Raw genomic sequence first — 57,320 nt, forward strand, 5'->3', positions numbered from 1 at the left:
TACACTCATGCGAACATGAGCTGATGTCGAGTGCTGATCCGACCCGGTAAAATGAGCTTCCTTAAAAGCCCTGTTACGCGTGTTCTACTTCGTCGTCCGAAGACAACCAAGTCTTACCAATTTGTCATTTCCAATCATTCAAAGAACGTCTGTCACTCCCTATTGGTGTGACGTTGTACCAACCCGTCCGGTTGGCTTGTCTCTCGCTTGCTACACCCCTTCCGTTGAAGCGGGCTGCAAAGGTAAGCAGCTTTTTGACTACCACAAGAAAAGAAACATCTTTTTTTCTTGCCCTGTTTTCCTTTTGCTCCTCTTCCTTCCGAAGCGGGCTGCAAAGGTAACTTCCTTTTCGGCCTTTCCAAGTAACAGAAGCAGTTTTTTTATTCCCTGCTTCCAGGGCTGATGCTGTTTCGCCCCCTTCCTCTTGAAGCTGGCTGCAAAGGTAAGTCGACTCGTTTCAACTTTCCTACTCCCGACTCACCTTTTTGTTTCACCCCCTACAGGATGAGCAAAACGATGGAAAACTACCGCAACCCTTCAAGACTGTTTTCCTTACCGCGTTTCGGTTAGGGAGGGCAAAGGTGCACGGTTTTTTCGGGCGAAGCAACAGCCCCATAATAATCCCCGGTTCATAAGAGTTCTTATCGTAGCCTGCCTTGCTAATTACTATTTGGCAAACAGACACTTAGCAACCCGATTGCGGCGGATAGCTACAGTAAAGAGTTCTGAATTTTCTTATCATTGGCGTTCAAACGGGCCTTTTAAACGCGAAAAAGCCGATGCAGCTGTCAGCTACACCGGCTCTCCTGAGATTGTGCTTTACTGCAGATGCAACGTGCTGACGCGGTCGGGACCCACGCTTACGATACGGATGGGCACCTGTAGGTGCTGTTCCAGGAAATGCAGGTAGTCTTTTAGCTCCGTCGGTAAAGACTCCGGATTGGATATGCTTTGTAAATCGACCTTCCAGCCGGGTAGCGTTACATAAACGGGTTGCATGGTTTGCAAGGCGTCCAGGTCGGGAAGCTTGTCGGTTGTCTCGCCTTCGGAGTTGCGGTAATGGGTGCAAACACGGATTTCATCAAAATCATCGAGCACGTCGGCTTTCATCAGATGCAGCTCGCTGACGCCGTTAAGCATAATAGTATAGCGCAGAGCGGGCAGGTCAATCCAGCCGCAGCGGCGCGGCCGGCCGGTCGTGGCCCCGAACTCACGGCCGGCAGTGCGGATTTGCTCCCCTACCTCATCATGAAGCTCGGTGGGGAATGGGCCGCTGCCAACGCGGGTGCAGTACGCTTTCGTAATGCCGAACACCTTATCGATGTGGCGGGGGGCAATACCAAGGCCGGTACAGGCACCGGCGACTACCGTGCTGGATGAGGTCACGAAGGGGTAGGTACCAAAATCAATATCCAGCAATGAACCCTGAGCGCCCTCCGCCAGAATCCGCTTACCCTGCTTGAGCAGGTCGTTCAGCAGATATTCAGTATCCGTCAGATTCAGGGTGCGCAGGTAGTCGATGGCGGAAAAGAAGTCTGCTTCAAACTCTTCGATTTCCAGTTCCCGGTTATGGAAGGCAGCAATAGACGCGTGGCGGGCCACCGCTTCCGCGTAGCGTTCCTTGAAATCGGGGAGCAGTACATCACCGATGCGCAGGCCGGTGCGGCCGATTTTGTCCTGGTAGGTGGGGCCGATTCCTTTGAGAGTAGAACCGATTTTGCCCCCGCCCCGGGCTTCTTCCAGAATCCGGTCGAGGGCGCGATGCGACGGCAGGATGAGCTGAGCCTTTTTGGAGATGTAGAGGTTGCGGGTGCCATCTACTCCCCTATCGGTGAGCTTCTGGAGCTCTACACGGAACACGACCGGGTCGAAAACCACGCCGTTGCCGACGACATTGATGATGTGCGGGTGGAAAATCCCCGATGGCACCTGGTGCAGGACGTGCTTGGTACCGTCGAAGGTGAGCGTGTGGCCGGCATTGGGGCCACCCTGGAAGCGGGCTACTACATCGTAGGTGGGAGCCAGGACATCGACAATCTTGCCTTTGCCTTCATCGCCCCATTGGAGGCCTACTAGTACGTCTACGGGCATTACTGCGGGGTTTTGAGTAACTCGGCGGCGGCCGATTCGCTTTCCGCAATCGTGAAGATGGCGTTGAGCTTGGTCAGGGCGAGCATTTTGCGAGGATGGTCGGCGGGGTTGATGAGGACCAACTCGCCCCCACGGCTGCGGAATTTGGTGAGCAAGGACACCAGCACCCCGATGCCGGTGCTATTGATATAGCGTACACCCGACAAGTCGATGGCGCAGAGCATCACGGAGTCGCCGAGATGCTCATCCACGGACTGGAGCAGTTGCTGGGTGTCGGGGCTACCGATCAGGTCGCCGGAAAGGCTGACGTGCAGAATGCCGTTGCTTACGGAGGATTCAGTTTTCATGCGTTGGCTGCGTGCGCGGCGGCTTTGGCGCGACAATCGCCACAGACACCATACAGGTTCAAAGAGTGGTGCAAGATATGGAAATTCAAAAGCTCGCCGACCATCGTCTGGATGCCATGAATGCGCGGGTCACAGAACTCAACGACTTTATGACACTCCGTACAGATGACGTGATCATGCTGCCGGTAGCCGTACGACTTCTCGTACTGAGCCAGGTTGCGCCCGAACTGATGCTTGCTGACCAGACCATGCTCTACCAGCAAATCGAGGGTATTATATACCGTAGCGCGACTCACCTGCAGGCCCTGGTGCTTCATGCCGGCAAATAGCTCTTCTACATCGAAGTGGCCGGTGCGGGAGTAGATTTCCTCCAGAATAGCGTAGCGCTCGGAAGTCTTTCGCAGCCCTTTGTTTTCGAGGTAAGCGGTGAATATTTTCCGTACCTCCGCAAACTTCTCTTTATCAAGCATTTTGTAACCTTATATATAAGGAGTGGCAAAGATAAGCAGAAATGAGAGTGAATCCAGCTTACCGCCCGCATTGGGGTTGAAGTCTTACAACCAATGGGCAAGCCTTTGGTGAGGGCCAATACCTGGAAAGAAGACTTAAATCGTCCGGCTACGCCGGTGTAACCCGGATGCAAGCCGCTTCACGGGCGCTTGACAAAACACTAAAGGGAGTATGCTCCACCAGCACTTTGTACCAATTAAGACTTTATAAACTTTTTAGAGCCTAGCTATCGAATCGCTCTACTAACAAGACCCCGTTTACCTTGCTCAAACGCTAAACGCTGGATGAGCTTAGTTAGGTGGGCCGTGTCGTTGACGTAAACAATAATGTGGCCCTCGAACATCCCGTCGTTGGAATCGATGGTAATGGAGCGCATGTTCACCTTGAGGCTGGTACTGATGATTTTGGTTACGTCGTTTACCAGGCCTACCCGGTCGGAGCCCTGAATGCGGATACCCGCCAGAAAGACCAGTTCCAGCTGATCGGTCCATTTAGCGCGCACGATGCGGTTACCATAATTCGACATCATCCCTACGGCCTTCGGGCAGGAAGTGCGGTGGATAACGATGCCCTCGTCGGTTTCGAAGCCGAACACGTCGTCGCCGGGAATCGGGTTGCAGCAGGGCGCGATGGTGTAGTCGAACTTATCGGTGTGCTCGCCGATGACGAGCATGTCGGCCCGCACCCCACGGATTTTCTGCACTTCCTTGTCGAACGTCCTGGCTTCGAGGATGGACGGCGGCCGCGGCGGCTCGATGGCCGGATCGAACAATTCTCCTTTTATTTCGCGCCCATCGATCTGGCCGGTGGCCAGGCGGAAGAAGAAATCCTGCGGATTGTAGATGTTGAAGTGGGCAAACAGTCGGTTCAGGTTATCCGGCGTTGATTCTACCCCCAGCAGTTCCAACCGCTTTTCCACGAGGTAACGGCCGTCTTCGGCTTTGTTGCGCTTGTCGTCGCGCAGGTACTCGCGGATTTTGTTGCGGGCCTTGGCGGTACTCACATATTGCAGCCACTCCTCGGTGGGCTTCTGCTTCTGCGAGGTCAGAATTTCGATCTGGTCGCCGTTGTGCAGCTGGTAGCTCAGCGGCTGCAGCTTCTGATTTACCTTGGCCCCGAGGCACTGCAGACCGATGTGGGTGTGAATCTCGAAGGCGAAATCCAGCGCCGTGGACTTTTCGGGCAGGATGACCAGCTTGCCTTTGGGCGTAAAGGCGTAAACTTCCTTCACGAACAGATTCTGGCGGAACTCGTCCATAAATTCCAGGGCGCTGGAGTTGTTGGTTTCGAGCATCTCCCGAACCTTGGCAATCCAGGCTTCCAGCGTCGATTCGGGCTGGGGCGTGCCGGTATCCTTATACTTCCAGTGGGCGGCGTAGCCTTTCTCGGCAATGTCGTCCATGCGGCGGCTGCGGATCTGCACTTCCACCCACTGCCCGGTGCGCGACATGACGGTGGTGTGCAGGCTTTCGTAGCCGTTGGCCTTAGGCGTGCTCACCCAGTCGCGCAGCCGGTCGGGGTTGGGCTGGTAGAAGTCCGTGACGATGCTATACACCTGCCAGCAGGCCGCTTTTTCCTGCTCCGGCGGCACGTCCAGAATCACGCGGATGGCGAACAGGTCGTACACTTCATCGAAGGTCACGTTCTGCTTGCGCATCTTCCTTAATATGGAGTAAATGCTTTTGGGCCGGCCCTTGATTTCGAAACTAAAGCCCTGCGCCTTCAGCTCCTCATCTACGGGCGCCACGAAGTCCTTGATGAAGCGGTTACGCGCCCCCCGGCTCTGGCGGACTTTGTTCGTCAGCTCGTTGAAGACTTCGGTGTCGGTATACTTCAGGTAGAGGTCCTCCAGCTCGCTCTTGATGGCGTAGAGGCCCAGGCGGTGAGCCAGCGGCGCGTAGAGGTAGCTGGTTTCGGAGGCAATTTTGAGCTGCTTGTGGCGGGGCATCGAGTCGAGCGTCCGCATGTTGTGCAGACGGTCGGCGAGCTTGATGAGAATCACGCGCACGTCTTCCGAGAGCGTGAGCAGCATCTTGCGGAAGTTCTCGGCCTGCTCGGAGGTGCCGTACTCAAACACGCCCGAAATCTTGGTCAGTCCGTCCACGATGCGGGCGACTTTGGCCCCGAACTCGCGCTCCACGTCGGCAATTTCCCAGGGCGTATCCTCTACCACGTCGTGTAGTAAAGCGGCCACGATGCTGGTCGTGCCCAGCCCGATTTCCTCCACCACAATCTGGGCCACGGCCAGCGGATGCAGAATGTAGGGCTCCCCGGACTTACGGCGCATTTCCTTATGGGCTTCCAACGACGTGTTAAAAGCCTTTTTAATCAACTTGGCGTCGTTGCCGGACAGGTAAGGCTTGGCCGTGCGCAGCAGGCGGCGGTACTGCCGCAGAATTTCGTTACGCTCTACTTCGGGGTCAATCAGGGTTGCCATGATACGGGGTGCGGCCCAGCAGGCCACGGGAACTGGATGATCGGTGCGAAAGTACTACAGCCCCGCCGGGGTTTAGGACCGGAACGCCGCTTTTATAACACCACAACCCGGAAAATAGCGCCAAATGGCATTCCCGCCGCTTCGGCCCATCTGTTTCCTGGCCCAATTTCGCGCTCCGATTTGAATTTTAACATTGCTTGCGTAGCTTTGCGCCCCCGAGGCAGACGGCCTCACCCGCGGATATGGCGAAATTGGTAGACGTGCCAGATTTAGGATCTGGTGCCGCAAGGCGTGTGGGTTCGAGTCCCTCTATCCGCACTTTTTAGTTTTTTTACCGCCTCAAGAACCCTCAACCCACCCGTTGGGGGTTTCTTTTTCACCGGCTGCGGCCGGCTGCTTTTCTTCGTTACCCTTAACCGACGCCCGTTTTGAATATCACCCTCGACAAAAACGACGACCAGCTTAGTGCCATCCTGACAGTACACCTGACGGAGGCTGATTACGCGGCCACCGTGGAAAACAAGCTGAAAGACTACAGCAAGAAGGCGCAGATCAAAGGGTTCCGGCCGGGTAAAGTGCCCGTGGCACTCGTGCGCAAGATGTATGGCAAAGGCATCCTGGCCGAGGAAATCAACGGCATGCTGGGCAAAGCCGTGGATGGCTACATCAAGGACAACAACATCAAAATCCTCGGCGAGCCCCTGCCCGTGCAGGTGACCGATATCGATTTCGACACCCAGAAGGAGTTTGATTTCAAGTTTGAGCTGGGCCTGCTGCCCGACTTCGAGCTGCCCGCCGACCAGACCCTGACCATCGACCGCCACCAGGTGAGCCTCGACGACAGCACGCTGGAAGAAACCTACGACCAGATCAACCGCCAGTTTGGCCAGAGCACCAACCCCGAGGTTTCGGAAGCCGGTGACTTCCTGTACGGCAAGCTGAAAAAGGCTGACGACGAGGCCTCCGAGCGCCCCGTGCTGATGCCTATTAATAAGGTGAAAAACGGCGCCGATAAGTTCGTGGGCGTAAAGCCCGCCGACGTTATCACCTTCGACCTGAAGGAAGCTTTCGACGGCGATGCTACGGCCATTGCGTCGTTCTCCGGCCTTTCGAAGGAGGAAGCCGCCAACATCAGCGGGGAGTACACGCTGACGGTGGAGAAAGTGAACCGCACCGAGAAGCCCGAGCTGGACCAGGAGCTATTCGACAAAGTATTCGGCAAGGACATCGTGACCTCGTCGGAAGAATTCGACACGAAAGTGCGCGAGACCATCCAGGAGAACTACGACCGTGAAGCCGAAGGCTTCGTGAACCGCCAGATCATCGACAAGATGGTGGAGGCTACGACCATCCAGATTCCAACCGAGTTCTTCAAGAAGTGGCTCTTGCGCGCTAATGCCGGCAAGCTGACCGCCGAGCAGATCGAAGAGCACTACAACGACTACGAGAAGGAGTTGAAGTGGTCGATGATCCGCAACAAGGTGGTGGAAGAGCAGGGGCTGAAGGTGTCGAACGACGAAATCGTGGAGCGCACCATGCAGAAGATCATGGGTCAGTTCAACCTGCCCGAAATCAGCGCCGAGCTGGAGGAGTCGGTGCGGGGTTTCGCCGACAACTTCCTGCGTCAGGAGAACGGTAAGAACTACGTGACCGAGTATGAAGCCATTCTGGCAGAGAAAGTGATTGAAAACCTGCGCGGCAAAGTTGTTGTTACTGACAACCCGATTTCGGCCCAGGACTTCCGGACTCAGAACGCTGGCTAACGCTTAGCGCTGCGGTTTTCAAACCAACAAAAAAGCCCTTACTTGCCGTCAGGGCTTTTTTGTTGCCCTCTGGTTTCGCTCTCAACTTCTCCCCCACTACTTTTTCCATCATGCTGAATAAACAAGAATTCCGCAAGTTCGCCGTCAAAGGCCAGGGCCTCAGCGGCCTGGGCGTGGACCAGTATCTGAACCACGTTGAAGGTCAGGTGCGCTCCGGGATGATGCTGCCCACGGGCATGACCCGCTCGGTGATTGAGGAGCGCCCCACGCGCTTCGCCGAAATCGACGTATTCTCCCGCCTGATCATGGACCGCATCGTGTTCCTGGGTACGGCCGTCGACGATTATATCGCCAACATCATCACCGCCCAGCTCCTCTTCCTGGAGTCGGCCGATGCCAAGAAGGACATTTTGCTCTACATCAACTCGCCCGGCGGCTCGGTGTACGCCGGCCTAGGCATCTACGACACCATGCAGTACGTGGGTCCGGATGTAGCCACGATCTGCACTGGTCTGGCCGCTTCGATGGGGGCGGTATTGCTGGCCGGGGGGGCCAAGGACAAGCGTTCGGCTTTGCCGCACGCCCGCGTGATGATTCACCAGCCTTCGGGTGGCGCGCAAGGCCAGTCGTCGGATATCGAAATCACGGCCCGCGAGATTCTCAAGCTCAAGAAGGAGCTCTACGACATCCTGGCCCAGCACACCGGCAAAACCTACCAGGAAATCCACGACAACTCGGACCGCGACTACTGGATGCGCGCCGACGAAGCCAAGGAGTACGGCCTGATCGACGAAGTGCTGGAGAAGAAAGTAGCGTAAGCAGCGTTTTCTTCTCATCCCCACATCGGCTGTCATCCTGAGCTTGCGAAGGACCTGCCTCCTGCCGCACTGCAACCTTTTTCAGTAAGCAAAGCCCTTTACTGGTATACGGTAAGGGGCTTTGTGCGTTGAAATGAGCGTTGTAGTGCAGCAAGAGGCAGGTCCTTCACTCCGCTACGCTGCATTCAGGATGACAGCTGAATTGGCGCCAAAAGCAACTTTTTTCCGCGCGTAGGGCGTTGGCCTTTTTGTACCTTTGAGGTAGTTGGATGAAAACCCGGCTTCCTTCCCCCTTTTTCTGAGAGTCCTAGAAATGGCAGATATAACGTGCTCCTTCTGCGGTAAGAGCAAAAAAGACGTCACGGTCATGATTTCCGGCATCAATGCCCACATCTGTGAGCGGTGCGTGGGCCAGGCCCAGCAAATCCTGAACGAGGAGAACAAGATTCGCTCGAACTCGAAGACGCCGAAGTTCAACCTCGTGAAGCCGCGCGAGATGAAGGACTACCTCGACCAGTACGTGGTGGGCCAGGACGAAGCCAAGAAGGTGATGTCGGTGGCCGTGTACAACCACTACAAGCGCCTGATGCAGCAGAAGCCCTCGACCAAGGACGACGTGGTGATTGAGAAGTCGAACATTATGATGGTGGGCGAAACCGGCACGGGCAAGACCTTCCTGGCCAAGATGCTGGCCAACATTCTGCAGGTGCCCTTCTGCATCGCCGATGCCACGGTGCTCACCGAGGCCGGCTACGTGGGCGAGGACGTGGAAAGCATCCTCACCCGCCTGCTCCAGGCCGCCGACTACAACGTGGAAGCCGCCGAGCGCGGCATCGTTTACATCGACGAAGTAGATAAGATTGCCCGCAAGAGCGACAACCCCAGCATCACCCGCGACGTGAGCGGCGAAGGCGTGCAACAGGCCATGCTGAAGCTGCTCGAAGGCACTACCGTTAACGTGCCCCCGCACGGCGGCCGCAAGCACCCCGAGCAGAAGATGATTACGGTGAACACCGAGAACATCCTGTTCATCTGCGGCGGCGCCTTCGTGGGCATTGAGCGCATCATCAAGAGCCGGCTGAACACCAAGCCCATGGGCTTCGCCAAGACGCTGCTCGACGACAAGGTGGACACCAACAACTTCCTGCGCTACGTGACGGCCATGGACCTGAAAGCCTTCGGCCTGATTCCGGAGCTCATTGGCCGCCTGCCGGTGCTCACTCACCTCAACCCGCTCGACCACGCCACGCTGCGCAAGATCCTGACCGAGCCGAAAAACTCGATTGTGAAGCAGTACAACCGTCTCTTCGAAATGGAAGGCGTGGAGCTGACCTTCACCGAGGAAGCCCTGGAGTACATCGTGGTGAAAGCCGACGAGTACCGCCTCGGCGCCCGCGGCCTGCGCAGCATCTGCGAAAGCATCATGACCGACGCCATGTTTGACATTCCGTCGGAAGCGGACGTGAAGGAGCTGGTGATTGATTTGGATTACGCCCAGAGCAAATTCGAGAAGTCGCCGCTGAAGCAGCTGCGGGCAGCGTAACGGGCGCAGGGTGAAGTAGCCGGATATCTTAATTTTACCGTCTATGAAAATCACGCTTGAAGTACCGGAAAACCGCGCTGGCTTTTTGCTGGAGCTGCTGCGGAATCTTCCCTACGTGACGCTGCGCGGGTAAGCGGCCAAGCGGCCGGGGCCGGACGAAACCGCTCACCTGCTGGCCTCACCAGCCAACGCCGCCCGTTTGCAGGCCGCCATTGAACGGGACCGGGAAGGCCAGCGTGAAACGCACGAGCTGCCCGCTGCGCGGTGACGCTAAGCGGGGATACCGCCGCCTGGGAAGGTTTTCAGTATTGGCTTGATACGGCCAAAGCCGTAGCCCGTAAAATCCGGGCGCTGCTTACAGAGTGCCTGCGCACTCCTACTACGGGCACCGGCCAGCCGGAAGCCCTCAAGCATGACTACGCCGGTTATTGGTCGCGCCGTATCAGCGATGAGCACCGCCTGGTATATCGCTTTGAGGCAAACCTGCTGCATATCATCCAGTGCCGCTACCACTACGCCCAATAAACAAGTTCGGCTGCTATAGTCCACCCCGCCGTCGCTCGGCTGGGCCGAGTGATTGCTACGCCGGAGCGGCTATGCCGCGAGCGTCCCGCGCCGGGTAGACTTGGGCGAACAGCGCCGCCGAATTCGCAGCACAGCTGCTCAAAGCGTGGTCGTCACCCGGCACAGCCGAGCGACGGCGGATGATCGGGATACGCTCCGGTCCGGCGGCTTTTTCAGCCGTCGGGCCGGTCGCAGCCACAACAACCCACCGGCATGAACCAATAGCCGCGACCTTCGACCGGCCCGACGGCTGAAGAAGCCGCCGGACCGGAGCCAATGACCGGCACCCCGATTCCGAAACCGCTATTGTTCAATTATAATGGGGTCTTATGCTGGCAAGAATACTTGCGCATTGCCTTCGTCAGGGACTATTACAGGCTATCTGTTACAAGTTCGCACGACGTAAATACGCTCCCCCCTTTCACGAAGCAACTCTTCTTCACTACCCCATCGACTAAAATCCTGGCTGTAAGAATTGATTCGGATACACTCGCGCTCATCTCCACGCGCACGCGTATCCGGTCAGCTGCTCCGAACTTTCCTAAGTCGTAGGTCTCATTTACCTGAGTGGAGTAGATGCGCGCAATAACCGCATTCTCAACGGGCGCACCTTTCGCTCCCGCATAGTCATAGGTTGAGTTGATAATGGCTGAACCACTTAGCATACTACTACCCGTAACCTGCACGCGCACCACGTACTCTTTGGGTTTGGGTTCTTCTTGCTTGGCCCGACTACAGCTGACGAACAGAGCAGGCAGCATAAACAGCAGCACAAGACGCGAGAGCAGGAAGCAGTAGTTCATAATACTAATATACTGCTGGAAGAGTAATCGAGCAAATACCTGGAGGCGGTAGCTCAAGGGTTTTGGCAGTGGGGCTACTGCCCCACTGCCCCCAAAATCCTGTAGGCTCCTTTTGGTAAAGGCGTCTGGTTCCGGATTCACGAAACGCATCCCTCCGCGCCATTTCCTGAACAATGAATCATAGATGGGTTTCCTAAACTAGCCTGGCCCTGCAGCGACTGGTTGACCACCAGGTACCGGGCCTGCTCTTGGAGTTTAGCACAAGGAGCGTTCGGTTTTCGAACATGCTGCTGCTGCATAGGGAAAGGCAGTACGTTATATTGCGCTTGTGAAAAAACTATTTATACCCTATTCCATTTTAATTCTGGGGAGTTTGCCCTTGCACTCCCACGCGCAAAGCACGCGCTTCGGCCTGAAAGCCGGCGTGAACTACAGCACTATGTACATTCCAAGCATTACGCGACCTGACCAGATACTGGGGCTGGCGGCGGGCGGGTTTGCGCAGGTGGCGCTGTCGCAGGACGGGTTCTTTCTGCTGCAGCCGGAATTACTCTACTCGGCCAAAGGCTCGGAAACAAGCTTCCAAGGGAGCACCTACCAGAACCGACTGCATTATCTGGAGCTGCCGGTCCTGGCTAAAATCAACGCCGATGGGTTTGTGTTCGAAGCCGGCCCCCAGCTCAGCTACCTGCTGGCAGCCCGCAACGAGAATGCAGCCGGCACCTCTACCGACCTATCCGGCTCTAACCGGTTGGCGGTGGGCGCGGTGGCCGGCGTGGGCTACCAACTACCGATGGGCCTGGGCCTCACGCTCCGCTATGCCAATGATTTGAGCCGTATCAGCAAGGAGGACCACGCAATACGTTGTATCAGCTACAGCTGAGCTACGCACTCCCCGGCAATTAACCTGCACTGTCAGTACTACAGACGCATAAAGGGCCGCTCGTAGAAGCGGCCCTTTATGCTTGGGGTTGTTACCGCACGGTTTATGGCGCTACCAGCAGCCTACAGGTTTGCACGGTTCCTTTCGCCTCCCGCCGTCGCTCGGCTATGCCGCGAGCGTCCCGCGCCGGGTAGATATGGGCGAACAGGGCCGCCGAATTCGCAGCATAGCTGCTCAAAGCGTGGTCGTCACCCGGCATAGCCGAACGCCGGCGGATGATCGGGGTACGCTCCGGCCCGACGGCTGAAAAAGCCGCCGGGCCGGTCGCTGCCAGAACAACCCGCCAGCATGAACCAATATCCGCGACCTTCGACCGGCCCGACGGCTGAAAAAGCCGCCGGACCGGAGCCGATGACCGGTACCCTGATTCCGAAACCGCTATAGTTCAATTATAATGGGGTCTTATATTGGCAAGAATACTTCCGCATTGCCTTCGGCAGAGGCTTTACAAACTATCTGTTACAAGTTCGCACGACGTAAATACGCTCCCCCCCTTTTACGAAGCAACTCTTCTTCTACTCTACCCCACTATTTTTACAGGTATCTGATAGCGAGCAACTTGCCTGATGAGCCAGTCCAATAAGGCTTCGACTAGTCGGGCTAGCTTGGTTCGGGCATCGGTGGCGGGGCGGGTGAGTTGGCGCACGATATTCAGGCCGTGGCGGCTCAGGCTCGTGGCCCGATAGCCATGGTTTTTGTGCGTCACTGGCGTGCGCCGGTCCGCCGCCTGGCCCACGCTCAGGCAAAAAGCATAGGCCAGGCTGACCAACGCGACGAGTTTACGCAGCTTGTCGTGCGAGCGCAAGTGGCTGTTTTCCAGGTTAAATCCCCGGCCTTTCAAATTCTGAAAGCACTGCTCTATCGTCCAGCGTTTGGCGTAGAACTGCCCCAGCGAAGTCAGGCCGGCCGTGCCAAAGAGAAAGAGAAACTCCCCTTCAGCCAGGGCCTTGACCCAGACTTGCCCCCACACGCCATCGACTTGCACGTGGGCAAAGCGGCGTACCTGCCCCACGGCCAGGCCCAGGTCGGCAATGGCGCGACGGCGGCCGCTCTGCTCGGTCAGCAGGTGGTGCTTGGGTAAGCGCATGACAAAATTCAAGCCGTTGTCTTTGAGCCACTTCAGCCAGACATGGCCCACAAATTCGCGGTCGCCCAGCACCAGGCCAATGCGCTCGCGGCACAGCACCGCCACGCAGACTTCGAGCACGGCCATGCGCTGGGCCGCGTTGGAGTTGCCGCTGCGATTGTCGAGCAGTTCCCAGTAGAGCGGCACGTGCCACGCGCCGCAGCCCACGGTGACGAGCAGGATATCGACCTGACACTGGCCGAAGTCCCATTCGGTGCGGTCCAGACACAGGCGCAGCTTGCCGGTGGCCGGTAACAAGCTGACCAGCAGCTGAACCAGCACCAGGTAGTCGAGCTCCACGTCGCGGAAGAAGTTCTGAATCCGGGTTTCATTCGAGGTGGGCTTGGCGGCATCGTTCAGGTGCTGGGCCACTTCGCAGAAGTGCACGTTTCGGCTCTTTATCAGGCCGATAACGAATTGCGCGATAAACTTTTGCCGCGACAGATGGCCCACCAGGGGCACGTGCTGTAAAACGGTCGTAATTTTGGCGATGAGGCGTTGCTTCACGGGGCGGGAGTGGCTTTTAGGTGTTGGAACCACAAAGGTCGGCCCGCCCCGGTTTTCGTCTGCAACCCCTTTAAACAGGCAGCAGAGGCCCTTTTCTGCTTGAAAATAGCTTTAAATAACTGTAAATCAACTAATTGAAAAATCGTAGGATAGAGTATGGCTCAGCATTTATAGTTATGTTTTTTCATTGGTGACGGAGCGGCTCCAGTCAAAACGCGTAAGAAGCCTTTTTATTCCGGCGCCTAGGGCACCAGTCTACGGCCTACGCAGCGGGGGGACCAGTTTCCACAGCTCGCCCTCTGCCTCATCCGTGACTACGTACAGCGCCCCGTCCGGCCCCTGCTTCACGTCCCGGATGCGTTGGTTGCGGTCGGATAGCAGCCGTTCTTCGCCCGTCACGCGGCCCTGCTCCAGTTGCAGCCGCACCAACTCCCGGTCTTTGAGCGCGCCCACAAACAAGTTGCCGCGCCACGCCGGAAAGGCATCGCCGGTATAGAATTGGGCCCCCGAGGGCGCAATCACCGGGTCCCAGTAATAGACGGGGTCAACATAACCTGATTTGGTCGTCGTGGCGTTCGGGATGGGCTCGCCCGAATATTCCTCGCCAAACGTGACCAGCGGCCACCCGTAGTTTTTGCCCCCTTCTATCCGGTTCAGCTCATCGCCGCCTTGCGGCCCCATGTCCACGGACCACAGCTGCCCCTGCGCATCGAAGGCGGTTGCCTGCACGTTGCGATGGCCCACCGTCCAGATTTCGGGGAGGGCCCCGGCCTGGCGGGCAAAAGGGTTATCCGGAGCGGGTTGGCCGTCGGGCGTGAGGCGGAGGATTTTGCCCATGTGGCTGTTCAGTTGTTGGGCCTGGGGTCGAATTTCCAGGTCGGAGCGCTCACCAAGGCTTACATACAGCATCCCGTCGGGCCCAAACGCCAGGCGGGAGCCAAAGTGCTTGTCGCCGTCGTAGGCCGGCATCGCCCGGAATATCACCCGCACGTGGCGTAGGCTCCGGCGGTCGGGGGACAGCACCCCTTTGGCCACACTCGTGGCGTTGCCGCGCCCGCCGCGGGGCTCGGAAAAGGACCAGTAAAGCGTCTGGTCCGTGGAAAAGGCCGGGCTGAGCGCGACATCGAGCAGGCCACCCTGTCCCGAGGCGTACACCGCGGGCAGGCCCTGGATGGGCGCGCCGACCTGCCCCTGGGCGGATACGATGCGCAGCCGGCCCGGTTTCTCCGTAATCAGCAGGTCCCCGTTCGGCAGCGGTTCGACCGCCCAGGGGGTTTGGAGTCCCGTGGCCAGCACGACCACGTCGAACGCCGCGGAAGAGGTGATGGGGCAGGCCCGGGTTTGGTCGGGGGTCGTGGGGCGCTGGCCGGGCACGTTGGCCGCCCGGGTTTCCAAGGGCGTGCAGCCGGTTTGGCCCGGGGCCTGCGCGGTAGTTTCCGTACCGAGGGCCTGCAGGCGCGTCTCCTGTCCGGAGTAGTGGCAGGCGGTCACGAGGCCTGCCAGCAACAGGGTGGTCGTACGGAACCGTTGGCGGCTATCCATGAGGGATTGGGTTAAAGGATACAAGCGGTTGCACGTCGACGCGCTGCCAGCAGCGGCACCAGCACCAAGGCGCTGGGGTGTCGCTCCGGTAGGGGAATCGCCTGGCGCCAGGCGGCAGGAGTTCGCTGGTATAACTACGCTTCGGATAGAGAATCGTTCCTCCTCCTCCCCAAATCCCCAAAGGCATGGGGTTCCCTTTGGTATACGGGGGGAAAGGAAACAATAACGCCCGCGGTACGAACGCGTGCCGCTTTGAGCAGGGGGAGCAACCGCTGCTGGAAGAGGAGCCGCTTTTTTGTAAAATAGGGTCCGATAAGCTTCTCTTATCGGTACTAAGAGCCCATCCGAATAGGCGAACAGCTTCATCCAAAAAGACAGTTGTACCACGTAATTCGGGCGCAGGCAAAATGGAGCATGGCCAGGTAGTTTTCGGGCTTTTTAGCCCAGCGGATGAGCAGGTGCCGGAAGCGGTTGAGCCAGGAACGGGTCCGCTCAACCACCCAGCGGCGGGCTTTCTGCCCCGCTTTTTTGACCTGGGCTTCTTCGCCCCGCGAGCGGATGTGGGCCGTGTAGCCCAGTGCGGCGACGATTTCGCGTACCTGCGTGTAGTCGTAGCCCGCATCCAGGCACAGGCCCTGCTCGCCACCGCCAGCCAGGTGGGCCTGTCGGGCCGCTTCCGCGGCGGGCGGCAAGCTGGTCAAGGTGCTTTCCGTCAGCTTCATGTCATGCCGGTTGGCTCCCTCCAGTACCAGGCCCACCGGGATGCCCCGCGCCTCGGTCAAAAGACTGCGCTTGACGCCGCCTTTGCCGCGGTCCGTGGGGTTGGGCCCGGTTTTTTTCCCCGCCCAACGGCGCTTTGTGCAGCGAGCCGTCGAGAGCCATCCAGTCAAAGTCGAGGCCAATCAGGTCCTCGTAGTCCTGTAGGGCCTCGTTCCAGAGCCGGGCAAAGACGCCGTCCTGCGCCCACGCTTGAAACCGACTATGGGCCGTACTGCTCGAACAAATGCCGGTCGCGCTCAAGGCTTTCCACTGGCAGCCCGTGCGCAACACAAAGAAAATCCCGTCCAATACCTGCCGGTCCGGCACCCGCAGCCGGTGGCAGCCCAAAGGATGCGCCTTCGGTACGTGAGTGGGTAGATGGGGCGACAACCGCGCCCACAGCGTGTCGGAAATGCGAAATTCTTGAACCGTAGCCATACCCCAAAAATACCACTTCTTTTTGCCTATTCGGATAGGCTCTTACTATGGTTTTTGGCTATGCCCGCGTCAGCACTGCCGACCAGCAGCTGCACTTGCAATTGGACGCCTTGCAGCAGTACGGCTGCACGGATATCCGACACGAAAAGGTTTCTTCCGTGAAGGAGCGCCACGCCCTCCAACAATTGCTCCGCCAGCTGCGGGCGGGAGATACCTTGGGGGTGTGGAAGCTCAACCGGCTGGGCCGCTCCCTCAAAGACCTGGTGACGCTGGTAGCGGGATTTCAGCAGCAGGGTGTCCACTTCATCAGCTTGCAGGACCACCTGGACACGACCACCGCCCAGGGCCGGCTCATGTTCAACTTGTTTGCCTCCCTGGCCGAGTTTGAGCGCGACATCATCCGCGAGCGTACCCGCGCGGGGCTGACGGCCGCCCGGGCCCGGGCCCGGCAGGGCGGCCGACCCCAAAGGATTGTCGAAGGAAGCGCTGTCCAAAGCCCGGGCCGCGAAAACGCTGTATCTGCAACAAGATAAGCCGGTCGCTGAAATCGGGTAATTGCTGGGAGTCGGGCGGGCTACCATCTACCGCTACTTGGCCTACCTGGGGGTGGCGACGGGCTCTAAAGAAGCCGCCGGGTAAGATGTTTGTGGGTATTGCCGATTGGAAGGTGCCAGCCATTCGGATACAGCGCCTTCCCTGCGGGGCTTGCATTTTGCAACTTCGTTACTTTTGCAGTTGTTTAGTGATTAAGCACGGTCCCCCGATAGTGAACAGGTCGTTAGTTTTTGTTTCATTCCCCTCGTATGTCCACTTCCGACGAGCGCATTGCGCAAGCCTTAACGAACCACTCTTTGCGCAAAACCCCCGCGCGCCGCGCGGTGCTTCAGGCCTTGGCGGACTCCCCCTTTGCCCTTTCGGGCAGCGACATTGAGCGGCAAATTGGCCCCAATACGGACCGTATCACGCTTTATCGCACCCTAAAATCGTTTGAGGAAAACGGCTTGATTCACCGGGTCATCGACTCGACCGACATCATTCGGTATGCGTCGTGCTCCATTGAGTGCAGCGCCCAGGCGCATTTCGATAACCATGTCCATTTCAAATGCACGGCCTGTCAGCACATTTACTGCCTCAACCAGGTGGCCATTCCGGCCGTGACGCTGCCCGATAAGTTTGAGGCCACTACCCGTGACTACCTGCTGGCCGGCGTGTGCCGGGCCTGCCACCCGGCCTAGGTCGGATGAGGAACAACATTGGTCATTTGCCGCCCAACCGCCCCGGTTGAGGCGGCTTTTTTGTGGGCTGTGGACGCACCATTTGCCCACAACGGCCATATCCTGCGGCTGCCCGGCCCGCCCCCCAAAACGCTGGCGGCGGCAGTAGCGACGCAAGCGCTGCCCAAAAGCGTGCCTTTGCTGGTACTGGCCGACTACCTGAGCGGGCACCAGCGCGAAGCCCTGGGTACGATGCGGCGCGGCGGCCACACCGGGCGGCCTTACCGGGCTAGCGGTGGAAAACGTGGCCTACGCCCTGGTCATCGTGCTGCTTACCGCCTGGTCGTGCAGCCGGAGCCAGGCGCGGGTATTGCAGGCGACTTGATATTTTATTTGCAACAACATTGCATTTAAGACAGCGGCGAGTATTTTTGCATTTGTAAAAAATCACAAGCGCAACGGCTATTGATAAAGCGGTATTGCGACGTTATTGGGGTGTTTCGGCTCAAATGCGACGGAAGCCCCCCCGCAAACTACGGCGGGCTTATGAGAGCCGACTGCCAGTAGATATGTATAGTAGTTGCATATACCCTTTCACTTGTTATTTCCCGACGCCGTGCGACACTTTTTCTGGCTCATGGCCTGCCTGCTGGGAGCGGGGTTGCCAGCGGCCGCGCAGCCGTCGGGGCCTGCGGCGGCCGTGGTGGGCACGGTAGTGGCCCCCGATGGGACTCCGCTGCCCGGTGCCTCCGTGCGGCTGCGCGGCACCCGCTACGCCTGTGCCAGCGACGCGGCGGGCCACTACGAACTGCTGGCGGTGGTGCCGGCCAGCTACGACCTGGATGTGACGTTTGTGGGCTGTGAGCCGCTGACGCGCCGCCTGGTGCTGCGCCCCGGCCAGACGCTGCGCCTCGGGCTGACGCTGCGCCCCGCCGCGCAGGAGCTTAGCACCGTGCAGGTGCAGGGCCAATCCGAAGCAACGACCTTGCGCAACGGCGCCCAGGCCGTGGCCGTGCTCGACCTGCGGCCCTACTACGGCCAGGCTTTCGGGCTGACCGAGCTGGTGAACCGGGTGCCGGGCGTGCGCATTCGCCAGGACGGCGGGCTGGGCAGCAACGCCAACCTCTCACTGAACGGGCTGGGCGGCAAGCAGGTCCGCGTGTTTCTGGACGGCATTCCGCTGGAATTCTACGGCCGGGGGCTGGGTCTGAACGTGCTGCCGGTGAGCCTGCTGGAGCGGGTGGAAGTGTACCGGGGCGTGACGCCGGTGAGCCTGGGGGCCGACGCGCTGGGCGGGGCCCTGAACGTGGTGACGCGCCGCGAGCAGTTCTCCTACCTCGATGCCTCCTACGAATTGAGCGCTTTCAACACCCACAAAGCGGCGCTAAACGGACGCTACGTGTTGCCCGCCAGCGGCTTTTACGTGGCTGGCAATGGCTTTTACAACCGCGCCGATAACGATTATCAGGTGCAGGCCGAAGTCATTAGCCCGGTGGGCACGCCGGAAAAGCAGACGGTGCGGCGCTTCCACGACCGGTTCAGCAGCGCGTTGGGCCGGGTCGAAATCGGCTGGCAGGACCGGCTCTGGGCCGACAAGCTGGCCCTGACCGTATTCGGGGCCGGGGTGGACAAGCAGCTGCAACACAACGTGCAGATGCTGCAGGCCTACGGCGCGGCCCGCTACGCCGAAACCAGCGCCGGGGCCGCGCTCAGCTACCAGAAAACCGCGCTGCGGCCGGGCCTCGACGTGCGGGCCTACGCCGGCTACACCCGCGTGCGGGGGGCGCTGACCGACACGAGCCGCAACATCTACAACTGGGATGGCCGCATCACGGAGCGGCGGTCCGTCAGCTCGGGCGAGATTGTGGGCATCGGCAGCTTGCTCGCGCTGACTTCGCACACCGGCATGGCCCGGCTGAACGCCACCCAGGCGCTGGGGGTCGGCCGCCGACTGGTGGCCAACGTGCTGGGCAGCTCCTTCCGGCGGGCGGGCGCCGATGCCATCATCGCCGCCCGCCAGGAGCGCGACTACGCCCGCGACGCGACCACGCTGCGCAAGCTGGTGGCCGGCCTGGCCTACGAGCACGACTGGGCCGGCGGGCGCTGGGGCAGCAGCACGGCCGTGAAGTATTTCGGCTACCAGTCCGGCGGCTTCGGCAAGCAGGACAGCGGCCTGTACCTCGAAACCCGGCAGGCCCGGCAGTGGCTGGGGGCCAACCAGCTGCTGCGCTGGCAGCCCGCGCCGGCCTGGGTGCTGAAAGGCAGCTACGAGTACGCGGCCCGCCTGCCCGACGAATACGAGCTGTTCGGCGACGGCGTGCTGGTGCGCGCCAACCCGGCCCTGCAAGCCGAAACCAGCCACAACGCCAACCTGGAGGTGCGCTACGCCCGCCCCACGTGGAGCGCCGAAGTGGGCGGCTTTCTGCGGGCGGCCGACAACGTGATTTACCAGCCGCCGTCCATCCGCGACACCCAGAACCAGAACCTGCTGAAGGCCCGCACCCTGGGGGCCGAAGCGGCGGTGCGCTACGCCCCGGTGCCAGCGCTCAGCCTGACCCTGAACGCCACGTACCAGGACGTGCGCAGCCGCACGCCGCTGGGCCAGAGCGGGGCCGCCGATGCCCGGTATTTCAACGCCCGGATGCCCAACCTGCCCTATTTCTTCGGCAACGCCGAGGTGCAGCTCAGCCGGGCCAACGTGGGCGGGGCGGGCCGCCGCCTGAGCGCCTGGTACCAGGCCAGCTACGTGCAGGCCTTCTACCTGTACTGGGCCACCGACGGGTTTGCGGCCACCAAGGCCACCATCCCGGGCCAGCTGGTGCAGCACCTGGGCCTGAGCTACGCCCTGGCCGGCGAGCGGCTCACCCTCAGCGCCGAAGTCCACAACCTGGCCGACGCCCCGGCCTACGACAACTTCAACGTGCAGCGCCCCGGCCGCTCCGGCCACCTGAAGCTGCGGGCGTTTCTGCGCAAAAGCAGCTAGCGGCGGGGCCTGATTTCATCACTCCTCAAAAAAGCATTTTCCATTTTTTCTTACCCATTCAATTGCCCATTCAACCACATGCACACTTCCTACTTCCAAAGCCGGCTCCTGACCGGCACCCTGGCCGCCGCGACGCTCCTGCTCGGGGCCTGCGACAAAAACAAGACCGACGACAGCAAGCCCACCGTGGCTGCCAACTACGCCATGAGTACCGTGGGCGGAGCTTTTCCCAGCCAGACCACCTACATCCAGGGCCTGACCGACCTGAACGCGGCCACCCTCGACACCAAGAACGCGACGGAGCAGGCCAGCTTCGCCGCCATGTGGCACTACAAGCAGGCGCTGTACATGTCGAAATTCAGCGCGCCGGCCACGCTCACCAAGTACACCTTCGACCCCGCCACGGGCCGGCCCGTGGAGGCCGGCCGGCTGGTGGTGCCGGGGGCCAATACCTTTTCCGACGTGCAGTTCATCAGCGAGACCGAAGCCTACGCCTCGGTGGGCGGGGGCCTGGCCCGGCTGGTAAAATTCAACCCCACGACGTTCGTGACGACGGGTGAGGTGGACCTGACCCGGCTCCAGAAGCCGGGGGCCCGCCGGGTGTATTACCTGGGCTCGATGGTGCGCGACACCAAGCTGTTTTGGGGCGTGTACTACGAAACCCCCTCGTTTGCCTCGCTCACCGACTCGGCCCACGTGGCCGTGATTGACCTGCCCACCGGCCGCCTGGAAAAGGTGATTGCCGACCCGCGCACGGGCACCGTGTTTTCCTCGGGCGCCATTTCGTGCTTCAGCAAGGATGCCAACGGCGACATCTACGTGCAGGGCGACGGCACGAGCCGGGTGCCGAGCGGCGTGCTGCGCATCAAGGCCGGCGAAACCCGCTTCGACCCCGCGTATTTCTTCGACCTGAAGGCCGTCACCGGCAAGGACTGCAAGGGCCTCTACCTCTTTGGCAACGGCCTGGCCTTCACCACCCGCATCGAGGACCCCACGGACTCGTACGAATTCAGAGGCCCGAATTACCGCTACTACCGGCTGGATTTGAACGCCCGCACCTCCGGCGGCGCGCTGCCCGGCCTGCCGCTGATTTTCGGCTCGCAGTCCTCGCTGATGCGCAAGTTCGACGACCAGAACCTGCTGCTGAGCGTGAACACCCGCACGCAGAACAGCCTCTACCAGTACAAGCTCAGCGACGGCACCATCAGCAAGAAAATGGACGTGCCGGGTTTGCTCACGGGCCTGGCCAAGCTGAATTAATTATGCTCGAAGCCCGCGACCTGACCAAGCGCTACGGCGACTTCACGGCCCTGCACCCGCTGAACCTGACGGTGCGGCCCGGCGACATCTACTGCCTGCTCGGGGCCAACGGGGCCGGCAAGTCCACGACCATCAACCTGTTCCTGGACTTCATCGAGCCCAGCGGCGGGGCGGCTTTCATCAACGGCCTGGCCGTGCGCGAGCACGGGCCGGCCACGAAGCAGCAGCTGGCCTACATCCCCGAGAACCTGATGCTCTACCCCGACCTGACGGGGCTGGAAAACCTGGATTTCTTCTGCGGCCTGGCCGGCAAAGCGCATTCCAAAACCGAATTGCTCACGCTGCTGCACGAAGCCGGGCTGCCGGAGGGCTTTGCCCAACGGCGGGTAGCGGCCTACTCGAAAGGGATGCGCCAGAAAGTGGGTATTGCCCTGGCCGTGGCCAAAGATGCCAAAGTATTGCTGCTGGATGAGCCCACCTCGGGCCTCGACCCCAAGGCCAGCAACGAATTCTCGGCGCTGCTGCTGCGCCTGCGCGAGCGGGGCGTGGCCACGCTCATGGCCACCCACGACCTGTTCCGGGCCCGCGACACGGGCACCCACATCGGCATCATGAAGGAAGGCCGGCTACTCGAATCTTTCGGGGCCAGCAGTGTGGACTACAACGAGTTGGAGGAGCTGTATTTGCAGCACATGCACGCTTGAAAGAGAATTAAAAATTGAATTGCCCGTCATGCTGAGCTTGTCGAAGCATCTCTACCGCTTCGGCTGCACGGTATTGCAACGAAGCGGTAGAGATGCTTCGACAAGCTCAGCATGACGGTCAATAACACAGTTCAGTTGAAACGGGTGAGATGCTTCGACAAGCGGACGCCAGATGAAGCATGACCGTTCTCTTATCAACATCAACCATGATACTACGCCGCATCATCTTCAAGGAAGTCCGGGCGGCCATCCGTAACCGGCAGGTGCTGCTTTTCGGGCTGGTGGTGGCGGGGCTGCTGCTGGCGGCCAGCGCGGTGGGCTACGTGAGCTTCGACCGGCAACGGGCCCAGATGGCGCGGGCCCAGGCCGAGCGCCGGGCCGAGTGGCTGGGCCAGGGCGAGAAGCACCCGCACATCGCCACGCACTTCGGCACGTTCGTGTTCAAGCCCAAAACCGGGCTGAGCTTTTTCGACTACGGGCTGGAAGCCTACACCGGCACGTCGGTGTACCTGGAGGCGCACTACCAGCACGAGTTCATGTTCCGGCCGGCCCAGGACTACTCGGCCCTGATTCGGTTCGGGGAGCTGTCGGGGGCGCTGGTGCTGCAGGTGCTGCTGCCGCTGCTCATCATTTTTCTGTGCTTCGGGGCCTTCACCCAGGAGAAGGAAAGCGGCACGCTGCGGCTGGCGCTGAGCCAGGGCGTGAGCCGGCGGCAGCTGGCCTGGGGCAAGGTGCTGGCCTACTACGGCATCGTGCTGGCTTTGCTGGTGCCCACGCTGGCAGTGGCCCTGGGCGGGGCGTTCTGGCAGGCCGGCCTGCCCTGGACCGGCGATTTGGCCCGGCGGCTGGTGCTGCTGGCCGGGGGCTACGCGGGCTACTTTTTCGGGTTCGTGTGTTTGGGCGTGCTGGTATCGGCCTGGGCCACTTCTTCGCGCAACGCCCTGCTGGCCCTGCTCACGGTCTGGATAGGCTTCGTTATTATCCTGCCCAAAACGGCCGCCGCGCTGGGCGACAACCTGCACGCGCTGCCTTCGATGCAGGCCTACCAGCAGGGCATCAGCCGCGACATGGACCACGGCCTGCCCGGCGACACCACCAAGGCCGGCCGCAGCGCCCGGCTGACGCGCACCTACCTGACCCGCTACCGCGTCGACTCGGTGCAGCAGCTGCCGCTGAACGTGGAATGGGTGACGGCCCAGGCCGGCGAGGACTACCTGGACCGGGTGCAGACCCTGCACCGCGACAGCCTGCGCCAGACCCTGGAACGCCAGAACCGCCTGAGCACCTACGCCAGCTTCGCCGACTCCTACCTGGCCCTGCGCAACCTGAGCATGGCCCTGACCGGCACCGACCTCTACGCCAGCCTCGACTTTCAGCGCCAGGCCGGGGCCTACCGGCTGGGCCTCATCCGCACCCTCCACGCCGACGCGGCGCAGAACTCGAAATACGGCCAGTTTTACGAGTACCACCCCGGCCGCGCCCTCTGGACTGCCGTCCCCGACTTCACCTACCAGCTGCCCGCCGTGGGGCCGGCGCTCCGGCCTTATGGCCTGGAAATCGGGGCGCTGCTGCTGTGGGTGCTGGGGCTGCCGCTGGCCCTGCATTTTTCCGTCAACCGCTTTCCGCTCTAGCCCATGCTCTCGTTGATTATTCGCTACGAATGGCGGCGCTTCCGGCGCAACCGGCTGCAGGTCGGGCTGCTGGCGGTGCTGACCCTGTTTGGGCTGTACGCCATTTACTACGGGCAGCGGCAAATGACCGGGCAGCGGGCGGCCATTGCCCAGGTGCGGCAAGCCGAGCAAACCGAGTTTGCCGGCTACCGCGCGGCGGCCGCCGCCGACCCGGCCCGGCTTAGCGAGAAGGACACCTACGAGCAAGCCACGCAGCCTACTTACGCCTGGCACCGGCACGGCTACGCGGCCACCGCGCCGCCCGCGCCCCTGGCCGCGCTGGTGGTGGGCCAGCGCGACCTGAACCCCGGCGCTTACCGCCTCACCGGCATGGGCCTGTATTACCAACTCTTTCAAAACGAGCTGGCCAACCCCCAGAAGCTGCTGGTGGGCAACTTCGACCTGGCGTTCGTGCTGGTGTACCTGCTGCCGCTGTTCATCATCGTGCTCAGCTACGGGCTGCTCTCGGCCGACCGCGAAAACGGGGTGCTGCCGCTGCTGCACGTGCAGGCGGCCTCGGTGCGGCTGCTGCTGCTGGGCAAGCTGCTGTTCGGCTTCGGGCTGGTGGCGGGGCTGGCCGGGGGGCTGTCCGTGGTGGGGTTCGTAGTAGCGGGGGCCGGGCGGGCCACCGGCCCGGCGGTGCTGGGGCTGTGGTTGCTGACGGTGCTGGCGTACTGCGCGTTCTGGTTCGCGCTGGTCTGGCTGATTGTGAGTTTCAACCGCAACTCGGCCGTGAATGCGCTGACGGCGGTGGGGCTGTGGCTGCTGTTTCTGCTGGTGGTGCCCAGCGTGCTCAGCGCCGCGCTGGCCGTGGTCCGGCCCGTGGACAGCGCGCCGCTGGCCACGCTGGTGCGCCGCGCCGCCATGGACAACGAGGACAGCGAGCCAGCCGTGCGCGCCGTGATACGGACGTACCTGCGTCAGCACCCCGGCCTGGCCCCGCCCGGCGACACGCTGTTTCAGCCCAACCTGCCGGCCAAGGGCTACGCCGCGCATTTCCAGCTCACGGCCCAGCGCCAGAAGCCGCTGGTGGACGAGTACCTGCGCGCCATTGCCGCCCGCGAAACGCTGGCCGCCCGCTTCAGCCTGCTCAACCCGGCCGTGAACACCCAGAACCTGCTCAGCCAGCTGGCCGGCACCGACCTGCCCAGCTACCTGCGCTTTTTCAACGCCCTGCCCGCCTTCCACCGCCGCATCGTGGGTTTCTACTTCCCGCGCCTGTTTCGCAACCAGCCGATTACGGCGGCGGACTACGCGGCCCGGCCCACCTTTCAGGCCCCGGCCCCCACCGGCGCGGGCGTGGCGGCGGGCCTGCTGGAGCTGCTGGGGGCCGCGGCCGTGCTCTTCGCCCTGGGCTACTGGAACCTGCCCGGCCGGCTGCGGGGCTGACCAGCCCTTTTTCCATCCCGCACTATCTGCTCCTGCCTCACGCAACGGCCATGCTTACCCAACCACTTTCTTCCCTGCCGACGCGGCCCCAACTGCCCGTCGCGGTGCTTACCGGCCTCACGGGCGCGGGCAAACGACCGTGCTGCGGCACCTGCTGCGGGAGCGCGCCGGGCTGAATGCGGCCGTTATCGGAAGCGGCGACGGCCCGGCTGGTCCCGGCCGCTTCTCGCACACCGGGGAACGGCCAGGACCTGGATGAAGCCCGGCTGCGGGCCCACCTGGAAAGCTGCCCGAGGACCCCGCTGGAAATCGGCTGCTGGCGACGGGGCACCGTTTTCTCTGACCCGTGGCCCCGCGGGTAAGAGCCGGGTTTAACGACTCATTTTTCTCATTACTAATTCATTGACCTCTTTTTTTATGCCTTCTGACTCCCCCCTCCGCGCCCTGCGCAAACTGCCGGTTACCGTGCTCAGCGGCTTTCTGGGCGCGGGCAAAACCACCCTGCTCAAACACGTGCTGCACAACCGCGAAGGCCTGAAAGTGGCCGTCATCGTCAACGACATGAGCGAGGTGAACGTGGACGCCAACCGGGTGGCCCGCGAGGGCGGCCTCTCGCGCACCGAGGAAAAGCTGGTGGAGATGAGTAACGGCTGCATCTGCTGCACCCTGCGCGAGGACCTGATGCTGGAAGTGGAAAAGCTGGCCCTCGAAAACCGCTTCGACTACCTGCTCATCGAAAGCACCGGCATTTCCGAGCCCCTGCCCGTGGCCCAGACCTTCTCCTTCGTGAGCGAGGACGGGGCCATCGACCTGAGCCGCTTCTCGCGCCTCGACACGATGGTGACGGTGGTCGATGCCTTCAACTTCGCCAAGGATTTCGGCAGCCTCGACCGCCTGCCCGACCGCCAGCTCAACGAAGCCGACCCGCAGGACGAGCGCACCATCGTGAACCTGCTCACCGAGCAGGTGGAGTTTGCCAACGTCATCGTGCTCAACAAGGCTGATTTGGTCGAGCCCCGCTTTCTGGACGAGCTGCGCGCCATTCTGGGCCAGCTAAACCCCGGGGCGCGCATCGTGGAAGCCACCTTTGGCAAGGTTGGGCTGGAGCACGTGCTCAATACCGGCCTCTTTAATTTCGAGGAAGCGGAACAAGGCCGGGGCTGGCAGGAGGAGTTGAAAAAGGCGCACCACACGCCCGAAACCGAAGAATACGGCATCGGCAGCTTCGTCTTCCGCGACAGCCGCCCCTTCCACCCGCAACGGTTCTGGGACTACATCGCCGACGGCTGGCCGGGCGAGGTCATCCGCAGCAAGGGCTTGTTCTGGCTGGCCTCCCGCCCCGCCGACGCCCTGAACTGGGGCCAGGCCGGCGGCTCGCTCCGCACCGAAAGCGCGGGCTCCTGGTGGGCGGCCATCGAGCGGCCCGAGCTCAACCCCACCTTCCGGGAAAACCGCGCCAACATCATGGCCCGCTGGGACAGCCGGTTTCAGGACCGCCAGAACGAGCTGGTGTTCATCGGCCAGGACGTGCCCGAGGCGCGGGTGCGCCAGGAGCTGGCCGCCTGCCTCTGCACCGAAGCCGAAATCGGCCACTGGCAGCGCGGCGGCTCCTTTCAGGACCCCTGGCCCGCATTCTAAGCCAGTGCGCGCCTTTTCCTTCCGCCGCGCCGCCGACTACGGCGGCGTGCTGAACGCCGCGCTCTGCGGGGTGCATTGCGCCGTGGGGCCGCTGCTGCTGGCCTGGTGGGGCATCCGCAACCCCGGAGCTACGGCCGAGCGCTGGGAGCTGGCTTTTCTGGGGCTGAGCGGGGTGCTGGTGGCCCTGGCCACCCGGCGGCACTCCTCCCCTGGGCTGCGCCTGCTGCTGTGGGGGCTCTTCGCCGTGTTCGCGGCGGCGGCGCTGCTGGCCGAGCGCTGGCCGGTGTTGCAAGCAGTACAGTACGCGGCTTCGGCGGGTCTCATTGCCGCCCATCTGCTGAACCAACGGCACTGCCGCCGCTGCGTAGCCGGCTCACCCCCAGTCCATGCCAGTCGAATTCCTGAGTGACGAGCAGGCCGCCCGCTACGGCCGCTCCCACGCCGCCCCCAGCCCGGAGCAGCTGACGCGCTTTTTTTACCTAAGCCCCCAAGACGTGGGCTTCCTGGCCAACTACCGCCGCGCCTACCCCCAGCTTGGGTGCGTCGTGCAGCCAGGTACCCTGCGGTTTTTGGGCACGTTTCTGCCCCTCCCCCCGCAAGTGCCGGCCGTGGTGGTGCAGACCCTGGCCCAGCAGCGGCACTTGCCCGCCGAGGCCTGGACCGACCAGTACGTCCGGCCGAACACCCTCCACGACCACCAGGTCCAGATGGTGGCGTACCTGGGCTTTGTCGTCTTTGAGGGCCGGCAGGCGTTCCGGCTGACCCGCTGGCTCTAGGCCCAGGTGCTCACGAGCACCGTGCGACCCAGCGTGTTGTTTGATTTGGCGACCGCGCACCCGGTGGCCCGGCGCGTCGTGCTGCCGGGGGTGACGGTACTGGCCCGCCTCATTGCCCGGGTCCGCGAACGAACCGGCCGCCACATTTACCGCCCGCTCCGTACCCGATTGACCCCGGTGCAACAGGCGGCGTTGGAGGCCCTGTTGGTCGTGCCGCCCGGCCAGCGGCTCACCCGACCGGAAGCGTTGCGCACCGCGCCCACCCGCGTTTCCGGCCCCGCCCTGGTGGCTGCGTTGGGGCGGCTGGACCAAGTTCGCGCCTTGGGCGTTGGGGAAATCTCACTCCACGACCTGCCCGAAGCCCGGCTGGTGCGGCTGGCCCGCCACGCCCAACTGGCTTGGGGGCAGACGTTGGTCCGCATGGACGAGGAACGCCGCCTGACCACGCTGCTCGTTTTCGCACAGGCCCCCGAACGCACCGCCACCGACGATGTTCTGGACCTCTTCGACGGGCTGCTGACCTCCCTGGCCTTGCGGGGCGAAACGAAGCGCCGCCGCGAGCGGCTCCGCTCCCTCAAGGACCTGGACCAGGCCGCGCTGGTCCTGCAACAGGCGGTGGGTATGCTGCTGGACGAATCCGTTCCCGCGGCCCACATTCGGGAACCGGTGCGCGGCCGCATCGGCGAAGCCCCATTGCGGGCGGCGGCCGACGCGGTACGGGCCCTGGCCAGCAGCGAAGAGGACCCGCAGTTCCAGGCACTGAGCGGCAGCTACGCGGCGGTGCGCCGGTTCCTGCCGGCCTTGCTGGCGGGCGTGGCCTTCGAGGGCTCCCCTTCGGCTAAACCCATGCTTGATGCCTGGCACTTTTTACAGGCCCAGGAAGTGGGTGGGCGGGGCCGGCCGAAATGGGCGCTGTCCCCCGTACCCTCGTGCCCAAGAGTTGGGCCCGGCAGGTGTTTCCCAGCAAAGAGGAGGTGAACCCAGCCGCGTACATGCTGTGCGCCCTGGACCGCCTGCACCAGGCCTTGCGCCGCCGGGAGGTATTCGTGGCGACGAGTGAGCGTTATGGCGCCCCCCGGGCGGAACTGCTGCGGGGCGAGGCCTGGGGAGCAGCACGGGAGTCCGTGGCCCGCGCCCTAGAGCGTGTGGACAGCTGTCGTAGATTTGCGTCATGCGTCGTCACGAGTTAACGGATCGGGAATGGGCCCCTCTGCGTCCGCTGCTGGAGGCTTCTTGTAAAAAGCAGGGCGGGGCCAGTGCGGCCAATCGCCTGTTTATCAACGCTGTTTTGTGGCGTATTCGCACCGGCGTCTCCTGGCGGGACATGCCCGAGCGACTGGGCAAGTGGAATTCGCTGGCCCGGCGCTTTGCCCGCTGGGCCGAAAAAAAGGTGTGGCAACGCTTGTTTATGGCTATTCAGGAGCCGGACTGGGAGTGGGTACTCGTCGATTCGACCAGCGTCAAAGCCCATCCGCAGGCCGCCGGCCAAAAAAAAGGCCGCGGACGGCGAAGCACTCGGCCGCAGCAAAGGCGGGCTGACGACGAAGGTGCACGCGGCGGTCGATGCGTTGGGCAATCCGGTGTATGTGCATCTTTCGGGCGGGCAAGAAGCAGACGGCAAGCACTTTGAGCGAATCATCGAGGCCCTGCCGACGGAGGTCAAGGCCGTCGTCGGCGACAAGGGCTACGACACGAACGCGGTGGTGGAGCGTATGGAAGAGCACGAGGCCGAAGTGGTCATCCCCTCAAAGAAAAATCGCACCACCGAGCGTGTAATCGACAAGAATTTGTACCAAGACCGCAACAAAGTGGAGCGGTTTTTCTTGAAAATCAAGCAGAATAGTGCCGTCGCCACACGCTATGACAAGAAAGCCGCGTGCTATTTAGCCGTGGTTCACCTCGCCTCCATCATGTGCTGGCTCAAATGACAGCTGTCCACACGCTCTGGGGTCGCTGAACAGTAGTTCCGAGGCGGTGAACTGGCCATCGTCATTGAGGTCGAGGTATCCCCGTACATCGTGGACGTTGGTACCGCCGGTTTGCACGGCCCAGGATAGGCGGCTACCGGCCGGCGTGCTCAGCCGGCGCGTGCAGGTGAAGTCTTCATAACCGGCCGCACCATCGGTGGAGGCGCTGGCCAAGGTACCCAGCGTGAATTGCATGATGCCGTAGCCGCAACAGTAAGCCGTGGTGGCAGGGGTGCAAGTGGCCGCTACGGGTACCTGGCTGTCGTAGCTGATGTAGCCGGCCCGGGTGCGGGTGTTCGAGCCGACGGGGTTAGTGGCCGTCAGCGTCACGGTATACGTGCCGGCGGCGGCGTATTGGTGCAGCGGGTTGCGCTGGGTGTTGGTGGTGTTGTCACCGAAGTTCCAGAGCCAGCTGGTGGGCGCGTTCTGGGTCTGGTCGGTGAACTGCACGCGGCCGGAGCAGGTCAGGGTTTGGTCGGCGGTGAAGTTAGCGGCCGGGGCTTGGATATTGGCCACAATCGTTACGGCATAGTCTTCGGTCTGGGAGTAGTGGGGTGTGGTGCAGGCGTAATCGCGGAAACCTTCTTGCACTCCATTAGTCGCATTATCGATGTTGCCTAGCCTTGACTTTAGCCTTTTGAGCCAGGATTAGGGGCAAAAAAGAAACCCGCCGGGTAGGGCAGGCTTAGCTTTGGGTAACGACACCGTTCTGCTATGCCCACCTTCCCCCGCGAGTTCCAGGCCGTAGTACCGTACGCGCACCTATTTTGCCGCCGCGTCTTCGCCCACGTGCAGCTCTTGCTGCTCGGGGCCATCCTGGCGCCGGGCAAACGCACCGTCACTGCCGCGCTGCGCATCGTGGGCCTGGGCCAGCAGGCGGGCTGGCACAAGTATCACCGGGTCTTGAGCCGGGCTAAGTGGAGCGCCCGCGCCGCCAGCCGCCTGCTGCTGGGCCAGCTCGTGGCCGCCTTTCTGCCCACCGGCCCGCTGGTGTTCGGCCTGGACGAAACGCTGGAGCGCCGCTGGGGGCCACGCATCGCGGCCCGCGGCATCTACCGCGACGCCGTGCGCAGCAGCGATTCCCATCTGGTCAAGTGCAGCGGCCTGCGCTGGCTCAGCGTCTGCCTGCTCACGCCCCTGCCCTGGGCCGCGCGGGTCTGGGCCCTGCCCGTGCTCACCGTGCTAGCCCCCTCGGCGGGCTGGGCCAGGGCGCAGGGCCGCCGCCACAAAAAAGCGACGGACTGGGCCCGGCAAGCCGTGCGGCAGCTGGCCCGCTGGCTGCCCGGCCGCCAGCTCATCTACCTGGGCGACAGCGGCTACGCCGTGCTGACGCTGCTGGCCGCGACGCGCGCCCACGCCACCTGGCTTACGCGCCTGCGCCTGGATGCGGCCCTGTATGCCCCGGCCCCGGCCCGCGTGAAGGGCCAGCGGGGGCGCACCCGGGTCAAGGGCGCCCGCCTGCCCGGCCTGGCGCAGGTGGCGGCGGCGGCCACCACCGGCTGGCAGGCGCTCACGCTGCCCGCCGATGCCCGCGGGCAGGTCCGGACGGTGGCGCTGGCCACGGGCACGGCCCTGTGGTACTCGGCCGGCACGGTCGTGCCCATCCGCTGGGTGCTGGTGCGGCCGGCCGGCGAGCCGCAGGGAACGATACAGGCGTTGTTGAGCACGGACCTGGCCCTGGAAGCGGCCACCATCGTGACCACCTACGCCCAACGCTGGGCCCTGGAAGTGACCTTCGCCCAGGTGCGGGCCCACCTGGGCGTGGAAACCCAACGCCAGTGGAGCAACCTGGCCATAGCCCGCACCACCCCCGTACTGCCGGGCCTGTTTTCGCTCGTCACCCTGCTGGCCAACCGCCTGCACGCCCGGGGCTTGTTGCGGGCACAGGCCTGCACCTGGTACCAGAAGCAGGCCCCGACCTTTAGCGATGCCCTGGCTACCGTACGCCGCTATTTATGGGCCGAAACGCTTTTTGACAACTCGCCCAAGGACACCGTCCTGCTCAAAATCCCGCGCCACCAGCTCCACATCTGGCAAGAGGCCCGGGCATGGGCCGCGTAGGGCTAAAGTCAAGCTAAAGGCGGTAGCTCAAGGGTTTTGGCTAGGGCTACTGCCCCACTGCCCCCAAAATCCTGTAGGCTCCTTTTGGTAAAGGCGTCTGGTTCCGGGTTCACGTAACGCATCCCTTCACGCCATTTCCTGAACGATGAATCATAGATGGGTTGCCTAAACTAGCCTGGCCCTGCCTGCAGCGACCGGTTGACCACCAGGTACGGGGCCTGCTCTTGGAGTTTAGCGGGAGCGTTCGGTTTTCGAACATGCTGCTCCATAGGGAAAGGCAGTACGTTATATTGCGCTTGTGAAAAAACTACTTATACCCTACCCCATTTTAATTCTGGGGAGTTTGCCCTTGCACTCCCACGCGCAAAGCACGCGCTTCGGCCTGAAAGCCGGCGTAAACTACAGCACTACGTACATTCCAAGCATTACGCGACCTGACCGGATACTGGGGCTGGCGGCGGGCGGGTTTGCGCAGGTGGCGCTGTCGCAGGACGGATTCTTTCTGCTGCAGCCGGAATTACTCTACTCGGCCAAAGGCTCAGAAACAAGCTTCCAAGGGAACACCTACCAGAACCGACTGCACTATCTGGAGCTGCCGGTCCTGGCTAAAATCAACGCCGATGGGTTTGTGTTCGAAGCCGGTCCCCAGCTCAGCTACCTGCTGGCAGCCCGCAACGAGAATGCAGCCGGCACCTCTACCGACCTATCCGGCTCTAACCGGTTGGCGGTGGGCGCGGTGGCCGGCGTGGGCTACCAACTGCCGATGGGCCTGGGCCTCACGCTCCGCTATGCCAATGATTTGAGCCGTATCAGCAAAGGAGGACCACGCAATACGCTGTATCAGCTACAGCTGAGCTACGCACTCCCCGGCAACTAACCTACACTGTCAGTACTATAAAAGCATAAAGGGCCGCTTCTACGAGCGGCCCTTTATGCTTGGGGTTATTGCCGCACGGTTTATGGCGCTACCAGCAGCCTACAGGTTTGCGCGGTTCCTTTCGCCTCCCGCCGTCGCTCGGCTATGCCGCGAGCGTCCCCGCGCCGTATAGCTTTGAGTGAACAGGGCCGCCAAATTCGCAGCATAGCTGCTCAAAGCGTGGTCGTCACCCGGCATAGCCGAGCGCCGGCGGATGATCGGGGTACGCTCCGGTCCGGCGGCTTTTTCAGCCGTCGGGCCGGTCGCTGCCAGAACAACCCACCAGCATGAAACAATGAACCTGTTTAGGGTTTCGGTTTTTTCGTCGTTTGTCATCCTTCATCTGGCGTCCGCTTGCGAAGGACCTTCTCACGACTGCTCATTTTGGCCTAATTCCAAGTGGTACGGACGTGATAAGGTCCTTCGCAAGCTCAGGATGACAGCTTTTTCGAAACCCTAAACAGCCTCAATATCTGCGACCTTTGACCGGCCCGACGGCTGAAAAAGCCGCCGGACCGGAGCCAATGACCGGTACCCCGATTCCGAAACCGCTATAAGATGAAGCAGTAGCTATTTCTTCCCGAACGCGATGCTGATTCTGTTACAGCGGTTTCGCGAATGGGGTGGCTGCCGGTCCGGCGGCTACCAGCCGTCGGGCCGGTCGTCGCTTGCGCCATGCCGCCTGAACAGCGTCAGCGAACGGAAACCGGCCCGATGGCTGAAAAAGCCGCCGGACCGGGACTTACACCGTTCGCCAAACCGCTATACTGAACCTGTTTAGGGTTTCGGTTTTTTCGTCGTTTGTCATCCTTCATCTGGCGTACGCTTGCGAAGGGCCGGCCTCTTGCAGCACTCCAAAACGCCTTTCCCTGCACAACATCCTTCTCCGCGCCCTGGTGAAAGGCTTTGCTCGTTGAACCAGGCTTGGCAGGATATCCGAGGAAGGTCCTTCGCTTTGCTCAGGATGACCGATAGGTTGAATCACTAACAGCTCATTATCCGGTGGGGCTACTTCCGCAGATAGCCCACCATCAGCTCGGCGGCCTTGGCGGCGGCATTGTTGCGCCCCAGTTTCTGCTGCAGCTCGGCGTAGCCGGCTTTCTGCCCGGCAATAAACGCTTCGTCGGCGGTTATCTTCTTCAGCTCCGTGACGAGGTTGCGGGAGTTGAACTCGCCCTGAATCAGCTCTTTCACCACTTCCTTGCCGGCAATCAGGTTGACCAGCGAAATGTAGGGCACCTTGATAACGGCCTTTCCTATGGCGTAGGAAACGGCGCTGGTCCGGTAGCACACCACCTGCGGCACGTTGAACAGGGCCGTTTCCAGGGTAGCCGTGCCGCTGGTGACCAACGCCGCCTGGGCGTGGCTGAGCAGGTCGTAGGTCTGGTCGAAGAGGATGCGCACGTTGTTGCGCTCGAAGTTGGCGTAGTAGCTTCGCTCGAGGTTGGTCACGCCGGCTACTACGAACTGGTAGTCGAGGAAGGGCGGCAGGATGGCCAGCATCTCGTAGAGCATCTCCTCAATTTCCTGCTTGCGCGAGCCGGGCAGCACGGCAATAATCAGCTTCTGCGGGTCGAGGTTGTTGCGCTGGTAGAAATCGGTGCCCACCGAATGCTCGGCAATGGCATCCACGGTGGGGTTGCCGATGTAGTCGACGTCGTAGCCGAAACGCTGGTAAAACTCCTTCTCGAAGGGCAGAATCACGAACATCTGGTCCACCAGGGCCTTCACCTGGTGCACGCGGCCTTGGTTCCAGGCCCAGATCTTGGGCGAGATGTAGTAGAACACCTTCAGCCCCGCCGCCTTGGCAAACTTGGCCACGCGCATATTGAACCCCGCGTAATCGACCAGAATCACCACGTCGGGCTGGTAGGCCTGAATGTCGCGCTGGCACTCCTTGAGGTAGCCGCGAAACTTGAGGATGCTGGTCGCCGCCTCCCAGAAGCCCATGATGGCCATTTCCTGGTAGTGGTGCACGAGCGTGCCGCCTTCCGCCTGCATCAGGTCGCCACCCCAGCCGCGGAATTCCGCTTCGGGGTCCTGTCGGCGCAATTCGCGCATGAGGTGGGAGGCGTGGAAGTCGCCGGAACGCTCCCCGGCTATCAGGTAATACTTCATGCTTTGGAATTAAGAATTAAGAATTAAGAATTAAGAATTATCAGTAAGTCAGAACCAGGATGTACGCTGTAATGGCGGCCAATTCTTAATTACTAATTCTTAATTCTTAATTGGCTTCGCCAAAGTATTCCACGAAGTTGCGGGGGGTTTCGTAGAGCTTGATGCAGTGGAGCTGGGCGGCGGAAATCCGGGGGATTTCGCGGGCCAGGATTTGCCAGAAAGCCACGGCCAGGTTTTCGGTGCTGGCCAGCTGATCTTTCAGGAACGGCACGTCGAGGTTGAGGTTTTTATGGTCCACCTGGTCCACGACATGCTCGCGGATGAGGGTGCTGAGGGCCTTGAGGTCGATAACGAAACCCGTTTCCGGGTCGGGCCGGCCTTTCACGGTCACGATGAGGTCGTAGTTGTGGCCGTGCCAGTTCACGTTGGCGCAGGGCCCGAACACTTCCGCGTTCCGCTCCTGCGACCATTTAGGGTTGTGCAGCTTGTGAGCGGCGTTAAAGTGCTCCTGCCGGCTGACGTAGATCATTGGTTTTTGGGGTCTTGGGGTCCTGGACGGTGGGGGCTTAGGGTCCTGGGGGCTTAGGATCCTGGATGTCCTGGATGCTGGGGGCTTGGGTTTTGTTCTGACCAATCGAGCCTGAACATCATCCAAAATCCTGAGCCCCCAAGCTCCTAAGACTCTTTCCGTCGCAGCAAATATACGAAGAACGGTACGCCGAACAGGGCCGTAATCAGCCCGACGGGCAAACCGGCGGGCGGGTAGAGCAGACGGGCCAGCAGGTCGCAGGCCAGCAGAAAGTCGGCCCCGAGCAGGGCGCAGAACAGCAGATTGGCCTTGCCCGTGACGCCCAGCAGCCAGCGCGTGAGGTGAGGAATCATGAGCCCGACGAAGCCCACCGGCCCGCACAGCGCCACGATGCAGCCCGTGAGGGCCGAGGCCGTAATCACCAGCAGCCAGCGGGTGCGGGCCACCGGCACGCCCAGAGCCTGCGCCCGCTCTTCGCCCAGGAGTAGGATATTGAGGTCCTTTTGCAGGAAAACCAATAGTAGCAGCGCCAGTCCCAGTGCCACCGCCGGGTAGGCCAGCACGTCCCAGCCGGCGCGCTCGAAGCTGCCCATCGCCCAGAACACCACCGTGCGCAGCTTGCCTTCGGAAGTGGAAAGAAACGTGAGCAGGCCCCCGATAGACGTGGTGAGGGAGCTAAGCGCCACCCCCGCCAGCAGCAGCTGGGCCGGCCTGATCTTGCCGCGCTGCGTGCCCAGCGCCACCACGATGAGCGTGGTTATCAAGCCGCCCACCAGCGCGGCCAGCGGGGGCAGGTACAGGCCGCCAACCATAAGGTTGGGCAGCAGCGCGAAGCAGAGAATAGCGCCCAGCGAAGCCCCCGAGGCGGTGCCGAGCAGGTAGGGGTCGGCCAGGGCGTTGTTTACCATAGCCTGCATCAGGTAGCCGCTCACGGCCAGGCCGGCCCCGGCCAGCAGCGCCATCAGCAGGCGCGGCAGGCGCAGCTCCACCAGCACCAGCTGGGCCGGGTCGGTGGCGTCGTAGTGCAGCAGGGTGCGGCCAATAAAAGCATAGTCCAGCGCGAAGCTCCCGACCCGCAGGCCCACCACGACCAGCCCCAGCAGCAGCAGCAGGCTGGCCAGAATCCAGGGGGCGGGGTGGCGCGTCATGGGCGCAGCAGCCCCTGCAGCTCCAGCACCGACTGCCCTACGCGGGGACCGGGCCGCTCCATCAAATCGCCGGTGATGGCGAAAACGCGGCGGGTCTGGTAGGCTTTGATGCGCTTCAGCTCGGGGTACTTGCGGAAGAAGGTGCTGTCCAGCTTGCCGAAGCTGCCGCCCAGCAGCACGTCGGGGTTGAGCTGGAGAATGTACTCGCGGGTGAGGGCCGGGTAAGGCTGGGGGAACTTCTCCGTTACGGCATTCTGCCCGCCCGCCACGCTGATCTTGTCCGTGAACAGCGTATTCTGGCCGTACACGTAGATCGGGTCCTGCCAGGTGATGGCCAGCACGCGGGGCCGGACGGGGGTAGCAGCGGCAATAGACTGCAGCTGGTTCAGCTCCGCCGCCAGCGAGTCGGTGTAGCGCCGGGCCTGGGGCACGCGGTCCAGGATGCGGCCCAGGTCGCGCAGGCCGCGCAGCACGTCCGTAACTTTGTCGTACTTCTGAAAATACACCGGAATACCGAGCTTTTGCAGGCGGGCCGCATCATCGAGCGACGTAATGCCGTCCACGGTGAACACCACGTCGGGGTGCAGCTTTACGAGGCCTTCCAGATCCAGCGGGTAGCTGTTGACGATGGGTTTGCGCAGCGCGGCCCGGGGGTAGTCGCACACCTGGGTGCGGCCGATGATGGTGGCGGTGTCGGCCACGGCGTAGAGCATTTCCGTCATGGAAGCCGCCAGAGCCATGATGCGGCGCGGTTGGGCCGGGACGGAAACCGGCCGGCCGAGGTCGTCGGTGAGCTGCTGGGGGGCAGCGCCGGGTTGGCGGGCCGGGTTATCCGACTGGCAGGCGCTGAGCAACAGCCCGAGCAGAAGTGGCCGCGAGAGCCGGAGCACGAAACGAATCATGCGCCAAAGGTAGCGCGGCGCGGTTAAGTGGCTATTTTTCATTTTCCTCCGCCTACCTCCGCGCAACCCTCTGCGTACCTCTGCGAGAAAACCCGTCAGCGCCGGCGCCCCCACCGTTTTTCCCTACTTTTGACCAAAATCCCTGCCTTATGATAGTTGTCACCGGAGCGGCCGGCTTTATCGCCAGCTGCCTAGTTACCCGCCTGAACGCCGCCAATTTCAACGATATCGTGGTGGTCGATAATTTCGCCGTCGAGCGCAAGCTGGCCAACCTCAAGGGCAAGCGCCTGCGCGAATACGTGGACCGCAACGAGTTCTTCGACTGGCTCGACACCAACCACGAGCAGGTGGAGTTCATCTTCCACCTCGGGGCCCGCACCGACACCACCGAGCAGGACAAGGCCGTGTTCGACCTGCTCAACGTGGAGTACTCGCAGAAAATGTGGCGGGCCTGCTGCCGCTACCAGCTGCCGCTGGTGTACGCATCCTCTGCCGCCACCTACGGCTCGGGCACGCTGGGCTACTCCGATGAAGACGCGCTGCTGCCCCTGCTCAAGCCCCTGAATCCCTACGGCGACTCCAAGAACGCCTTCGACAACTGGGCCGTGCAGCAGCCGGAAAAGCCGTTTTTCTGGGCCGGGCTGAAGTTTTTCAACGTCTATGGCCCCAACGAATACCACAAGGGCCGCATGGCGTCGGTGATTTTCCACGCCTTCGAGCAGATCCGCCAGACGGGTTCCATGACGCTGTTCCGCTCCCACAACCCCGACTACGCCGACGGCGAGCAGCAGCGCGACTTCGTCTACGTGAAGGACCTGGTAGAAGTGTGCTTCTTCCTGATGACCAACCGCCAGCATTCGGGCATCTATAACCTGGGCACCGGCGAAGCCCGCACCTTCCTGGACCTGACGCTGAACACCTTCCAGGCCCTGGGCCGCCCCGCCGACGTCCACTTCCGCGACACGCCCGAGGACATCCGCGATACCTACCAGTACTACACCCAGGCCGACATGAGCAAGCTGCGCGGCATTGGCTACGACCGGCCCTTCACCCGCCTCGAAGACGGCATCGACGACTACGTGCGCAATTACCTGGTCCCCGGCACGTATCTGTAAACGCCCGGTTGAAGCCGGCCATCCGGCGGCACCGTGGGTAATACCATAATTTTAGTAGACCCGGCAAGGCCCTGATCGTCCGGAGTTTCTAGCCAAATGCCCTTATTTGCAGCCCGCCCCGGATCAACCCGGCGCGGGCTGCTTCGTTTGCCTCCGGACTGCGGATTGGCCGCCCGATACGGAACCGACCAATTTCACCGCTTATCTTCTCCTTCTCACGATACCACCGGGTGCAACGACGGACGATTACCATTCTGGGCGGAGGCTTTTCGGGCTCGATGCTGCTGGTACAGCTGGCGAACCTGCCGGGTGGTCCGTACCCATTCGATGTGCATCTGGTAGAACCCCGCCCAGCCCCGGGACCCGGGCTGGCGTACTCGGCCCGACGACAGGAATACCTGCTGAACGTGCGCACCACGGCGCTCAGCGCCTTTCCCAACCAGCCCGACCACTTCGCCAGGTGGGTGGCGGCCACCGACTCCCCGCCCTGCGAGCAGCAATTCTGCTCCCGGCAGGTCTACGGCCGGTATCTGCAGGAGCTGGTTTCTACCGTGTTGACGCAGCCGGCCACGAATGGCCTGCGGTTTTTCTGGCACCAGGATTCCGCCGTGGCGGCTACCCTGACTCCCGACGGCCGCGCCGCCACGGTCCGGCTGGCCAGCGGCACCGCGCTGCCCAGCGACCAGGTAGTGCTGGCCCTGGGTAACTTTCCGCCCCTGCCCCCCGCCGGCCCCGACCAGGCCTACCTCACCCACTCCACCTACCACGGCAACCCCTGGGCACCGGGAGCATTGCGCAACATTGCGCCCCAGGATTCGGTGCTGCTGATCGGCTCGGGCCTGACGGCGGTAGACGTACTGCTGGGCCTGGACGCCGATGGCCATACCGGCCCGGTCACGGTGGTGTCGCGCAATGGGCGCTGGCCCGCCGAACACGGCCCCGCGGGCCTCTCCTACCCCAACTTCTACGCGGCCGACTTAGCCGGTATGAGCACGGTGGGCGAGGTGCTCCGCGCCGTGCGCCACCGGATTCGGGAAGCCGCGGCGCAGGGCATCGACTGGCGGCCGGTGCTGGATTCATTGCGACCCAGCCTGGGCAAGATTTGGGCAGCGTGGCCCCTGGCGGAGCAGGCGCGGTTTCTGCGCCACCTGGCTTCTATCTGGTCGGTGGTGCGGCACCGTAGTCCGCCCCAGAATACGGCGGCCGTGCAGGGAATGCTGGACGCGGGCATCGTGCGGATGCAGCTGGGCCGGGTGCGGCAAACAGTACCCCAGGGGCCTGATCTGGCAGTGCAGGTGCAGCAGCAGGGGCAGGCCCGCTGGCTGACGGCCCGCCACGTCATCAGCTGCACCGGCCCCCTGCTCGACTACGGCCGCATAGATTCCGCGCTGGTAACCAGTCTGCGCGAAGCCGGGCTGCTGGTGCCGGATGCGCTGCGGCTGGGGATGCAGACCAATGCCCACGGAGCCCTGATGGACGCGCGGGGGCAGGCTTCCGGGGTGCTGTTCACGCTGGGCCCCAGCCGCCGGCCGGCCTACTTCGAGTCGACGGCCGTACCGGAGCTGCGGCAGCAGGCCGCGGCCCTGGCCCAGCATCTGGCCGGTGATTGGGTGGTTGAGTGATTCAGTGATTCAGTAAATCGGCTGTCATCCTGAGCGAAGCGAAGGACCTTCCGAGGCTAACGCAGAAGCCTTCAGGTAAAGCACGAAGCCCCTTGCCGACGCATGACAAGGGGCTTGGTAGTTGAAGTAACGGGGCCTAAAACCGCGGGAAAGATCCTTCGCGAGCTCAGGATGACAGCTGCGTAAGGCAGCACCTGACTAAGCGGCCTGCTCCAGCGTGTACATCGGTACCACGGTAGCTTCGGCATCGGTCGTGGCTGGCTGAGCAGCCGGCGCCGGCGCGGCCAGATCATCGGCGTGGCGGCGCAGGGCCCGCATAAGCAGGTACTTGTATTTTTCCGCATCGGCCAGCGCCGCCTCAATGGCCTGTACGGCAGCGGCGTAGGCCACCACCGGCTGCATCTCCTTGCGGGGACGACGGGCTTCAAAAACTTGGTTCTCCAGGTAATCAGCGGGGTTTTTCATCTTGAGAGCGGGTTTAAAATCAGGCTATTTACAGCTGCATTCATAACCCCAAAACCGGCCTTGTCATTCCTCTCAGCCCGCTTTTCCGGTATAAATATTACGCGGAAATCCGGAGCACCAGCTTGCCAAACTGCTGGCCTTCATCCAGGCGGCGCATGGCTTTTTCGCCTTCGGCCAGGGGGAAAACCTGATCCACTTCGGGCACGATCTTGTGGTCTTCCACGAAACGCACCATGGCGGCAAAATCCTGGTCGGTGCCCATGGTGGAGCCCAGAATGGAAAGCTGCTTCCAGAACACTTTGGCCGGCGGTATCGGCGCAATAGCCCCCCGCGTACCGCCGTAGAACACGATACGCCCGCCCGGCGCGGCGGCATCGAGCAGGGCCCCGAAGCCCGGACCGGCCGCACTGTCCACGATTACGTCGAAGGCTCCGCCGGCCTCTTTTACCAGGGCCGGAGCCCAGTTTTCGTCTTTGTAATTGGCCCCACCTTTGGCGCCCAGGGCTTTGGCCCGCTCGATTTTCCCGGCCGAGCCGGAAGTAACCCATACTTCGGCCCCCAGCGCTACGGCCATCTGCAAAGCCAAGAGGGCTACGCCCCCACCAACCCCATTGATGAGCACCCGCTCGCCGGCCCGCAGCCCGGCCCGCGTAAACATGGCCCGGTAGGCCGTGACGCCACCCAACGGCAGCGCCGCGGCCTGCTCAAAATTGAGGTGAGCGGGCAGAGGATGAGCCGTGCTGGCCGGTACGCTCACGTACTCGGCGAAAGTACCCTGGTTGGGCAGGCCCAGAATGGTGAAGCTCTTGGCCTGGGCGTGCGGATTGTCGCCCCAGTTCTGCCCCGGATTGATCAGCACCGCCTGACCGACCAGCGTCGCCGCTACTCCCTCCCCCACGGCCGAAACCACGCCGGCCCCGTCGGAGCCGAGGATGCTGGGGAATTTCAGGCCGGCGTACTGTCCTTGCTGAATCCAGACGTCGCGGTGGTTGAGGGCGGCGGCGCGCAGCTGCACCAGCACTTCGCCGGGGCCGGGCGCGGGGGTGGGAACTTCGGTCAGGGTCAGGGGTTGGTCGATGCCAGTGAGCTGGAGCGCTTGCATAAACGGTGGGTTAGGTCGGAACGATGAGGGCAAAAGGTACGCGCCCACTCAGGAAAACCCAAGCCGCCGCCGGAAATCAGGCTAAAGCAGGATAGCGCCCTACAAAAACCGCTGCTTTAGCTCCGGGGTGGGCAGCATGCAGGCGTCCTGACGGCCAAACCACTGGTAGCGGTGGCGGGCCACGAACCGGTACAGGGCATCCCGCCCGGAGCGCGGCAATAGTATGCCGCCGTAAAGCAGCTGCCAGAAGCCGCCTAGTCCCCGGGCAATGTGCAGCACGGCCGTAGAATGGGTGTATACCTTGCCATCGGCCACCAGCATCACCGTTTCCGGATCTTCGGCCCCTAACGCCACCCCGTGCGCCGCCAGCAGGGCCTGCCCGCCCGCCGACTGCAGCGCGGCAAAGCGGAAGCGGCCCGCGGGGTCGTGGCGGATGACGAACTGCACGAAGCCGTTGCAGAGGTTGCAGACGCCGTCGAAGAGGATAGTAGCGGGTTCAGAAGCCATACGTTGCGGTACCGGAACAGGGTAGTGGCGAACAACAGGGAAGTAGGCCAAAAGTAACGCGGTATTTGGGCGGGCCGATGATTTCGCAGGCCCGGGAACCGGTTCAGGCTAAGTTTTTTGAAGCCTCTCTCCGTCGCGGGTGAAACCGGGCCACGCGGTAGGAGCAATGGCTGGGGCGAAGCTTTAACGGGCCCTGTTTTTCAGCCGGTAGCCGGCAGCAGGTCGCAGTACCAAAAGCCGGCCTCGCCCGCCCCGGCGGGAGCCGGATAGGTTCGGCGCACGATTTCGCCCCGCTCAAAAGCAATGGGGGCGGAGAAATAGGGGGCGTCGAACACGAAGCTGTGGTACTCGCCGTTTTCGCCGCAGGGGTCTACCCCCGGCGGCAGGTCGCGCAGAAATTCTTCGTCGAGCAGGCGGCCGCAGAAGCTCTGGTCGAGGTAGTGCTCATTTACGCACACGACGATGGCGCGGAAGCCCAGCGCGAGGTATTCCCGCAGAATATTGGCGGCGCTGCGCTGCCAGAGCGGAAAAATGGCCTGCATGCCCACGCGTGCCAGCTGCTGCTCGCGGTAGGTCCGCAGATCGGCCAGGAAAATATCCCCGAACGCCGAGTGCTGAATTCCCCGCGCCCGCAAAGGGGCAAGCGCCGCCTGCATCAACCGTTCGTAGTCGGCCATATCCGACGTTTCGGGCAATTCCAGCCTGGTCAGGGGCAGGCCGATGCGGGCCGCCTGAGCTTCGAGCAGGGCCACCCGTACGCCGTGCATGGCTACGCGCTGGTAGTGGGCATTCACGCTGGTGAGCAGGTGGGCCACCTCGTAGCGCGGGTCGTGTAAAAGGTGGTATAGAGCCAGGGCGGAGTCTTTGCCCCCGCTCCAGTTCAGCAGCACCGGAATAGCCATGCGACAAAGCTAGCGGTTCGGAGCGGTAGTTTTAGCTCCTGGCCGGCCAAACTGCGTATACCCGGCTTCCAACCGACCTCTACCCTTCAATCAACCAACCAGCCCATGAAGCTTCCTCAACGAATTCTGCTGGCCGGGGCGCTGGCCGCCTCCGCCACCTTTGCCGCCTGCGACCGGAGCCGCACCCCCGGCACCGATCAGCAAACGGCCAACGACTTCTCCAATGCCCCGCCCGCCCGCACCATCGAAACCGACATGGACAGCGTGAACAGCCAGCAGAACGTGAACCCGCCCGCGGGTACCGGCTCGGCCGCCGACATGCAGCAGGCTACCAACGACGGCACCGCTACTCCGCCCGCCGGCATGAACCAGTCGACGCCCGTGAAGGGTGCGGCCGGCGGCCCGCCCCCACCCGGCGCCGCGCCGGGCAACAACACGAAAAGCGGTACCAACTCCTCGACTATTCCACCGAAATAAGGTCGCTCCAGCTTCCATAAAAAAAGGATCCGCAGCAGGTGCTGCGGATCCTTTTTTTATGGAAGAGACTTGTTCCCGAATAAGCAATAATGAAAAAAGAACGTCATGCTTCATCTGGCGTCCGCGCAGCCGAAGCATGACCGCTGAATTTGCGCTTTTCTGTATTTAGGAACAAGTCTAAGCTCTTTATTATGACGGGTACTGGATTTTACGACGGGCAAATTCGGGGCCGTTATGCCGATCGGGCCGGGGGGCCTTCGGCGCGGTCGACAGGGCCAGGCTGCTGCTGAGGACGGTAGCATCCTCCGCCACGGCCCAGGCGGTATCCGGTACCGGGGTTTGCTCACCCAGGCTTTTGCGCAGGTGAAAGCTGGCGAATGTTGCGGCTACGGCGGCCAGACTGCCCAGCACGGCACCTACGGCCATCTGTCGGTCTTTGCCCGCTTTGTAGATCGTGGCCCCGATCAGCGCCCCCGACACGGCCCGACCCAGCAGCACGTTGGGCGCGGTGCGGTCGGGCATGCCGGGCACCTTGTCGGCTACCATTTCGGCCCCGGCCATCAGCTTGAGCGCGGTAGCGGCCGTTTTCGACTGCAGAAACCGCAAAGGGGAGGTAGCCAGGGTGGCCGACTTGTTTTTGGCGAGCGAGCCGCTCAACGTAGCCAGCGGCGTGATGCTGCGCAGGCCGGCCAGGGCACCCGCGCCGAGGGCTTGCCAGAATATTGTTGCCATGAGAATCAGGAGTTAGCAGTGCTATTATCTACCCGCTTAAACGCACGATCAGGCCGGGCGTTGAGGCTGCCGCGGGAATTGTGGGCCTTTATCGTTCCAGCTTGAAATCAGGGTCGGCGGCGGGGCGGGCGGGGCGGTTGGCTACGGCCCAGCCCGTCAGGTAAATCCAGCGGGTGACGCCGGCCAGCTTGGCGATGTTGATGGTTGCCGGCTCGTCCCGGGGCGTGTGGTAGTCCTTGTGCAGCAGCGTGGTGTACATGATGGCCGGAATACCCAGGCGGGCGTAGGGTAGGTGGTCGGAGCGGAAGTACCAGCCTTCGGGGTGAGTGGGCTGGTCCCAGAGCGTGTCGAGCTTGAACCGGGGCCCCGCCTGATTGGCGGCCAGGGCCGTACGAACCAGGTCGGCGGAGTTGCGGTGGGGCCGCTGGGAGCCCAGCAGGGCCGCACTGTCGGGGGCGTTGCGGCCAATCATTTCGATGTTGAGCACGGCCACGATGGACTCGCGTGGGACCGTGGGCTGGGCCGAGTAATAACGGGAGCCCAGCAGCCCGCGCTCCTCGGCCCCGTGGAAGACGAACAGGGCCGAGCGGCGGGCCGGCTGCTGGCGGAAGGCCCGCATCAGGGCCAGCGTGGCGGCGCAGGCCGTACCATTATCGTCGGCCCCGTTCCAGATGGAGTCGCCGGCCACGGCTTTGCGCACCCCGTCGTGGTCCTGGTGGGTGCTGAAGAGCACGTGCTCCTTTTTCAGCCGGGCATCGGTACCCGGCACCCGGGCCACGATGTTCACCGACGGATACTGAAAGCTTTCCACTACCAGGTTGGCGGTGAACTGCTGGCCGGCCTGCTGCACCCAGGCCAGCGCCGCGGCGGGCAGCCACACCGTGGGAGCCTGCGTGAGCACGCGGGTGTTGGGGCCGCCGGGCAGGTCGTAGCGGCCCCGCTCGTAGCCGGTGCCCCAGTTGTCGTAGATAGCCTGCGCCCGCGCATCCGACACGACCACCACGGCCACCGCCCCGGCTTTGATCAGCTCCGCCGACCGGTCGCGGATGGTAGCCGTGAGGTAGCGACGGAAGCTGAGGCCGTCGGTGGGCTGCCCCGAAAATACCAGGGCCACGGCCTTGCCTTGCATGTCGACCTTGGCCACCTCCGCCGGGGTACCAGTGCCCACGTACACCAGCGGCGCATTCACCACGGCATTCACCGGGGCAAAGACGATGGCATCCTGGTTGGGCACGAGCTGGTGCGTCCCGATAGTAGCGCGGCTGGCTTTGGTGAGGCGGGTGCGCTGAATATGAAAGAACTGGAAGAACGTGCCGTCGTCGCCGGCGGGCTGCAGGCCGATGGCGCGGGCCTGCTCGGCAATCCACATCGAGGCGCGCAGCTCATCGAGGGTGCCGCCCTCACGCCCCCGGAAATGGTCGTCGGACAGGGCAAACAGGTCGCGCTTCAGGTCACTGTCCCGGATGGCCGCGCGGTTGTCGGCAGCCGGGGCGGCTTTCGGGCGGGCGGGCCGGCCTTGCTGCGCGGCAGCCGGGCGGCTGATCAGAAGTGCAGCGCCGAGCAGGGCAATACGGCCTAGCGGCGCGAGAAAAAAGGTTTTCATGTAGTCAGATTAAGCGTTGAGCAGGCAGCAGGCAGCACACCTGACACGTCCAAAACGGGCCGGGGGGCGTCGCCGGCTCCAGCGGTATAGCGGTGTTTACCGGTAGGCAAAAAGGCCCGCTGTCAGCTGACGGCAGGCCTTTTGATTTGGTACAGCTGGGTTACTTCTCCCCCAGGGCCCAGTCGTCCATCTTGCGCTCCAGCACCGACAGCGGCATCACGCCGTCTTTGAGCAGCTCGTCGTGGAAGGCGCTGAGGTGGAAATGCTCCCCGTTCTGGCGCGGATACTTCTCCCGGAGGTGGTCCGAAGCCTTCACTCCCAGCTGCCGGGCGTACTTCTCGCGCAGCTCCCGGATTTTCAGGGCGCCCACCTTGTACGACAGTGCCTGGCCCGGAATGGCCATATAGCGCTCAATCTCGGCCGTGGCGCCCTGCTCCCCGATGGCCTCGTTGTCCATCATGTACTTGATGGCCTGCTCGCGGGTCATGCCCTTGGTGTGCATGGCCACGTCGACCACCAGGCGGATGGCGCGGTGAATCTCGTCGCCCAGGGCCCCCATGTACTGGTAGGGGTCGGTGTAGAGGCCCAGCTCCTTGCCCAGGCTTTCGGTGTACAGGGCCCAGCCTTCGCCCATGGCTCCGTACCAGGCAAAGCGGCGGAACTTGGGCAGGCTCTCGTTTTCCTGCTGCAGCGAAATCTGGTAGTGATGGCCCGGAATGGCTTCGTGCAGGAACAGCGACTCCATGCCCGAAGTCGTGTTGAAGGTGGTGGCATCCAGAATCGGGACGTAGAAGATGCCGGGACGGGAGCCATCGGGCGTGCCCTGGTTGTACTCGGCCGAGGCCGAGGCGGCGCGGAAAGCCTCGGTCTGACGAATCTCAAACTCGGTTTTGGGCGTGCGCCCGAATATCTTCTTCAGGTTCGGGTCGATGCGGGTCTGGATGCGCTGGAAAGCCCCGATCACCTCGGCGGGCGTCTGGTAGGGCATGAACTGCTGGTCCGTCTTCAGATACTGGAAGAAGGCCGGCAGGTCGCCTTTGAAGCCCACCTGCGCTTTCACCCGCTCCATTTCGGTCCGGATGCGCTTCACTTCGCTGAGGCCCGTCTGGTAGATTTCCTCCGGCGTTTTGTCGGTCGTGGTCCAGTATTTCACCAGGTAGCGGTAGCGGGCCGCGCCGGCCGGAATGCCGCTGATGCCGGTGGTGGCGCGGGCTTTGGGCAGGTACTCGTTCTGCAGGAAGTCGGCCAGCTTCTTATACGTCGGGGCCAGATCCTGCAGGATGGCCTGCTGGTAGGCTTTGGTGAGCCGCTGCTGGTCGGCGGCGGCTACGTCCTTCGGAAACAGGGTGACGGGGCCGTAGAACAGGCTTTTACTGGCGTCCGTCACCACCAGAGCGCGCAGCTGCGGAATCATCTTCTGCACCAGGGCCCGCGGCAGCACCACCCCGGCTTTCAGGCCCTGGCGGAAGTTGCTGATGGCCGAGTCGGCCCAGACGGGGAAGCCGTGGACCCGGCCCAGCCAGTTGTCGTAGTCCTTGGCCGTTTTAAAGGGCTGGGCACCCGTGCCGGCCCCGAACTGGCCCAGCGAAATCGGCAGGCCGCCAAACTGGCTGAAGGGAATCATCCAGACCGCGGGGTAGTCGGCCCCCACCAGGATGCCCTGCTTAAGGCCGTCGAGCCGGGTCTGCAGGTCGTACTGAAACAGGTCGTAGCTGATTTTGTCGTTCGCCGTCATCTTCTCCCGGTCGAACCTGCCGAGCTGGGTGAGGTAGCGCTGATACATCGTGCCGAGCCCGTCGCGGAAGGCTTTGGTCTGGTCGTTGGGCAGCTGGTCGTTGTAGCGGTTGTCGCCCTGGGTGGTGGCCGCCATGGGAAACAGCCGTGCCTGCTCTTCCCAGTAGTTGGCCAGCAGCATGGGCAGATCCTTCGCGGCGGTCGTGGCGTCGGTGCCGCTGGTGGTGCCGTCGGCGGTTTTTTGCTGGTTGCAGCCAGCCAGCAGAGCCCCGGCCAGCAGGCCGGTGAGGACAATTTTTTTCATGCGGGAAAGAGGCGTGAGGTTTGGAGCCGGAATGTAGCAAGATTCGGCGCATTCGGGGCCGGCCACCTCGTTTGCATACCCCGCCGAGGCGTGCCCGGCCAACATAATTCTCCCGGGCCAGTTTCATCACCCGGCGGCGCATCGCCGTAGTGCTACTCTATATCTTCTCATTTAATCTCTCCCATGGAATCTCTCACCGGAAAAATTGCCCTCGTTACGGGCGCGGGTAAAGGCATCGGCCGCGCCGTAGCTCTGGCCCTGGCGCAGGAAGGCGTGCACGTGGGCCTGCTGGCCCGCACCGAAAGCCAGCTGCAATCCGTGGCCCGGGAAATCGAAGCCCTGGGGGTAAAGGCCGCCGTGGTTACGGCCGACGTGGCCGACCGCGCCGCCGTGGAGGCCGCCATCAGCCAGGTGCAGGACCAGCTCGGCCCCATCGATATTCTGATCAACAACGCCGGCATCGGCACCTTCGCCAAGCTCGTCGATATGGCCCCGGCCGAGTGGGAGCACATCGTGCAGGTGAACCTGATGGGCACCTACTACGCCACCCGCGCCGTGCTGCCCGGCATGATTGCCCGCGAAACCGGCGACATCATCAACATTGCCTCCACCGCCGGCCTGCGCGGGGCCGCTACGACCAGCGCCTACAGCGCCTCGAAGTTTGCCATCATGGGCCTCACCGAGTCGCTGATGCAGGAGGTGCGCAAGCACAACATCCGCGTGTCGGCCCTCACGCCGAGCACCGTGGCTACCGAGCTGGCCATCAGCAACAACCTCACCGACGGCAACCCCGCCAAGGTGATGCAGCCCGAGGATCTGGCCGAGTTCATGATTGCCCAGCTTAAGCTCAACCGCCGCATCTTTATCAAAGAAGCCGGCATGTGGAGCACCAACCCGTAGGCCCGCGCCCTTCCCGGAGCAGATTGAAAATCCCGCGGCCTTATGGTCCGCGGGATTTTTATTTTTTCTTGATCAATTGAATTATCGGGGGCGAAATAAGGCCTCTGCAGAACCGAAAGCCCCAAGCCGCCCCGGCCGCTGGGGCCCTGCTCCCGGCTGGGCAACTTCCACCACGGACGCCGGGTGGCCTTTTGCCTAACTGCCGCGTATACAGAGCATCACCACCCAACAGAACGAATGAAAACGCCATTCAATCCTTTGCCAGCCGGTTTGAGCCAAGCCGAAGAGACGACCCGGCTCAAGCGGCAGCGATGCGCCGAATGGGGCGTGGCCGTAGCGGCTCTGGGCGGCACTCCACCCAGCCCCGAAATAATTTCCGAGCTCCAACGCTACATCGATGGCGAAATCACCCTCGCCGAGTTTGCCTTAGCCGAAGACTTCCCCGCCTACCAGGCCGTAGTCACCCGCGAACGACTGGTGGCCTAACCCTCTGCTATCCTGACTTTTACCAGAACTCCCTGCCGAAGACTTCGGCAGGGAGTTTTTTGTGCGGTGCTTCCGCATACCACTCAGCAGGGCAGGTTTTACCGCTTGCGCTGGGCCGGCTTTTTCTCCGGGGGCTTCACCATGGTGCCGAACGCGCCCTTCTTCTCGAAGGACTGAATCACCTCGTCTTCCACCGGGGTCCGCTTCACGGCGGAGTTATTCACCCAGAACTCGGGGTCGTATTTCACGCTCTTGATGGCGGCCAGGTCGCGGTCCTGCACGCTGACGCGGGCGTAGGGCAGGCCGGTGGGCGTGGTGTTGGTGTCGTAGAAGAAGGTGAACGACGACACGCTGAGCGGCGTAGCGGGCTTGCCGGGCGTAATCAGCTCGGCATTGAGGTTCACCTTCACGTATTCGAGCGGAGCCACGGCGGCCTCGGTGCTCTGGAACGCCATTTCGATTTCGAGCCTGGTCTTGCGGAACTTCTGGTTGACGTTGTTGGTGGAGGCCGTGAAGTTGGGCGTAGTCATGTGGTAGCGCACCACGCGGTAGGTGTCGATGTCGATCCAGATGGTGCCTTCGGCGCGGTACCTGGTCAGCTCGGGGCGGGTTTCGAAGGTTATTTCCGCGATGCCGCCTTTGGTGGAATCGGGGCCGGCCAGCACGCCTTTCAGCTCCAGCAGGTAGTTTTTCACCAGGTTCGGGCTCAGCAGCGCCAGGGAAGTAGCGGTGTCGGCATTGGCGTCGTAAAGGCCGTAGGACTTGGTGTAGAGCGAGAAGTTGCTGAAGCTGGTGATGCTGGGCACGGCGGCGTAGCGGCCCTGGGCAATGGTGGTGCCTTCGATGCGGGCGTTGCTGGACTTCACGTTCCAGACCACTTCCTGCAGCTCCGTGGGCTGGTCGGCAATGCGCGTCAGCTGGCGGTAGAAGGCCTTGCCGAAATATTTGCGGCCGTAGTTGCGCTCCATTTCCTCGTAGGCATGGCCCACGAGCTGGAACGGGTAGCTGCCGATTTTCACCTCGGGCAGGGCCACCACGGCCGAAGCCAGCGGAATGCGCAGCAGCTCGGCGTTGGAAGTCACCCGCAGCGTGTCGCGCACGTGGCCCAGCTCCGAAAGAATCAGCGTAACCGGCAGCCGGGGCACGCTCAGGCTGAACTCGCCTTCGACGTTGGTCGTGGTGCCGATGGTGGTTTTGTTGACCGACACGCTGGCAAACGGCAGCGCCTCTTTGGTATCCCGGTCGATAATGGTGCCGCGCAGCTGTACCTGGGCCTGCGCCGGCAAGGTGAGCAATAGGGTCAGCAGCAAGCCGGTTAACCGGCCGCAACGGAGGAATAAATCAGTCGGAAAAGTCACGGCAGCCACTATTGAGGTGAGCAGATAAATACAGTTGAACAACGCCGCTACGGCGCGCAGGCCGTTAAGCCCCGCAAAAATAGCCAAATCCATGCCGGGTACCGCACCCGGGTCAGCCGATGAGCCTGGACCCTGGTTTCGGGCCCTGGTATTTGTCACGCAAGGATAACCGGAGCACGCGGGCCGGAATGCGGCGGCGCCGCTACCTTTGCCGGCATGAAAAAGCTTCTGCTTCTCCTGCTGGCCGCCGGGCTTCAGCAGTGCCACCCGGCTACCGTGGTCCGGAACAGCCCCAAGGACCTGACCATTGCCTTCGGCTCCTGCAACCGCCACGACCTGCCCCAGCCGCTCTGGGACGACATTGCCGCCCAGAAGCCCAACGTCTGGATCTGGCTCGGCGACAACATCTACGGTGATACCGACGACATGACGGTGCTGCGCCGGAAGTACGACGCCCAGCTCAACCAGCCCGCCTACCGCCAGTTCCGCCAGCAGGTGCCCACCATCATCGGCACCTGGGACGACCACGACTACGGCCGCAACGACGGCGACAAAACCTACCCCTTCAAAAAGCAAACCCAGCAGGCCGCCCTCGACTTTCTGCAGGAACCCGCGGACAGCCCGCGCCGCCGTCAGGAAGGCATCTACGCCGCCTACGAGTATGCCGTGGGCCGCAGGAAAGTGAAAGTGCTGCTACTCGACGACCGGTACTTCCAGGATACGCTCTACCGCGACGCGCAGAAAGTGTACCACCCCAATACCACCGGCGACGTGCTGGGCGCGGCGCAGTGGCAGTGGCTGGAGCAGCAGCTGCGCACCAGCACCGCCGACGCCCACATCATCGGCTCGGGCATTCAGTTTCTGCCCCAGCAGCACGTCTACGAAAAGTGGAGCAACTTCCCCGCCGCCCGCCAGCGCCTGCTCCGGCTCCTGGCCGACACCCGGGCCAAGGGCGTGCTGCTCATCAGCGGCGACCGGCACATCGGCGAAATCTCGAAGGCCAGCGTGCCGGGCGTCGCCTACCCGGTGTACGAAGTCACCTCCAGCGGCCTGACCCACCCGGCCACCAACAATGCGGGCGAGCCGAACGAGCTGCGCGTGGGGCCGCTCGTGAATGAGAAGCACTACGGCCTGTTCCGCTTCAGCGAGCAGCAGGGCCAGCTTTTCGTCACGGCCACGCTCAAGGGCGAGGATGAAAAAGTGTTTTACACCCAGGAAATCGAACTACAGAAGTAGCCCCGCGCCCACTTCACTTCCCGGCGGACCGCAACGGCCCACCGGCCCTGGATAAACAATACGACCAGCTCCCGGCCACCGCATAAGTGGCCGGGAGTTGCCGTTTTGATTTGAGGCTGTTCAGGAAATTTTTGGGTCATGCTGAGCTTGTCGAAGCATGACCCCGCTTTACACGACTCTGACGACGCCACGCGAGATGCTTCGACAAGCTCAGCATGACGGCCGCAGGTGTTCTGCACTACTTCATAAACAGCTTCTGAGAGTTGGGGAAAGCGCGGCATATTCTTAACAAAGGCCTACATTCCCCTAAATTAGCCGCCTGACCCTAGTCCAACCCATCCGCGCCCGATCTTGTCTTTCCCCCGCTTCCTTGCTTTTCTGTGGCTGCTGCTGGTGCTGCTGAGCCCCGCTGACCTTTCCGCCCAACGCCGCCGAAAGTCGGCCGCCAGGAAGAAAACCGCTAAATCGTCCGTTCAGCGCGGCAAAAAAAGCAGTGCCGCCCGCCGCGCGGCCCAGCGCCGCCAGGAAATAGCCGATTACCAGCAGGCCCAGGCCGCCCTGCGCGCCCGGGCCCGGAAAGCCGCCGCGCCGGCGCCGTTAGCGTCGGCCACCACCCCTAAATCTGCCGCTGCCCGCACCCGCGGCAACCTGCCCGTACCCTTCGCCGCCCAGGCCCGCAGCTCCCGCTGGGTCGATTCGGTGATGAGCACGCTCACCCCCGACCAGCGCGTGGCCCAGCTCTTTATGGTGGCCGCCTACTCCAACCGCACCCGGGTGGATGAGGACTCGGTTTCGACGCTCATTCAGCAGTACGGCATCGGGGGCCTGATTTTTTTCCAGGGTGGACCGGTGCGCCAGAGCAAGCTGCTGAACCGCTACCAGAGCCAGAGCAAAGTGCCGCTGCTGGTGGCCATGGATGCCGAGTGGGGCGTGGGCATGCGCCTCGACAGCGTGCAGCGCTTCCCCTACCAGATGAGCATGGGCGGCCTGCGCGACAATCAGCTGATGTACGACATGGGCGAAGAGGTGGCCGCGCAGTTCCGGCGCCTGGGCATGCACGTCAACTTCGCGCCGGTGGTCGACGTGAACAACAACGCCGCCAACCCCGTCATCGGCTTCCGCAGCTGGGGCGAAAACCGCGAGAACGTGACCGAGAAAAGCTACCTCTACATGAAGGGCATGCAGGACCACGGCGTGCTGGCGGTGGCCAAGCACTTCCCCGGCCACGGCGACACCGACACCGACTCGCACCTGGCCCTGCCCCTGCTGCGCACCGACCGGCAGCGGCTGGATACGCTGGAGCTCTACCCCTTCCGCAGCCTGATGCGGCGCGGCCTGGGCGGCATGATGGTGGCTCACCTCAACATCCCCGCCCTCGACACCACGGGCCTGCCCTCCACCTTGTCCGAACCCATCGTCACGGGACTGCTGAAGCAGAAGCTGGGCTTCGAGGGCGTCATCTTCACCGACGCCATGAACATGAAGGGCGTCATCAGCAAGTACCCACCCGGCGAGGCCGACCTACGGGCATTGCTGGCCGGCAACGACGTGCTGGAATTCTCGAAGAACATTCCGCTGGCCCTGCGCATGATTCGCGACGCCATCAGCCAGGGCCGGATTTCGCAGGAAGAAATTGACCGCCGCTGCCGCAAGGTGCTGGCCCTGAAACAGTGGGCGGGCCTGAACAAGTACCGGCCCATCAGCCTGAAAAACATTACCGCCGACCTCAACACCTCCCACGCCCAGGCCCTGAGCCACCGGCTGGCGGAGCTGAGCGTGACGCTGCTGCGCAACCAGAAAGAGCTGCTGCCCCTGCAGCGCCTCGACACCCTGCGCCTGGCGACCCTCACCATCGGCACCCGCGACACCACCGATTTCCAGCGCATGGTGGCCGATTATGCCCCCGTGACGCACCACTGGCTGTCGGCCACGGCCCCGCTGGACGAGCTGACGCGGATGCGCGAAACGCTGAAGCGCTACAACACCGTGCTGGTGGGGCTCAACAACCTGGGCCGCCTGCCCGCCACCAGCTTCGGCGTGACGCCCGAAACCAACCTGCTGCTGCGCGAGCTGACCGGCCCCGGGCAGCGCGTGGTCGTGAGCGTATTCGGCACCGCCTACGCCGTGGCGAAAGTGCGCGACCTGGACCGCGCCGACGCGGTGATTCTGGCCTATCAGGAAAGCAAAAACGTGCAGGACGTGACGGCCGAAATCATCTTCGGCGGCCTCGGTGCCAGCGGGCAGCTCCCCGTTTCCGTCTCCGACAAGTACAGCCGCGGCTACGGCCTGACCACCCGCGGTGGCCGGCGCCTGCGCTACGGCTTCCCCGAAGACGTGGAAATGAACGCCAACCTCGAAGCCCGCGTCGACTCCATTATGAACGGGGCCCTGGCGGCCCGGGCCTTTCCCGGCGGCGAAGTGCTGATTGCCCGCCGCGGCACGGTGGTGCTGCGCAAAAGCTACGGCACCCACAGCTACGCCGATTCGCCCGCCCAGGCCGGCCGGCCCAGCCGCGCCGTGCGCAACACCGACCTCTACGACCTGGCTTCGGTGACGAAAACCACGGCCCCGCTGCTGGCCTTGATGAAGCTGCAGGACCAGGGCAAGTTCAACCCCGACATGACGTTGGGCCAGCTGTTTCCCGCGCTCAAGGGCACCAACAAGCAGGACCTGAAGCTGCGCGACGTGCTCACCCACCAGGCCCGGCTGAAGGCCTGGATTCCGTTCTGGCGCGACTACACCCGGCCGAAAGGCATTTTCAACGCCCTGCTCGGCCAAAGCCCCGAAGCCAAAGACGTGCCCCTGAACCAGCCCGTGGCGCTGAGCCGCCGCTACTTCCGCGCCGATTCCTCGGCCCGCTTCCCGCTGCCGGCGGCTACCAGCCTGTGGGCCCGCAAAGACTTCCCCCAGCTCATCACCAAAGCCATTGCCGGGTCGCCGCTGAATGAGAAGCCGGGCTACGTGTATTCCGATTTGTCGTTTATCCTGTACCCGCAGTTCGTGCAAGCAGCGTCGGGCAGGCCGCTGGACCAGTTCGTGACCGAGGAAATCTACCGGCCGCTGGGCGCCACTACGCTGGGCTTCAACCCCACGCGCCGCTTCCCGCGCAGCCGCATTGCCCCCACCGAGTACGATTCGCTGTTCCGCCGCCAGCAGCTCCACGGCACCGTGCACGACGAAGCCGCGGCCCTGCTCGGCGGCGTGTCGGGCCACGCGGGCCTGTTCGGCAACGCCAACGACCTGGCCAAGCTGGTGCAGCTCTACGCCTGGAACGGGAAATACGGCGGCCAGCAGCTGCTGAAAGCCGAAACCCTGGCCGAGTACACTAAATGCCAGTTCTGCCCCGACAACCGCCGCGCCCTGGGCTTCGACCGGCCCGCGGCCAACCCGGCCCTGAACTCGGCGAAAAGCGCGTCCCCGCAGAGCTACGGCCACACCGGTTTCACCGGCACCTACTTCTGGGTCGATCCGAAAGAGGATTTGATCTGCATCGTGCTGACCAACCGGGTGAACCCGACGCGGCGCAACAATACCATTTCGGAGCTGAATGTGCGCACCGGCGTGTTGCAGGTGGCGCTGGAAAGCGTGCGGCAGACCCAGCGGCAGGCGGTGGAGACGAGCGTGGAGGAGTGATTATTTTAGGACTTACGCAAAACCCTCCTGGTGCCATTTCACGCAGTGTTTCGCAGTGCGAGGACGTTTAACACTGCGAAACACTGCGTGAAAGCATTTTGCGTAAGTCCTATATTTATTTCACGCAATGGTTCGGGGTGTAAAACCGCAGGGTATCGCAGGGTCGTTCTTATCTTACTTCTATGCACGAGAATGATATTTCGCTTGAAGTGAGAAAGGCCGCCTTCAAAGTACATACTGCTTTGGGGCCGGGGCTGCTGGAATCGGTATACGAGGTAGCGCTGGCGTATGAGCTGCGGCAGGCCGGACTGCTGGTTCAGACGCAGGTGCCGCTGCCGATGGTGTATGCCGGCGTGCAGCTCGAAGCGGGGTTTCGCCTGGATTTGCTGGTTCAAAGCAAGGTGATTGTCGAAATAAAGTCCGTTGAAACCTTGCAGGAAGTCCACTTCAAGCAGCTGCTCACCTACCTAAAGCTATCTGGCCTCAAGCTGGGCCAGCTTATTAACTTCAACGTCGCCCACCTCAAAGATCATATGCACCGTCTGGTAAACGGCCTGTAAGAACGACCCTGCGATACCCTGCGGTTTTACACCCCGAACCACTGCGTGAAATTTTCCTAGCTTCAAGCCCCACCAATCCACTTCCCATGCTAGGCTTAATGATGAACGAGCCCCTGCGCATCGCCGGGCTGATCGAACACGCTGCCAAGTGGCACGGCGACACCGAAATCGTGTCGCGCCTGACCGAGGGCGGCATCCACCGCTACACCTACGCGCAAGCCCACGAGCGCGCCAAGCAGCTGGCCAATGCGCTGACGGCGCTGGGCGTGCAGAACGGGGACCGGATCGGGACGCTGGCGTGGAATAACTACCGGCATTTTGAGCTGTACTACGGCGTGTCGGGCATCGGCGCGGTGTGCCACACCATCAACCCGCGTCTGTTTGCCGAGCAGCTGACCTACATCATCAACCACGCCGAGGACCGCTTCCTGTTCTTCGACCTGACGTTTCTGCCGCTGGTGGAAAAGCTGGCACCGCACTGCCCGAAAGTGGAAGCCTGGATCCTGATGACCGACCGGGCCCACATGCCCGAAGCCACCACCCTGCCCGACCTGCGCTGCTACGAAGACCTGCTGGCGGCACAGAGCGCCGACTTCGAGTGGCCCTTCTTCGACGAAAACACGGCGTCGTCGCTCTGCTACACGTCCGGCACTACCGACCAGCCCAAGGGCGTGCTCTACTCCCACCGCTCCACGCTGCTGCACAGCTACGCCGCCGGCCTGCCCGACTGCTTCGACTGCTCGGCCCGGGACGTTATTCTGCCCGTGGTGCCCATGTTCCACGTCAATGCCTGGGGCATTCCCTACCTTGCCCCCCTGATTGGCTGCAAGCTGGTGCTACCCGGTCCGGGACTCGATGCGGCCAGCTTGTTCGAGCTGTTTGAGCAGGAAAAAGTGACGTTCTCGGCCGGCGTGCCCACCATCTGGTTTGGGCTGCTCACGTTTATGCGGGAGAAAAAAGCCCGGTTCAGCACCCTGCACAAGATGATTGTGGGCGGCGCCTCCTGCCCGCCGGCCCTGCTCAAAGCCTTCGACGAGGAGCTGGGCGTGCAGATCCGCCACGCCTGGGGCATGAGCGAAACCTCCCCGCTGGGCACCGTCAACACGCCCAAAGCCGGG

The 57,320-nt window shown here is 62.6% G+C and carries 50 protein-coding genes, 1 tRNA gene and 1 pseudogene (1 of these 52 running past the window's edge); 31 read left to right on the top strand and 21 right to left on the bottom strand.

Annotation, left to right across the window (positions count from 1 at the left end):
- Positions 1-819: 819 nt before the first annotated feature.
- The 4 genes from ABD833_RS08295 to ABD833_RS08310 form a co-directional block, all read right to left on the bottom strand.
- On the bottom strand, positions 820-2,091 hold the full coding sequence (locus ABD833_RS08295) for an adenylosuccinate synthase (RefSeq protein WP_345072258.1): 1,272 nt from the start codon (positions 2,089-2,091) through the stop codon (positions 820-822).
- Positions 2,091-2,438: an STAS domain-containing protein gene (locus ABD833_RS08300; protein WP_345072260.1), complete on the bottom strand. Its 348-nt coding sequence runs from the start codon at positions 2,436-2,438 to the stop codon at positions 2,091-2,093. Before ABD833_RS08300 ends, ABD833_RS08295 begins: the two co-directional genes overlap by 1 nt.
- Positions 2,435-2,908, bottom strand: coding sequence for a Fur family transcriptional regulator (locus ABD833_RS08305; protein ID WP_345072262.1), 474 nt, complete (start codon positions 2,906-2,908; stop codon positions 2,435-2,437). Before ABD833_RS08305 ends, ABD833_RS08300 begins: the two co-directional genes overlap by 4 nt.
- 266 nt (positions 2,909-3,174) lie before the next feature.
- Positions 3,175-5,385, bottom strand: coding sequence for a RelA/SpoT family protein (locus tag ABD833_RS08310; protein WP_425553595.1), 2,211 nt, complete (start codon positions 5,383-5,385; stop codon positions 3,175-3,177).
- Positions 5,386-5,621: 236 nt separating this feature from the next.
- On the opposite strand from ABD833_RS08310, the gene ABD833_RS08315 reads away from it, so the two are divergent.
- The 5 genes from ABD833_RS08315 (at position 5,622) to ABD833_RS08335 (ending at position 10,034) form a co-directional block, all read left to right on the top strand.
- Positions 5,622-5,703 (top strand) — tRNA-Leu (locus ABD833_RS08315).
- A gap of 110 nt (positions 5,704-5,813) precedes the next feature.
- On the top strand, positions 5,814-7,148 hold the full coding sequence (tig, locus tag ABD833_RS08320; protein WP_345072264.1) for a trigger factor: 1,335 nt from the start codon (positions 5,814-5,816) through the stop codon (positions 7,146-7,148).
- A 110-nt stretch (positions 7,149-7,258) separates the two neighbouring features.
- The gene (locus ABD833_RS08325; protein WP_135499643.1) at positions 7,259-7,966 is read left to right on the top strand and encodes a ClpP family protease; all 708 of its coding nucleotides are present in this window, start codon (positions 7,259-7,261) and stop codon (positions 7,964-7,966) included.
- Positions 7,967-8,279: 313 nt separating this feature from the next.
- Positions 8,280-9,509, top strand: coding sequence for an ATP-dependent Clp protease ATP-binding subunit ClpX (clpX, locus tag ABD833_RS08330; RefSeq protein ID WP_345072266.1), 1,230 nt, complete (start codon positions 8,280-8,282; stop codon positions 9,507-9,509).
- Positions 9,510-9,773: 264 nt separating this feature from the next.
- Complete coding sequence (locus tag ABD833_RS08335; RefSeq protein ID WP_345072268.1) at positions 9,774-10,034, top strand: Txe/YoeB family addiction module toxin; 261 nt, start codon at positions 9,774-9,776, stop codon at positions 10,032-10,034.
- A gap of 410 nt (positions 10,035-10,444) precedes the next feature.
- On the opposite strand, the gene ABD833_RS08340 is transcribed toward ABD833_RS08335, so the two are convergent.
- Positions 10,445-10,876 carry a hypothetical protein gene (locus ABD833_RS08340; protein ID WP_345072270.1) on the bottom strand — a complete coding sequence of 144 codons (432 nt, stop codon included), beginning with the start codon at positions 10,874-10,876 and terminating at the stop codon, positions 10,445-10,447.
- A 373-nt stretch (positions 10,877-11,249) separates the two neighbouring features.
- On the opposite strand from ABD833_RS08340, the gene ABD833_RS08345 reads away from it, so the two are divergent.
- A complete protein-coding gene (locus ABD833_RS08345) occupies positions 11,250-11,759 on the top strand; it encodes a porin family protein (RefSeq protein WP_345072272.1) in 510 nt (169 codons plus the stop codon).
- Between the two features lie 580 nt (positions 11,760-12,339).
- On the opposite strand, the gene ABD833_RS08350 is transcribed toward ABD833_RS08345, so the two are convergent.
- The 3 genes from ABD833_RS08350 to ABD833_RS08360 form a co-directional block, all read right to left on the bottom strand.
- The gene (locus ABD833_RS08350; RefSeq protein WP_345072274.1) at positions 12,340-13,452 is read right to left on the bottom strand and encodes an IS4 family transposase; all 1,113 of its coding nucleotides are present in this window, start codon (positions 13,450-13,452) and stop codon (positions 12,340-12,342) included.
- Between the two features lie 255 nt (positions 13,453-13,707).
- On the bottom strand, positions 13,708-14,994 hold the full coding sequence (locus ABD833_RS08355; protein WP_345072275.1) for a PQQ-dependent sugar dehydrogenase: 1,287 nt from the start codon (positions 14,992-14,994) through the stop codon (positions 13,708-13,710).
- A 362-nt stretch (positions 14,995-15,356) separates the two neighbouring features.
- Positions 15,357-16,191 (bottom strand): IS5 family transposase gene (locus ABD833_RS08360; protein ID WP_425553596.1). Its coding sequence is split into 2 segments (ribosomal slippage): positions 15,357-15,834 and positions 15,833-16,191, totalling 837 coding nucleotides; the frame shifts between segments, so codons are not numbered across the junction.
- Between the two features lie 47 nt (positions 16,192-16,238).
- On the opposite strand from ABD833_RS08360, the gene ABD833_RS08365 reads away from it, so the two are divergent.
- From ABD833_RS08365 to ABD833_RS08425, 14 genes and pseudogenes are all read left to right on the top strand, one after another.
- Positions 16,239-16,724: a recombinase family protein gene (locus tag ABD833_RS08365; protein ID WP_345072278.1), complete on the top strand. Its 486-nt coding sequence runs from the start codon at positions 16,239-16,241 to the stop codon at positions 16,722-16,724.
- A gap of 270 nt (positions 16,725-16,994) precedes the next feature.
- A complete protein-coding gene (locus ABD833_RS08370) occupies positions 16,995-17,426 on the top strand; it encodes a Fur family transcriptional regulator (RefSeq protein ID WP_345072280.1) in 432 nt (143 codons plus the stop codon).
- Between the two features lie 69 nt (positions 17,427-17,495).
- Positions 17,496-17,819, top strand: coding sequence for a hypothetical protein (locus tag ABD833_RS08375; RefSeq protein ID WP_345072281.1), 324 nt, complete (start codon positions 17,496-17,498; stop codon positions 17,817-17,819).
- 202 nt (positions 17,820-18,021) lie between these two features.
- A complete protein-coding gene (locus ABD833_RS08380; protein WP_345072282.1) occupies positions 18,022-20,388 on the top strand; it encodes a TonB-dependent receptor domain-containing protein in 2,367 nt (788 codons plus the stop codon).
- Positions 20,389-20,466: 78 nt separating this feature from the next.
- Positions 20,467-21,648: a hypothetical protein gene (locus tag ABD833_RS08385; protein ID WP_345072283.1), complete on the top strand. Its 1,182-nt coding sequence runs from the start codon at positions 20,467-20,469 to the stop codon at positions 21,646-21,648.
- A 2-nt stretch (positions 21,649-21,650) separates the two neighbouring features.
- Positions 21,651-22,352: an ABC transporter ATP-binding protein gene (locus ABD833_RS08390; protein ID WP_345072284.1), complete on the top strand. Its 702-nt coding sequence runs from the start codon at positions 21,651-21,653 to the stop codon at positions 22,350-22,352.
- Between the two features lie 206 nt (positions 22,353-22,558).
- Complete coding sequence (locus ABD833_RS08395; RefSeq protein WP_345072285.1) at positions 22,559-23,983, top strand: ABC transporter permease subunit; 1,425 nt, start codon at positions 22,559-22,561, stop codon at positions 23,981-23,983.
- A gap of 3 nt (positions 23,984-23,986) precedes the next feature.
- On the top strand, positions 23,987-25,411 hold the full coding sequence (locus tag ABD833_RS08400; RefSeq protein ID WP_345072287.1) for a DUF3526 domain-containing protein: 1,425 nt from the start codon (positions 23,987-23,989) through the stop codon (positions 25,409-25,411).
- Positions 25,412-25,828: 417 nt separating this feature from the next.
- Positions 25,829-27,049, top strand: a complete 1,221-nt coding sequence (locus ABD833_RS08405; RefSeq protein WP_345072289.1) for a GTP-binding protein — start codon at positions 25,829-25,831, stop codon at positions 27,047-27,049.
- Between the two features lie 4 nt (positions 27,050-27,053).
- Positions 27,054-27,458 carry a MerC domain-containing protein gene (locus tag ABD833_RS08410; RefSeq protein WP_345072291.1) on the top strand — a complete coding sequence of 135 codons (405 nt, stop codon included), beginning with the start codon at positions 27,054-27,056 and terminating at the stop codon, positions 27,456-27,458.
- On the top strand, positions 27,436-27,825 hold the full coding sequence (locus ABD833_RS08415; protein WP_345072292.1) for a DUF4158 domain-containing protein: 390 nt from the start codon (positions 27,436-27,438) through the stop codon (positions 27,823-27,825). Before ABD833_RS08410 ends, ABD833_RS08415 begins: the two co-directional genes overlap by 23 nt.
- Positions 27,826-27,870: 45 nt before the next feature.
- Positions 27,871-28,803 (top strand): hypothetical protein, encoded by a 933-nt coding sequence (locus tag ABD833_RS08420; RefSeq protein ID WP_345072293.1) that lies wholly within the window; start codon positions 27,871-27,873, stop codon positions 28,801-28,803.
- Between the two features lie 193 nt (positions 28,804-28,996).
- Positions 28,997-29,221: pseudogene (locus ABD833_RS19340) on the top strand (transposase); the annotation flags it as partial.
- Entirely contained in the window at positions 29,193-29,753 is a 561-nt protein-coding gene (locus ABD833_RS08425; RefSeq protein WP_425553599.1) for an IS5 family transposase, read from the top strand. The pseudogene ABD833_RS19340 and the gene ABD833_RS08425, both read left to right, overlap by 29 nt.
- On the opposite strand, the gene ABD833_RS08430 is transcribed toward ABD833_RS08425, so the two are convergent.
- Positions 29,709-30,383 carry a PKD domain-containing protein gene (locus ABD833_RS08430; RefSeq protein WP_345072294.1) on the bottom strand — a complete coding sequence of 225 codons (675 nt, stop codon included), beginning with the start codon at positions 30,381-30,383 and terminating at the stop codon, positions 29,709-29,711. The genes ABD833_RS08425 and ABD833_RS08430 overlap by 45 nt on opposite strands.
- 123 nt (positions 30,384-30,506) lie before the next feature.
- Between ABD833_RS08430 and ABD833_RS08435 the strand changes: the two genes are divergently transcribed.
- Together ABD833_RS08435 and ABD833_RS08440 are read left to right on the top strand one after the other, a co-directional pair.
- The gene (locus tag ABD833_RS08435; protein WP_345072295.1) at positions 30,507-31,853 is read left to right on the top strand and encodes an IS701 family transposase; all 1,347 of its coding nucleotides are present in this window, start codon (positions 30,507-30,509) and stop codon (positions 31,851-31,853) included.
- A 298-nt stretch (positions 31,854-32,151) separates the two neighbouring features.
- On the top strand, positions 32,152-32,730 hold the full coding sequence (locus tag ABD833_RS08440; protein WP_425553600.1) for a porin family protein: 579 nt from the start codon (positions 32,152-32,154) through the stop codon (positions 32,728-32,730).
- 1,047 nt (positions 32,731-33,777) lie between these two features.
- On the opposite strand, the gene lpxB is transcribed toward ABD833_RS08440, so the two are convergent.
- The 4 genes from lpxB to ABD833_RS08460 form a co-directional block, all read right to left on the bottom strand.
- Positions 33,778-34,887 (bottom strand): lipid-A-disaccharide synthase, encoded by a 1,110-nt coding sequence (lpxB, locus tag ABD833_RS08445; protein ID WP_345072297.1) that lies wholly within the window; start codon positions 34,885-34,887, stop codon positions 33,778-33,780.
- A gap of 106 nt (positions 34,888-34,993) precedes the next feature.
- Positions 34,994-35,416, bottom strand: a complete 423-nt coding sequence (locus ABD833_RS08450; RefSeq protein WP_345072299.1) for a 6-pyruvoyl trahydropterin synthase family protein — start codon at positions 35,414-35,416, stop codon at positions 34,994-34,996.
- Between the two features lie 146 nt (positions 35,417-35,562).
- A complete protein-coding gene (locus tag ABD833_RS08455) occupies positions 35,563-36,564 on the bottom strand; it encodes a FecCD family ABC transporter permease (RefSeq protein WP_345072300.1) in 1,002 nt (333 codons plus the stop codon).
- On the bottom strand, positions 36,561-37,466 hold the full coding sequence (locus ABD833_RS08460) for an ABC transporter substrate-binding protein (protein WP_345072302.1): 906 nt from the start codon (positions 37,464-37,466) through the stop codon (positions 36,561-36,563). The genes ABD833_RS08455 and ABD833_RS08460 overlap by 4 nt, the downstream gene beginning before the upstream one ends.
- A gap of 149 nt (positions 37,467-37,615) precedes the next feature.
- On the opposite strand from ABD833_RS08460, the gene rfaD reads away from it, so the two are divergent.
- Positions 37,616-38,581: an ADP-glyceromanno-heptose 6-epimerase gene (rfaD, locus tag ABD833_RS08465; protein WP_345072304.1), complete on the top strand. Its 966-nt coding sequence runs from the start codon at positions 37,616-37,618 to the stop codon at positions 38,579-38,581.
- A 230-nt stretch (positions 38,582-38,811) separates the two neighbouring features.
- The gene (locus ABD833_RS08470; protein ID WP_345072306.1) at positions 38,812-40,203 is read left to right on the top strand and encodes an FAD/NAD(P)-binding protein; all 1,392 of its coding nucleotides are present in this window, start codon (positions 38,812-38,814) and stop codon (positions 40,201-40,203) included.
- A gap of 198 nt (positions 40,204-40,401) precedes the next feature.
- Here the strand turns inward: ABD833_RS08470 and ABD833_RS08475 are convergent, their stop codons facing one another.
- From ABD833_RS08475 to ABD833_RS08490, 4 genes are all read right to left on the bottom strand, one after another.
- Entirely contained in the window at positions 40,402-40,668 is a 267-nt protein-coding gene (locus tag ABD833_RS08475; protein ID WP_345072308.1) for a hypothetical protein, read from the bottom strand.
- A 97-nt stretch (positions 40,669-40,765) separates the two neighbouring features.
- Positions 40,766-41,770, bottom strand: a complete 1,005-nt coding sequence (locus ABD833_RS08480; protein WP_345072309.1) for a zinc-binding dehydrogenase — start codon at positions 41,768-41,770, stop codon at positions 40,766-40,768.
- Positions 41,771-41,869: 99 nt separating this feature from the next.
- Positions 41,870-42,277, bottom strand: coding sequence for a thiol-disulfide oxidoreductase DCC family protein (locus tag ABD833_RS08485; RefSeq protein ID WP_345072311.1), 408 nt, complete (start codon positions 42,275-42,277; stop codon positions 41,870-41,872).
- 200 nt (positions 42,278-42,477) lie between these two features.
- The gene (locus ABD833_RS08490) at positions 42,478-43,179 is read right to left on the bottom strand and encodes a Dph6-related ATP pyrophosphatase (protein WP_345072312.1); all 702 of its coding nucleotides are present in this window, start codon (positions 43,177-43,179) and stop codon (positions 42,478-42,480) included.
- A 105-nt stretch (positions 43,180-43,284) separates the two neighbouring features.
- On the opposite strand from ABD833_RS08490, the gene ABD833_RS08495 reads away from it, so the two are divergent.
- Entirely contained in the window at positions 43,285-43,656 is a 372-nt protein-coding gene (locus ABD833_RS08495; RefSeq protein ID WP_345072313.1) for a hypothetical protein, read from the top strand.
- A gap of 189 nt (positions 43,657-43,845) precedes the next feature.
- On the opposite strand, the gene ABD833_RS08500 is transcribed toward ABD833_RS08495, so the two are convergent.
- The 3 genes from ABD833_RS08500 to ABD833_RS08510 form a co-directional block, all read right to left on the bottom strand.
- A complete protein-coding gene (locus ABD833_RS08500; protein WP_345072314.1) occupies positions 43,846-44,388 on the bottom strand; it encodes a DUF4126 family protein in 543 nt (180 codons plus the stop codon).
- A gap of 88 nt (positions 44,389-44,476) precedes the next feature.
- The gene (locus ABD833_RS08505) at positions 44,477-45,991 is read right to left on the bottom strand and encodes a M28 family metallopeptidase (RefSeq protein ID WP_345072315.1); all 1,515 of its coding nucleotides are present in this window, start codon (positions 45,989-45,991) and stop codon (positions 44,477-44,479) included.
- A gap of 160 nt (positions 45,992-46,151) precedes the next feature.
- On the bottom strand, positions 46,152-48,029 hold the full coding sequence (locus ABD833_RS08510; protein WP_345072316.1) for a DUF885 domain-containing protein: 1,878 nt from the start codon (positions 48,027-48,029) through the stop codon (positions 46,152-46,154).
- Positions 48,030-48,212: 183 nt separating this feature from the next.
- Between ABD833_RS08510 and ABD833_RS08515 the strand changes: the two genes are divergently transcribed.
- Both ABD833_RS08515 and ABD833_RS08520 read left to right on the top strand, forming a co-directional pair.
- Complete coding sequence (locus ABD833_RS08515) at positions 48,213-48,929, top strand: 3-ketoacyl-ACP reductase (protein WP_345072318.1); 717 nt, start codon at positions 48,213-48,215, stop codon at positions 48,927-48,929.
- 270 nt (positions 48,930-49,199) lie between these two features.
- The gene (locus tag ABD833_RS08520; RefSeq protein WP_345072319.1) at positions 49,200-49,415 is read left to right on the top strand and encodes an antitoxin VbhA family protein; all 216 of its coding nucleotides are present in this window, start codon (positions 49,200-49,202) and stop codon (positions 49,413-49,415) included.
- Between the two features lie 98 nt (positions 49,416-49,513).
- Here the strand turns inward: ABD833_RS08520 and ABD833_RS08525 are convergent, their stop codons facing one another.
- Positions 49,514-50,725: a carboxypeptidase-like regulatory domain-containing protein gene (locus ABD833_RS08525; RefSeq protein WP_345072321.1), complete on the bottom strand. Its 1,212-nt coding sequence runs from the start codon at positions 50,723-50,725 to the stop codon at positions 49,514-49,516.
- Positions 50,726-50,989: 264 nt separating this feature from the next.
- Here ABD833_RS08525 and ABD833_RS08530 point away from each other — a divergent pair, with 264 nt between their 5' ends.
- From ABD833_RS08530 to ABD833_RS08545, 4 genes are all read left to right on the top strand, one after another.
- Complete coding sequence (locus ABD833_RS08530; protein ID WP_345072322.1) at positions 50,990-52,009, top strand: alkaline phosphatase D family protein; 1,020 nt, start codon at positions 50,990-50,992, stop codon at positions 52,007-52,009.
- A 351-nt stretch (positions 52,010-52,360) separates the two neighbouring features.
- Positions 52,361-55,642, top strand: coding sequence for a serine hydrolase domain-containing protein (locus ABD833_RS08535; RefSeq protein ID WP_345072324.1), 3,282 nt, complete (start codon positions 52,361-52,363; stop codon positions 55,640-55,642).
- A 182-nt stretch (positions 55,643-55,824) separates the two neighbouring features.
- A complete protein-coding gene (locus ABD833_RS08540; RefSeq protein WP_345072326.1) occupies positions 55,825-56,202 on the top strand; it encodes a GxxExxY protein in 378 nt (125 codons plus the stop codon).
- A gap of 86 nt (positions 56,203-56,288) precedes the next feature.
- Positions 56,289-57,320: the 5' portion of a 3-(methylthio)propionyl-CoA ligase gene (locus tag ABD833_RS08545; RefSeq protein ID WP_345072328.1), read on the top strand. The gene runs 591 nt beyond the window's last position; 1,032 of the gene's 1,623 nt are visible here — the first part of the coding sequence; the start codon lies at positions 56,289-56,291; the stop codon falls past the right edge of the window.

It is taken from the genome of Hymenobacter fastidiosus (genome assembly GCF_039539565.1).
GTDB lineage: Bacteria > Bacteroidota > Bacteroidia > Cytophagales > Hymenobacteraceae > Hymenobacter > Hymenobacter fastidiosus.

What these genes read in the sequence shown, in the direction of transcription:
- ABD833_RS08295 (WP_345072258.1), bottom strand. Translation starts at nt 2,091, where the DNA reads ATGCCCGTAGACGTACTAGTAGGCCTCCAATGGGGCGATGAAGGCAAA.
- ABD833_RS08300 (WP_345072260.1), bottom strand. Translation starts at nt 2,438, where the DNA reads ATGAAAACTGAATCCTCCGTAAGCAACGGCATTCTGCACGTCAGCCTT.
- ABD833_RS08305 (WP_345072262.1), bottom strand. Translation starts at nt 2,908, where the DNA reads ATGCTTGATAAAGAGAAGTTTGCGGAGGTACGGAAAATATTCACCGCT.
- ABD833_RS08310 (WP_425553595.1), bottom strand. Translation starts at nt 5,385, where the DNA reads ATGGCAACCCTGATTGACCCCGAAGTAGAGCGTAACGAAATTCTGCGG.
- ABD833_RS08325 (WP_135499643.1), top strand. Translation starts at nt 7,259, where the DNA reads ATGCTGAATAAACAAGAATTCCGCAAGTTCGCCGTCAAAGGCCAGGGC.
- clpX (WP_345072266.1), top strand. Translation starts at nt 8,280, where the DNA reads ATGGCAGATATAACGTGCTCCTTCTGCGGTAAGAGCAAAAAAGACGTC.
- ABD833_RS08340 (WP_345072270.1), bottom strand. Translation starts at nt 10,876, where the DNA reads ATGAACTACTGCTTCCTGCTCTCGCGTCTTGTGCTGCTGTTTATGCTG.
- ABD833_RS08355 (WP_345072275.1), bottom strand. Translation starts at nt 14,994, where the DNA reads ATGGATAGCCGCCAACGGTTCCGTACGACCACCCTGTTGCTGGCAGGC.
- ABD833_RS08365 (WP_345072278.1), top strand. Translation starts at nt 16,239, where the DNA reads ATGGTTTTTGGCTATGCCCGCGTCAGCACTGCCGACCAGCAGCTGCAC.
- ABD833_RS08370 (WP_345072280.1), top strand. Translation starts at nt 16,995, where the DNA reads ATGTCCACTTCCGACGAGCGCATTGCGCAAGCCTTAACGAACCACTCT.
- ABD833_RS08385 (WP_345072283.1), top strand. Translation starts at nt 20,467, where the DNA reads ATGCACACTTCCTACTTCCAAAGCCGGCTCCTGACCGGCACCCTGGCC.
- ABD833_RS08390 (WP_345072284.1), top strand. Translation starts at nt 21,651, where the DNA reads ATGCTCGAAGCCCGCGACCTGACCAAGCGCTACGGCGACTTCACGGCC.
- ABD833_RS08395 (WP_345072285.1), top strand. Translation starts at nt 22,559, where the DNA reads ATGATACTACGCCGCATCATCTTCAAGGAAGTCCGGGCGGCCATCCGT.
- ABD833_RS08400 (WP_345072287.1), top strand. Translation starts at nt 23,987, where the DNA reads ATGCTCTCGTTGATTATTCGCTACGAATGGCGGCGCTTCCGGCGCAAC.
- ABD833_RS08405 (WP_345072289.1), top strand. Translation starts at nt 25,829, where the DNA reads ATGCCTTCTGACTCCCCCCTCCGCGCCCTGCGCAAACTGCCGGTTACC.
- ABD833_RS08415 (WP_345072292.1), top strand. Translation starts at nt 27,436, where the DNA reads ATGCCAGTCGAATTCCTGAGTGACGAGCAGGCCGCCCGCTACGGCCGC.
- ABD833_RS08435 (WP_345072295.1), top strand. Translation starts at nt 30,507, where the DNA reads ATGCCCACCTTCCCCCGCGAGTTCCAGGCCGTAGTACCGTACGCGCAC.
- lpxB (WP_345072297.1), bottom strand. Translation starts at nt 34,887, where the DNA reads ATGAAGTATTACCTGATAGCCGGGGAGCGTTCCGGCGACTTCCACGCC.
- ABD833_RS08450 (WP_345072299.1), bottom strand. Translation starts at nt 35,416, where the DNA reads ATGATCTACGTCAGCCGGCAGGAGCACTTTAACGCCGCTCACAAGCTG.
- ABD833_RS08455 (WP_345072300.1), bottom strand. Translation starts at nt 36,564, where the DNA reads ATGACGCGCCACCCCGCCCCCTGGATTCTGGCCAGCCTGCTGCTGCTG.
- ABD833_RS08460 (WP_345072302.1), bottom strand. Translation starts at nt 37,466, where the DNA reads ATGATTCGTTTCGTGCTCCGGCTCTCGCGGCCACTTCTGCTCGGGCTG.
- rfaD (WP_345072304.1), top strand. Translation starts at nt 37,616, where the DNA reads ATGATAGTTGTCACCGGAGCGGCCGGCTTTATCGCCAGCTGCCTAGTT.
- ABD833_RS08475 (WP_345072308.1), bottom strand. Translation starts at nt 40,668, where the DNA reads ATGAAAAACCCCGCTGATTACCTGGAGAACCAAGTTTTTGAAGCCCGT.
- ABD833_RS08480 (WP_345072309.1), bottom strand. Translation starts at nt 41,770, where the DNA reads ATGCAAGCGCTCCAGCTCACTGGCATCGACCAACCCCTGACCCTGACC.
- ABD833_RS08485 (WP_345072311.1), bottom strand. Translation starts at nt 42,277, where the DNA reads ATGGCTTCTGAACCCGCTACTATCCTCTTCGACGGCGTCTGCAACCTC.
- ABD833_RS08490 (WP_345072312.1), bottom strand. Translation starts at nt 43,179, where the DNA reads ATGGCTATTCCGGTGCTGCTGAACTGGAGCGGGGGCAAAGACTCCGCC.
- ABD833_RS08495 (WP_345072313.1), top strand. Translation starts at nt 43,285, where the DNA reads ATGAAGCTTCCTCAACGAATTCTGCTGGCCGGGGCGCTGGCCGCCTCC.
- ABD833_RS08500 (WP_345072314.1), bottom strand. Translation starts at nt 44,388, where the DNA reads ATGGCAACAATATTCTGGCAAGCCCTCGGCGCGGGTGCCCTGGCCGGC.
- ABD833_RS08505 (WP_345072315.1), bottom strand. Translation starts at nt 45,991, where the DNA reads ATGAAAACCTTTTTTCTCGCGCCGCTAGGCCGTATTGCCCTGCTCGGC.
- ABD833_RS08510 (WP_345072316.1), bottom strand. Translation starts at nt 48,029, where the DNA reads ATGAAAAAAATTGTCCTCACCGGCCTGCTGGCCGGGGCTCTGCTGGCT.
- ABD833_RS08515 (WP_345072318.1), top strand. Translation starts at nt 48,213, where the DNA reads ATGGAATCTCTCACCGGAAAAATTGCCCTCGTTACGGGCGCGGGTAAA.
- ABD833_RS08530 (WP_345072322.1), top strand. Translation starts at nt 50,990, where the DNA reads ATGAAAAAGCTTCTGCTTCTCCTGCTGGCCGCCGGGCTTCAGCAGTGC.
- ABD833_RS08540 (WP_345072326.1), top strand. Translation starts at nt 55,825, where the DNA reads ATGCACGAGAATGATATTTCGCTTGAAGTGAGAAAGGCCGCCTTCAAA.